Source organism: Corallococcus carmarthensis (assembly GCF_003611695.1).
Taxonomy (GTDB): domain Bacteria; phylum Myxococcota; class Myxococcia; order Myxococcales; family Myxococcaceae; genus Corallococcus; species Corallococcus carmarthensis.
This window is the reverse complement of sequence record NZ_RAWE01000033.1, coordinates 1-56,915: the sequence shown is the minus strand read 5'-3', so window position 1 is coordinate 56,915 and position 56,915 is coordinate 1. Positions and strand designations below refer to the sequence as shown.

Below are 56,915 nucleotides of genomic sequence, written 5' to 3'. Positions count from 1 at the left end.
GATGCACTGGTGGTTCCAGCACATGGGCGCCATGGTGGCCTCGGGCATCGGCACCATCACCGCCGCCCTGGTGGTGAACGCCAGACACCTTGGCATCGACGGCCTGCAGCTTGCGGTCTTCCTGGGCCCCACGGTGGTGGGCGTGTTGGGACTGAATCTGTGGACGCGCTACTACCGCCAGCGCTTCGCCCGGAAGGCCCCGGCGGCGACAGGCCGGGACATTCCAGGTCAGGCACGGTCCGCTCGCGCGAGCTGAGCCCCTGCAATCCCAGATGTCGTCCTGTCAGGGAGGACACTGGGAGATGCAGAACGCCTTGTAGCTGTCGCAGGTGGGCCGCGGGGTGCCACCGCCGCCATAGACGCAGTAGAACCACTTCGAATCACAGTCATTGACGCATTCCCAATGCGTCACACCTTGTTCGACCTGCCCCTGCTCCTCCGGGCTGACCGTCGCGTCCATCTCTTCCGCGCCGCCACAGCCCGCCAGCAGTCCGACCGCCATCAGCCCGGCAATGATTGCCACTCGCATGGGTTTTTCCTGGTTCGAAGGTTTGTGAAGCCTTGCCAGGATAGTCAGACTCTCAACGACAGACCAGGGGGCCCCTATGCGACCTGGGAGAGGACCTTCGACCAGCGCTCCCGCATGGCCTCACGGGCCTCCGCGTCCGGCAGCTTCTCCATGTGCACGTGGAGGGAGGCGCCCTTCGTCTTCGGCATCACCGTGAGCTGCAACGTCGCCGGCTTCTTCCAGCCGTCTGGCTGCCAGGTCATGCGGAGGCGTTGCCCGGGCTTCACGACCCGGACCTCTTCGCGCACGCCTGCGGCCCCCCGGCGCTTGGGGACCTCGTATTGCCCTCCCGCTTCGGCCTTCAGCTTCGCGCCCGGGCCCAGCCAGCGCTCCGGCTGCGTCGTGACCCACTCCCACAGCGCGGGGGCCGTCATCGGCAGCGTGCGCACCACTCCCACCTGGAAGCCCGTGGTGGCTGACTTCTTCGCGGCCGCTGGCTTCTTCGCTCGCGTGGCGATCTCCGCGAGCCGCGCCTGCACCAGCGTCTTCACCAGCTTCGCGGGGAGTGGCCGGTCTGGCGGGAAGGTGACCCCGCTCTTCGACGTGGCGTACCCGTCCAGCTCCGACTTCAGCGCCGGCACCACGCCGCCGCTGAAGGGGTAATAGCCGCAGTGGTTCTTGAAGAACGCGAAGCCCGCCACGGCGTCCCCGTCGACCTTGAAGGTGGGCATCCGGTAGCTGATCGACTCGGTGGCCTTGGGGAGCAGCTTCCGCAGCTGCGTCCGCAGGGCCCCCAGGGTCTTCTTCACCGTGGGGTCCTCCAGGCCCGCCAGGTAGGCGTCGACCGTCTGCGGGACTCGGGTCTTCGTGGCCATGGTCTTCAGACCTCCGGGGCGTTTCGTCCCGACTTAGCAGAAGCTGAAGCCGCGGCGCGCCGCTTACTCCTTCAGTTCACGCGTCAGCCTCGAGTCCCACGGGCACCAGTGATTGCCGGGCAGGAACGCGCCGCCTGCTTCGTCCAGATGGTCCTCGACGTAGACCATGTTGGCGTCGCATACCTCGATGGCCATCTGGAAGAACCGGATGGTCTGGGGGTCGATGTGGAACGAGAATTTCGGATTGTAGGGGACGGACCGCTTGATGATGCGCCCGTGGACGTGAACCTCGTTCTTCTCGGCTCCAGAGAGGATTCGCCGCGCATGGGCAATCGTCGCCTCATCCGTCAGCTCAATGATGAATTCAACCCCAGGCGAGCTGGGCTGGGTGAACGCGAATCGGGTGGCGGTGGCCATCGGGCATCTCCTTTGAGGTGGGGGCTCCATGTAACGGATTGGACCTGCCCTACCCATCGGATGGGGGACGGTGCCTTGTGTGAGGAAGCTGGCAGTGCGAGGAAAGGGACTCCCGGCCCGCGGATGCCCGGCGCCCGGTCCCGAGGAGGCCCATGAAGCTCGAGCGCCACGTCGGCGGACTGTCGCTTGCGCGCAAGGTGAACTACCTGCGCGCGCGTGGCTGGCGCGAGGACACGGAAGGCTGGTCGAGCGAGCGTTTCCGCCCCGTCCCCATCGCGCGCGCCATCCACCACCAGCTCACCGACGACCTCAGCCGGGCGCTGTGTGGAATGGGCTGGCAGGTGCTGGGCTACTCCCCGCGAGGCTATGTCCAGCTGCGCGACGGTGAACGGGGCAAGCCCTGCTCCCTGCCCAAGGCGCTGCGCCTCCAGGCCCGGCGGGAGCGACGGCCCGTCGCCGAGCTGACGTATGCGTTGTTCCTCGCGGCCCTCCTGGAGACCGAAGGCGGCGCCCCCGGGTGAGACCGGAGGAGACGGGCCTTCCGCGCGCATGCCATCATCGAACGTCGGCAACCCGAGCAGACGAGGTCCCGTGAGCGTCGCAACCTTCGAAGAAGGCCCCTTGCTGGGGCCGAGCTTCTTCCTCAGCCGGACGGCGCTCCGCTCGCTCGGGCTGGCGCATCGCGACACCTACGGCGCCGCGCGGCCCCATCCCCACGCCGTCATCGATGGCTTCCTGGGCGAACGGCTGGCGACGGAACTGGCCGGCGTCTTTCCGGGCGCGACCGGGGCCCCCTGGTTGCGGAGGGATCACCCGGAGCAGGCGGCGCGTCTGGGACAGCTCCAACGCAAGGCCTTCGACGGGGTGCACGGGGCCCTCCGGCACCTGCTCGCGGAGTTATCGGGCATGTCGTTCCTGGACTTCCTGGAGACCCTCACCGGCATCAAGGGGCTCATCGCGGATCCGCATTTCCGGGGCGCCGGGCTGCACCTCACGCTGCGCGGGGGCCATCTGGCGCTGCACGCGGACTTCAACCGCGATCGCACCCGTGCCCTCTCGCGGCGGCTCACCGTGCTGTATTACCTGAACCCGGGCTGGGAGCCCTCCTGGGGCGGAGACCTGGAGTTGTGGAACGCCGACCTCTCCCGGTGCGAGGCCCGCATCGCGCCGGTCCTCGACCGGCTGGTCGTGATGGCCCATGGCGACACCCACTGGCACGGCCACCCCGCCGCGCTGGCGTGTCCCGAGGGACGGGGCCGGGCCACGGTCGCGGCCTACTTCTACACGGCGGAGGCGTCCCCGGACGCGCCGGAAGCCCACAGCGCCCTCTGGGCGCCAACGCGTTCCTGAACGCCCCTCGCCGCTACCAGCTTCCGCTGGAGCCGCCTCCCGAAGAGCGCCCGCCTCCGGACGACGATGAGCGGGAGGAACTGGAGGAGCTCGACGACGAGGGCCGGGTGCGTCGCGGCGTGCTGTGGCGCGAGGTGGTGACGTGGTCGCAGTGCGTACAGCGCGCCGTCACTTCCACTTCGCCACCATGGTCGTACGTCGCGCTTCGCAGCGTCCGCGAGGTCTCCTTCGCCGTCACGTAGCGGCACCGCTTGCAGCGCGCGAAGCCGGAGAAGAACCGGCCATAGCGCTCGACGGTCCCGTCCTCGCACGACTCACACCACCAGACGTCGTAGTCCACCGAGCCCAGCGACTCCTCCTTCCGCTGGCCCGGGTCCAGGTGGGCATCGTCCCGCGCCTCGTCGAGCCGTGCCCGCGGGGTGCCGCACGCCCGGCACTTGCGCGGACGACGGCGGAGCCAGGCACGGCCAGCCAGCCCTACCGCGCCGAGGACGCCCGCGCCGCCCGCGAAGTAGCCGATGTCCGGCTGCGACGAGGACTCGTCCGGCGGGCTCACGGAGGACTGCACGATGGTCACGGCTCCTTGCGACACCGGGGCCTGGCCTTCCAGGTCGCTGGCGGTGCTCGGGTCGGCGGCACCGGGATTGTTGAGCCGCGAGTTCTCGATGAGCTCCTTCAGGCCTTGCGCGCCCTCGCGCACGGCCCCGTTCGGGTCGCGCCGCTTGAAGGCGGGCACGATGCGCTCCGCCATCACCGCGTCGCTGGCCTGCTTGTCGGCGGGCTCATCGATCCCGTCTCCGAGGAGGATCTCCACCTTGCGGTCGGAATACGCGATGAAGAGCAGCGCGCCGTCGTCCCGCCCGGCATGGCCGATGCCCCAGCGGTTGAAGAGCGCCAGCGCGAACTCACGTGATGGCCTGGACGACGTGGTGTCCACCATCACCACCATGAGCTGGCCCAGCCCGCGGTCGTTCAGCGAATGAGCCAGCTGGTCGACCTCCGCCCGGACCGCTGGCGTGAGGACGTGGGCCCGCGTGAGGTCCACCGTCCAGGAGCCCCCGGCGGGCCTCGGAACAGACTCCACCGTGACGCCCAGGGCCGGAGTGCCGAGGGCGCAGAACAGCATCACGAAACACAGCCATGCGCGCATGGCTTCAAATGTAACAGAGCGCTCGGCGCTACGAAGAGCACCGGGTTCAGCGGGCCACTGCCGCCTTCGCGCGCTTGCGTTCGAGGAGCTCGCGCGCGGCCTGCCTGCTCGTGACGAACTCGACGTCTCCCTTCAATCTCCCCGTGAGGTAGATCGCGAACGCGACGGCCTTGGCGCTCGCCATCTGCAAGCGCGCTCCTGCACGATGGAGAGCAGGCGCTTCGCATCCTCCAGGCCCGTGGCGCCCTTGAAGTGGACCCACAAGACATCGGGCTCCTCGAAGTGCGCCCGATGCGCTCCAAACACCCACTCACGTTGGTTCGGCATGAGCCCCCCGGCCATCCGCACAAGACCGGGACGGAGCATACTGAAACGCATTGGCCAACCACCAGGGCCGCCCGTCACTCAATCGTGGAGTTGGTGACGCGGATGGGCGTGTCCGCGTGGTTCGAGATCTGGGGATACGTCTCGTACCAGGAGCCGCCCTTGTTGTTCTGGATGACCGAGCGGTCGATGCGGATGTCACCTGAGTGGTCATTGCTCACGAAGAAGATGGCGCTGCCGTGGGCGTTGACCTCGTTCTGCTCGATCCGCGTGCCGCAGAGCGACAGCGTCATCGTGTTGCCATCGTTGTAGATGGCCCCGCCGCTGCCTCCACCCGGCGTGCCCGGACTGGCGGGATTGGCCCCGTTGCCGATGGCCCGGTTGTGGGAGAAGAGGCTGTTGATGACGGTCCACGACACCCCGATGCTGCTGATGCCGCCGCCGTTGGAGCAGACACCGCCATAGCCTTCCTTGCCGCCGAAGGTCGTGTTCACCACGTAGACGGGCTGGTCGTCGTACTGGTCGAACACGCGCAGCGCGCCGCCCCCGACGTCGGGCCCGGTGTCCGCGCACGCATTGTTGAAGAAGCGGGAGTTGATGACCTTCACCCGCCCGCCTCGCACCCAGACCGCCCCGCCTCCGTCGTACTCCTTCTCGCTCTTGGAGCTGGCGTCCACGAAGGTGAGGTTCTGGAGCGTGAGCCGGGGGTGGTCCTGGTCCTGGCAGTGGGAGGTCGTCCACACCTGGGCCTGGTCGCAGGTGTTCATGTACAGGATGCGGTGCTTGCCCGCCCCGCTGAGCGTCACCAGTCCCTTGCCGTCGATGACGATCTCCGGGCCCTTGTCGTTGAAGACCTTCGCCGTCCGGTCCAGCGTGATGACGACGGGCTCCGGGCCGCAGTCGAAGGTGATGACCCCACCCTTCGCCACGGCGTTGACGAAGGCGTCCGCGTTACAGCTGGCCGGCGTTCCCATCCCGACGACGCTGGTGGGCCGGGAGACGTCCGCGAGTCCCGCCTCGGCGGGCACGCTGCACGTGGCCTCCGCGTTCGGATTGCCGGCGGGAGGCCCGTCCTTGGGGTTGGTCAGCGGGTTGGGGACGTCCACGCCGTCATCGCTCGAACAGCCCGCGGCGCACACCAGCGCGAACCCCGCGGCCAGCGACAGCAGCGTGGACGCGGGGAACCGGTGAAGTCTCTTCGGGTGCATTCAGCCTCCAGGAAGGAGGCAGTCTAGGGCGGCGATGCACCCGACACGAGCGCGGCCGCTCGGACTACTGGGTGATGATGTCCGTGTACTCGCTGCCGCTGATGGAGTTGCGCCACTTGGAGGAGAAGCCCAGCGCGTGCTGCGGGTTCACCACGTGCGGCGCGGCGACCTTCGCCACCTCCAGGCGGGTGATCTCATTGTTGAACAGGTCCAGCACCATGCCGAACTGCGCCGCGGTCAGGTAGACCCGCGTGAGCATCTTCTCCGCCTTCTCCTGGCGGACGATCTCGTTCCGCTCGCTCTTGAGCGACTGGTAGAAGCCGCTCCAGGTGGTGGCGTCCATCGGGAACTGTCCATCCCGCCGCATCGTGCAGCCCTCGTCCGCACGCGTGCCACAGTCGCGGTACGCGGGCTCGGCGGCCACCGGCGCCTCCGGCCGGTGCTCCGGCCGGCGCTCCATGCGGGGCTCCATCCGGGTCTCGTGGGTCTCCGTCCGGTGCTCCGTCTCCATCGTCCCACCCGTCACGCGGACGTCCATCCGCGCGCCGCCGCCGCGCACCTTCACGGTGGTGGTCTCCTCGCCGTCCACGTTCGTCGTCGTCTTCATCTTGATGCGCGCGGAGGGCATGTCCTGATCATCGACATCCACCTGCATGTTGATCTCCGCGTCCTGCGCGAAGCTGGCGGACGAGGCGAACAGGGACGAGACGAGCACGGCACGGACGATGCGGTTCATGGTGAGTCCTGGTGTGGGAAGCGGGTTCAGTGCGGTCGGAACGGTGAACGTTGCCGCCGCGCCTTCGTCTCCACGCACCTCCGGCGAAATTATTCACGTCTCCCAGGTCTGGAAACGCACCGCACCGCACTTGCGACATCTGAGAATTTGGGGCACGAGACTGCGCTCGTGATTGTCCGTCCCCGCCCTGGCTTCCTCCGGCTCCTCTTCGTCGTGCGCGGCACCATCCTGCCGCGCGTCCTGCCTCACGTGCTGGGGGTCGCGGCGCTCGCATCGCTCGTCGTCCTGACGCTCAAACAGGGCTACCTGCGGCTCCCCGTCACGTCGCCCGCGCCCCTGTCGCTGCTCGGCATCGCGCTCTCCATCTTTCTCGGATTCCGAAACAACGCCTGCTACGACCGGTGGTGGGAGGGCCGGAAGCAGTGGGGCGCGCTCATCATCGAGGTGCGCGCCTTCACCCACGCGGCCATCGCGCTGCTGGACGACGGGCGCGCCGAACTGCCCGTCGCGGGGCGGCAGGCGGCGCGGCGGCTGGTGCACCGCACCATCGCCTTCCCCTACGCACTCGCCGCGCACCTGCGGGGACTCGACGCCGGGGAGGACATTGGCCGCTACCTCATGGACCCTGAACGCTCGCGCGTCCTGGGCAGCGGCAACCGCCCGAATGCCATCCTGCGTGAGCACCAGCTGGAGCTGGCCAGTCTGCTCCGGGAGGGCCGGCTCACCGACATCACCTGGGGTGCCTTGAACGAACGGGTGCACGCCATGATGAGCGTGTTCACCGCGTGCGAGCGCATCCGGCTCACGCCCCTGCCCTTTGCCTACACGGTGCTCCTGCACCGCACCGCCTACCTCTTCTGCCTGCTGCTGCCGTTCGGGCTCGCCGAGTCCATGGGTTGGTTCACGCCCGTGCTGTCGGCAATGATTGCCTACACCTTCTTCGGCCTGGACGTTCTGAGCGAAGAGCTGGAGGAGCCCTTCGGGAACGCACCCAACGACCTGCCCCTGCTCGCGATGACCCGCACGGCGGAGATCAACCTGCTGGAAGCGCTGGGGGAGCCCCAGCCCGAGCCGCTGCGCCCCAAGGACTTCATCCTCGGATAGCAGCGGTCCCCTGACGCCTTCAGCACAGAAACATTCCACGTCATATTTTCCAATAATGCGGCTTTTGCTAGCTTCCCTCGGCTGCGCCAGGAATGACCTGGCGCACGCTTCCGAGGGACCCATGCTCAAGCTCCTGTCCTCCACCGTCCTCAGCCTGCTGCTCTCCCTGGGGCTTCTGCCCTCTTCCTCTTCGGAGCAGACAGCGGCGCTCGCCGTCACGACGACCACGGTCGCGACGCACAACACGTTGCACGGGCAGGCGAACCTCAAGCCGCTCGCGGACATCATCGGCTGGCAGGAGGTGGACACCGCGGAGGGTCATTCCAAGCTGGGAGCGATGGAGTACTACGACCACTTCCGGCCCGGAGATGACCGGCTGGACGCGCGCAACTCCATCGCCATCTCCTGGCGCAAGAACAAGTTCGAGAAGACGGGCGACGGCTCCCGGCTCACGCACGGCGGTGAGGCCGGGGTGACGCCGTCTCGCTTCGTGAACTGGGTGGTGCTGAAGAACATCGCGACCGGCGCGAAGCTGGCGTTCGTCAACACGCACTACATCTCCGGCGCCTGGAACGGCGAGCACCCCGAGCGCCAGGAGCGCTGGCGGACGCACAACGCCGTGGTGCATGAGGTGGTCGCCGACCTGCGCGGCCGGGGTCTGCCCGTCGTGCTGGTGGGTGACTTCAACCGCCCGCTGTCGCAGGACATCCCTGGGATGAACCACCTGAACACGGCGGGCGTCAGCGGCGTGCCCATCGATCAAATCTACGTCAGCGTGGGCATCGGCACCGGTCCCGCCGAGCGTCTGGAGAAGTACGGCTCCGACCACTTCGCCTACACCGCGACGGTCCAGTACTGAGCCGGGCCCCCGAAGGACGCCAGCCCTCGGGGCTCAAGGGCCCGCGCTGGAACGCCGCATGGCGGCGAGCAGTCCGCCCCAATCGTGAGCCAGGTTCGGATTGCGCTGGAGCGCCTGGGTGAGGTCCTCCAATGCCAGACGCCGCCAGTGATTCGGGCCCTCGGGGCTGGCGGTGTCCGCCCACTCCAGGCGCAGGCCGGCGCGCAGGGCCTGGGCCACGGGCCAGTCGGGCCGGGCCGTCAGGACCTGGCCGGCGAGCTCCAGGCCCCGCTGGATCCACGGGCCGGCTTCACCGCCCGCGCGCTGCCTCCACTCCGCCCACTGACGGTAGAAGAGGCCCGCCTCCAGGCGGTACTCCGGTTCGTCCGGTGAGAGCGTGATGGCCTTCTCGAAGGACGCCGCCACCTCCTCCACCTCCCCTGCCGGGAGCGCCCCGCGCCGTGCCTTCCAGCGGGCGTCCATCGCCTTCGCCTTGCCCAGCTGGAGCCACATCTCCGCGTCTTGCGGATTCTTCTCCAGCGCGGCATGCAGCTCCTCCAGGGCGCGCGCGAGGTCGGCCCGGGGATCACGCCCGTGGTCCAGCTCGAAGCGGGCCTGGATGACGTGCACCGTGCCCAGCAACCCTCTCAGCCAGGTCGCCCCCGGCATCCGCTCGAGCCCCTGTCGCAGCGGCGCTTCCGCCTCGCGCCCGCTCGGGCGGGGATCCTCGCCCCGCGCGAGCAGGTAGTTGCAGCGCCTGACGAGCAGGGAGCCCAGGTTCGCATAGGCGAAGCCCTGCCCCGGTGAGACCACGATGGCCTGTTCATACGCGGCCCGGGCTTCGTCGAGCACGGGGAGGGGATCCTCCCCGCGGTCCCACGCATCATCGGCCCGGAGCATGAGCACTCCGCCCACACCGTTGTGGAGGTTGGGGATGTTCGGGTTGATGGCGATCCCCCGCCGGTACTGCTCCACGGCCAGGTCCAGCTCGGGCCGTGGATCCTCGCCGCGATTCCTCCGCCGGTGGGCCCGCTGCGCGTGGATCTCTCCCGCGTAGAAGTACGTCACGAAGTGCTGGGGGTTGAGGGCCCGGGCCTTCTCGAGCGCGCGGAGGGCCTTCTCCAGGTCCTGATCCGCCTGCGCATTGCGCGGAAGGGAGGCCCGCGTGAAGAGCGCGCTGCCCAGGTTGATCCAATCCTCGGGGATGCGGTCGTCGAGCGCGATGGCCGCCTCGTAGGCACGGATGGCCTTGTCCCGGCTGTCCTGGGAGTCCACCCCCACCTGGTCCTCGAAGTCCGCCCGGCTCTTGAAGACGAGGCCATAGTCTCCGTAGAAGCCCCGGTCCCGGTCCACCCCGGGGATGCTCTCGAACAACGCGGCGGACTCCCCGAGCAGCTGGCGGGGATCCTCCCCCTTCTCGATGCGGTAGCGCGCCTGGAGCCAGATGCTCCGCGCCAGGTAGAGCGAGGCCTCCGACCGTCCGGGCTCCGCCGCCCGGGCGCGCTGCAAGGCCTCGATCGCCTTCGTGAGCGGCTCCGTCCCGTCCTCTCCCCGGGTCAGCCGGTGCTCGGCCAGGCGGTGGTGGACGCGCGCCATCCGCACCAGGCACGTGGCGTCCTCGGGAACCACCGTGAGGCAGCGCGAGAGGGCGTCCAGCGCCCGGTGGTAGGAGGGCATGACGTCTCCCTTCCCATACAGCTCCATCACCATCGCGTCCGCCTCGAGCCGGGCCAGGGACCGGTACACGGCGGGCTCGCTCTCCGCCGCCGCGGCGGCAGCGGCGTAGGCCTTCCGGCCGGACTCGAAGTCCGCGCGGGCCCCGTCGGGGTCTCCTCCGTTCCAGCGCTTGAAGGCCCGGGCCTCCAGGAGGTCTCCGCGCAACATGGGCAGCTCATGGAACCACGGCAGCCGGATCCGGGCCCCTTCCAGCAGGGCCAGGGCCTCGTCGAAGCGGCCCTCATAGAAGGCGACCAGCGCCGCCACGTACTCCACCGATGGCACCTGGGCGCCCTCGCTCTGCTTGAGCCACGCGAGCGCCGGGTCGCGGTAGAGACGCTCCGCGTCCCGCGTCGACGCCTCGCGCAGCTCCGGATTGCGGATCCGCTGCGCCTCCAGGAGCTGCTGCTGGTAGCGCCGCCCCGTCACGAGCGCGAGCGCGTACGCCGCCCGGGGCTCGTGGAAGCCGTGGCTCCAGGCGGACTCGAGCAGCTCGCGAGCCTTCTGCTCATCTCCCAGCGCGAGGTGGCCGCGCCCCAGCGCGTAGTGCCCGGGGCCCAGGGCGCGCGGTCCGGCGCGGCCGATCTCCGCCTCCAGCTCCACCATTCGCGCCTGCAGCGCCCGGCGGTCCTCGCGGGTGTCGTGCAGGCGGGAGAGCGCGGAGTAGCGGACCATGGCCTCCAGGTGCTCCACCAATTCGGTGAAGCGCTGGGCGATCCGCTCGCGTTCGGCGGCCTCGACGCGCGCCACGGCGCCCCAGCCCAGGGCCACCGACACGGCGAGCAGCGCGGCGGCGCTCACGGAGGCCAGGAGCCGGTGCTTGCGCAACCGCTTGCGCAGGGCATAGCCGAAGCCGGTGCGCGCCAGCACGGGTTCGCCAGAGAGGAAGCGATCCAGATCCTCCGCGAACGCGCGCGCCGAGTCGTAGCGCGCGGAGCGGTCCTTCTCCAGGCACTTGAGGGTGACCGCCTCCAGGTCCGGCGGCAGGCCCGGCTCCAGCAGCCGCGGCGGTCGCGGCTCCGTGTGGGGGATGTTGTTGAGCACCTCCAGGCCGTTGGCGCCCGGGATGGGGACCTGCCCGGTGAGGAGGAAGTAGAGGCTGGCGCCCAGGCTGTAGACGTCCGCGCGGCGGTCGAGCCGGCTCACCTCCCCGCGCGCCTGCTCCGGGGCCATGTAGTGGGGCGTGCCCAGCACCGCGCCGGTGGCCGTCACGGACTCGTTCCAGTCCCGCGCCAGACCGAAGTCCATCACGTAGGGCCTGGGCGTGCCGTCCTCGGCGCGCTCGACCATGATGTTGGAGGGCTTGATGTCCCGGTGGATGAGCCCCACGCGGTGGGCTTCATGCACCCCCAGCGCGGCCTCGCGCATCACCAGGGCCTTCTGCTCGACGGTGAGCGAGCCCACCAGGGCGCTCAGGGGCTGACCGTCGATGTACTGCATGGCGATGAAGACCTTCCCGTCGACGTGGCCGACCTCGTGCACCTGGCACACGCGTTCGTGACGCACCCGGGCCTGGGCACGCGCCTCGGAGATGAAGCGGCGGGTGAGGGCCTCGTCGTCGTCCCGGACGAACTTGAGGGCCACGTGGCGGCGCAGTCGTGGATCCAGCGCCAGGAACACGCGCCCCATCCCGCCCTGCCCCAGGAACCGCACGCACTGGTACCGGTCCCACCCGGGGACGGGGAAGGCCGGGGTGCTCGCCTGTCGCGGCGCCGGGGCCCGGATGACCGGGGGGCCGTCGAAGGTGGTGGTGTCGTCGCCGCCGGGCAGGACCCCCACGGACCTCTCCTTCTCATCGTCGCGGTTCATCGGCCGGGGGCCTCCGTAGGGAGCGGCCTGAGTATGACGCGAGCCATGAACAGACGCGACGAGCCGAGGCCATCACGTCAGCCCGGCAATGCGGTTGAATAGAGAAGAAGGGCGCCCCGCGACGCCTCCGGGGCAACACAGGAGAACCGCATGTCATTCAAGCTGGACATCGCCATTGACTTCATTTCCGACCCCGGCATGCAGCCCATCACGGTGAAGGCTTGCAGCGCCACGGCGGGCAGTGGCATCACGGCCCTGGTGTTGGTCCCCAGCGGTGCCGGGATACCCCGCCTGATCCTGGAGCCGCCCATCCAGGTCATCTCCCGGAACCGGACGGAAGACAGCGAGGGCGCGATCTCCTGGTTCTACGTGCTCTACGTCCCGCCTACCGTCCTGGACACCCGGAACTTCCACTACCAGTTCACGATCGCGATCGAAGGTCAGGACATGGGGACAAAGACAGCCAACGGGACGATTGACGTCTCCGGGGGTGGCTACGAGGAGGCGGCGTAGCGCCTCCGGGCGCGTCAGGCCGTCAGGCTGGGAAGGCCGGGGTGGGAGGACCGCCCCGGCCCGCCCTCGCTACCAGCAGGCGAACTGGAGGTTGTCGTACCGGACCGACGCGGTGCTGAAGACCAGCGTGCGCAGGTCGCCCGGGTCGAAGCCGCTCTGGCCGCAAGCGCAGGTCGTCCCCGTGCCCGTGCACGACGTCCAGTTCGTGAGGTCCCCGCTCGAGTCCACGCGGTACTCGGCGTTGAAGACCGCCTTGTTCTTGTTCGTGAACCACGTCTTGTAGGCGCCGCACTCGTTGTACTTCTGGCACTCCTCGTTGATGGCGAAGTCGAACGAGTCCGCCAGCGCGGGGACCTGATCCACGTCGTTCTTGAGCGCGATGCCCAGGCACAGCGAGTGGGCGGTGGTGGCCAGCCAGCGGTTGTAGTCCAGCTGGTTCGCCGCCGTGAGGCCCCAGCAGGCCTGGTCGGTGCAGCTGATCTCATCGTCGTGCGAGTAGCCGTCGATGTTGTCCGGCTCCACCGCGTCACAGCCCTTGGTCCGCGCCAGCTGCATGCGCGACGTCATCACCGTCCGCACCGCCTGCTTGCGGTGATCCAACCACCACTCACAGCCGCCGCCGCTCGTGCACCAGTCCCCCAGGATGTGGACGGACTGCGCGCAGTTCTCCCCCGGGGTGCAGTACGTGTCCTGCGGGAACTGGTTCGCGTCGCCCCGCCAGTCCTCGTAGGTGCCGGCGCTGAAGTAGCAGACCACCTTCTTGCCGGCGGTCTTGTACTCCTGGATCTTCGCGCTGGTGGTGTTGAAGAGGTCCACGACGTAGACCTGGGCGTTGAGGTTCGTGGGAATGGCGTCGTGCTCCAGGTCCCACATCCAGGTGGCGCCCTTGGGGAAGGCCGCCACCGTGCAGGCCGAAGCCTGGCCACAGACATTCGCGGTGCCGCCACCGCCGCACGTGTCCGGACTCTGGCAGCTGCCGCAGCTCGCGACCGTGCGCGCCTGGCCACAGTTGTCGGTGCCACCCACCTGCCCGCAGTTCTTGCCCAGCCGCGTGCAGAAGGCCGCGTCGGTTTCCGCGGTGCACGTCGTGGCGATGTCCCACGACACCTGGAGGCGGAGGCTGTCGAGCTGCGCCGCGTCCGTCCCCGCGCCCTTGACGATGCGCGCGCGGATGTCACCGGTGCTCGACACGAAGTTCGCGGCCACCTCCGTGCCGGGGAGGTTGAGCGTCAGCGCCGGCGTCCACACCCAGTCACCGCGCCCCTGCGAGTTGGCGATGTTGACCCAGCTGGAGGTCGTGAACCGGTAGAGCTGCCACTGGTAGTAGGACGTGGCGGCCGCGGGCCCCTGGTACTTCGTCAGCAGCTGGAGCTGGGTGACTTGCGCGGGGGTGGGCGCGGCCTGGGTGAGGCTGGAGAGCTTGAAGGTCAGGTAGCCCGTGTAGCTGGGGCTGAACTCGATGTACTGCGCGTAGCAATCCGCATACGCGCCGACCGTGCAGTTCGCGCTGTTCGCCTTGAGCACGGTCATGCCGCCGCTCTTGCCGGACGCGTCCGTGTTCGCCAGCGTGCTCGCGGACGTGAAGTCGATGACCTCCGTGCCCGTCAGGGCCTGCTGTTGGGCCTCCGGCTCCCGCGCGTCCTCCGCCTCCAATGGCATGCATCCCGTGGTCAGCAAGGCAAGACACGGCGGCAACCAGGCAATCCATTTCATCATCACGCCTCCAGGGTGGGGGGCGCGGCTATCACATGGAGGGCGTCCGGGTGCAATGCCAGAGCGCCCCGCCCCTTGCCCGGCTGTCAGGCTGGATTGATGGGCGGAAAGCCGGGAACATGCGCGGCCTGGGAGGCGCCCACCCTTGCGTTGCAGACTGCTGCGAATTTTCGCCCTCGTTCTCCTCACCACTCCCGCGCATGCCGCCAGCACGGATTCTCACCGTGCGGGCGAAATCGTCTGGGAAAGCGGCTCGACGAAGACCGCCGAAGGCGCGCCGGTCCAGTACGAGCTGGGCACGCTGTTCGTCCCGGAGAACCGGGCGGTCGCGAACAGCCGCCTCATCGGTGTCGGCTTCGCTCGCGTCAAGGCGGCGCGGCCTACCGGGGCGCCTCCCATCTTCATCCTTCCTGGCGGCCCCGCGCGCAGCTACCTCAATGCCTTCACGGACGAGGACACCGCCGCGAAGAAGCAACTGGCCGGCGTGTTTCCCTTCACCGCCGCGGGTGACGTCATCGTCATGGACCAGCGCGGCTATTCCAAGCGCGGAGAGGAATTGCTGGTGGCCCGTCCGCACCAGCCCCTGGACCGGCCCCGCACCCTGGCGGCGGATGCCGCGGAGCTGGTGAAGCTGGCCCGGGACGCGGTGGCCGCCCACCCCGGCAAGGACCTGGCGGGCTACACCATCGTCCAGTGCGCCGAGGACGTGAACGACCTGCGCCGGGCGCTGGGATACGAGCAGATCACCCTGTCCGGGCAGAGCTTCGGCTCGCAGTGGAGCTTCGCCGTGATGAAGCTCCACCCGGAGATCGTGGCGCGGGCCTGGCTCTCCGGTGTGGAGCCGCTCGACAACGCCTTCGACATGCCGTCGCACGTCTTCGCGGTGCTGCAGCGGATTGCATGGGATGCGGACCGGGCTCCGGAGCTCGCGCCGTGGTTGCCCCGGGGGGGCGTCATGTAGGGCGCCGGAAGCGGACGGGCGCCACCGCTCCCGGCACGGCGGATTACTTAGCCCTTTCACTAAGTATCACGGGGCGATACTTAGCCTCGTGGAAAAGCATCCAGAACAACTGAATGGCATCTTCCAGGCGCTCGCCGACCCGACCCGCCGGGCCGTCGTGGCGCGTCTGGGGAGGGGCCCCGCCAGCATCAGCGACCTGGCGAAGCCCTTCGATATGGCTTTGCCGTCCTTCATGAAGCACATCCACTTCCTGGAGGACAGTGGACTCATCCGCACGCACAAGGAGGGGCGCGTGCGGACGTGCGCGCTGGAGAAGAAGCCCTTCACCGCCTTGGAGTCGTGGCTGTCCGCGCAGCGCGCCCTCTGGGAGGCCCGCACGGACCGGCTCGAGCAGTTCGTCACCGCCACCCAGAACAAGGAGTGATCCATGTCCCCTGCCCTGCATCCCGAGCTCGACCTGAGCATCTCGCGCATCATCAAGGCCCCCCGCGCCGTCGTCTGGAAGGCCTGGACGGACCCCGCCAGCTTCGAGCAGTGGTGGGTGCCGGCGCCCTCGCGGTGCAAGGTGCTGGAGATGGACCTGCGCCCCGGCGGCGCGCTGGTGACGCACTTCAGCGAGACGGCGACCAGCGACTTCGGGCCGCACCTCAGCGCGAGCTTCCTCGCCGTCGACCCGCTCGAGCGCATCGTGTTCACGACCGTCCTGCTCGCGGGCTGGCGCCCCGCCGAGCTCTCCGGCATGCCCGGGATGACCGCCATCATCACGCTGAAGGATCATCCCCAGGGCACGGACTACAGCGCCCACGTGATGCACAAGAACCGCGAGGACAGGAACATGCACCACGACATGGGCTTCCACGAAGGCTGGGGCACCGTCACGGCGCAGATCGCGGCGATCGCCGAACGGCGCGTGTGACACCGGTGTCCGGCATCCGCGCGCGAAGCCGCTGACAGTCGTGTCATGCGAGGAGGGCGTCGCCCTCGGAGCCGTCCTCTTGTGCGCGAGTGGAACAGCCTTGCTCCAGCAAGGGTCCCCACCCGCAGGAGGCATGCGTTGCCCCAGGCGATGCTGATTCCGGTGCGCCTTCTCCTCACCGCGACCCGAGCCCAGGCGCGGGCCGTGGAGCCGCCGGGCCCGAGGGCTTCCGTGGGGGAGAAACCCGGGCAGGTGTTCCGATGCTGCGTCATCCATGAGGAACGCGCGCCCGGGACATGATTCCCCGGGCGCGTGCCAGGCACCTCCGCTGCCCCAACCGCACGCGGCTCAGCGCGTGGGACGGAACGGGACGCGGGTCGCGCCCGTGGTGGCCACGTCGAGGCGGCCGTAGAGGCCCTGGGCCTCATCCGCCGGGCCCGCGGTGAAGAACAGCGTGTTGCTGGGCTGGTTCTGAAGGCCATTGCCGAAGCTGAGCGCCCACAGGCCGTCAATCATGACCGGCTTCCCGTCGGAGCCCAGAAGCTGGGCATCGAAGGCCCCCGTCGCGGAATCAAAGGCGTTGATGGTGCCGTCGCCGAAGTTCCCCACCAGCAGACGCCCCGCGAACCGCCCGAAGCTTGCCGGCGCCACGGCCATCCCCCACGGAGCGTTCAGGTTGCCCGCGGAGATCACCCGGCGGATCAACCGCCCGTTCGAATCGAAGACGTTGACGTAGCCCAGGCCCGGGCCGTGGACCTCGTCCTCGCCCTGCGCATCCTGCTGCGCATAGCTCACGTAGAGATCGCCCTGGATGTTCTGGATGCCGAACGGCGCGAAGCCAGCAGGCAGGTTCGGGTCCGTGAAGTTCCCACTGAGCGTGGCGGGCGCGAACTGGTTGTCGAAGACATCCACCCGCCCGTTGTGGAAGTCGGTCGCGTAGAGGTAGGTGGCGGTGCCGTTGCTCGCCAGGGCGGCCCCTTTGTAGATCGAGCCCTTGCCGGAGTTGTCCACCGTGAGGATGGCGTTGGATGCGGCTGCGACGGGAGACCAGGCAGCCACGGCGCCCTCCTCCGTGACGAAGATGAAGCGAGCAGGGCCACTGGCGGTGCCCTGGGAGACCACGAAGCCCTCAGAGCCATTGAACACGACGCCCGTGGGGCTCGCGGGAGCCATTGCTCCCGTGGGCACCGGGATGGTGACCACGAGCGGCTGCGCGTTCCCATCCCCGTCGTAGAGCGTTGAGACCCCCGTCCCGTTGTCGGCCACCCAGGCGGCCCCGAACGGATTGAAAGCAAGCCCCCAGCCGTTGACCAGATTCGGATCCACATGCTCCGCGGTCGCTGCCCCGTCGGAGACCAGGTTCCTCTGGAGATAGGAATTGGGAAGCTCGCCAGGTGCCTGGGCGATGGCCACTCCAGGCAACCCCACCACGGCAAGCGACAGCCCAACCACATATCCGCCATACCGCAGCCCCAGTTCACGAATCGACGTTGTCCTCATGTCCCCCCCTCGGTTTCGTGTTTCTGTGACCTTCTCTTCTGGCTAAAGCCTGAGAAGCGTTGGCCCGTGCCGCAACAGGCCCTGATGCGCCGGGAAATGACCTCCAGTCCGCATTGCATGATGCCCAACACCTCGTCCGGCATCCCAAGCCTGTCACCCGGCCAGGACCGCGCTCCGGACCAGCTCGCGGAAGTAGCGCGCCGCCGGGTCCGCATGGGTGCGCTCGTGCCAGCACAGGGACAGCGTGACGGTATGCGCGGGGACCGGCGCATTGACGCCGCGCACGCCCAGGCGTGCTCCCTGCGCGGCGGCGAGTGACTCCGGCAGCGTCGTGACCAGATCGGTCGCGGCCACCATCGCGGCGGCCGTCAGGAATGATGGCACCGTGATGGCGACCTCGCGGGGGATGCCCGCGCGTGCGTACGCGGCGCCGACGAGGTCCCGGAAGCCCTTGCCCGGCACCATCTCCACGCCCACATGCCGGAGCGCGCCGAGCCCCCGCGCGGACAGACGCTTCGTGAGCGCGGAATGGCCCTCGCGGGCCACGAGGACGGTGCGCTCGTCCCTCAGCGGTTCGACGTGCAGGCCCGCGCCCCGCCCGGCGAGGCCGATGTGCAGGTCGACCTGGGACGAGGTCAGGTCCCCCAGCGCGACAAGCGAAGCGATGCCGACCACGGAGAGGCGCGCGTTCGGGAGCGCCTCGGCCATCCGGGCCGCGATTCGTGGCCCCCACGTGACCTGACCCGCGTCGGCGACGGCGAGGGTGAAGGTGCGTGTACAGCGGGCTGGCTCGAATGGGGCCTCGTGAAGCCCGGACTCCAGTTCGCGCAGGCCTCGCGCGATGGCGGGGGCAAGCGCGAGCGCGCGGGGCGTGGGGACGATTCCACGGCCCTTGCGCGTGACCAGCGGATCCCCCAGCACGGAGCGCAGCCTCGCGAGGCTGTTGCTGATGGCGGACGGTGTGACGTGGAGCCGCTCGGCCGCGCGCACCACGCTGCGCTCGGTGAGGACGGTGTGGAGCACCAGGAGGAGGTTGAGGTCGAGGGCCGCGATCGAAATGCTCACGGTTGGTGAGCCTAGACCTCACGAACCATCACTACCAGCGAGGACTCCCCTTCCCCATCATGGGTGCATGCACAGACTGCTCGGTTGTCTCGTCGCGGGCGTGCTCGTCGCCTGCCACACCTCCATGCCGCTCTCACCCCGGAGCATTCCCATGACCTCGCAGCAACGGCTTCCTGTCCTGGACTCGTTCATCTCCTACCGCGAGGCGGGGACGGGCTCGCCCATCGTGTTCCTGCACGGCAACCCCACGTCCTCGCATGTCTGGCGCAACGTCATCCCGAGACTCGCCGACCGCGGCCGATGCCTCGCGCCCGACCTCATCGGGATGGGGAGCTCGGGCAAGCCGGACATCGCCTACCGGTTCGCGGACCACGCGAAGTACCTGGATGCGTGGTTCGCGGCGCTCGACCTGCGGGACGTCGTGCTCGTCGGCTACGACTGGGGCGGAGTGCTGGCCCTGGACCAGGCGCGGCGGCACCCGGAGCGCGTGCGGGGCGTGGTCGTGTTCGAGACGTTCCTCCGCCCCATGCACTGGAGCGACTGGCCCCCCCAGGGGGAGCAGTTCTTCCGCGCCCTGCGGACGCCTGGGGTGGGTGAGAAGCTGGTGCTCGACGAGAACGCGTTCCTTGAGAGGTCCTTCGCGAACGGCGTCCAGCACGGCCTCTCCGCGAGTGACCGGGACGTGTATCAAGCGCCCTACCCGGACGCGGCGTCGCGGCGCCCGGTGCTGCAGTGGCCGCGTGAGATCCCAATCGATGGCGAGCCCGCCGACGTCGCCGCGGTGATCGAGCGCTATGACGCGTGGCTCGCGCAGCCGGCCGTGAAGCCAGCGCTCCTGCTGACCTTCGGGGACACCGGCCTCAGTGCGCCGCACATCGTCGAATGGGTTCGCGCCCACCTGCCGGCCCTCGAAGTCGTCCCACTCGGGCGTGCGGGGCACCATGCGCCGGAAGACGCGCCGGAGGACATCTCGCGCGCCATCCGGAGCTGGCTGGACCGCCACGCGTGGTGAGCGAGCCCTGCCCTTGCTGTTTCAGCGCCGCCGCCCACCGCCGCCGCGCCGGCCTCCGTTCCTGGGTGCCTTGCCTTGGTGGCTCCGGTTGCCCCCATACCTGGGCGCGTCGCGCTCCCGGTCCTGCACCTGGGGCTGACGCTCGCGGGTGGCCTCGGCGACCTCGTCCGGCATCCATGGCCGGTCGAGCAGTTCCTGGAGCTCGAGGAGCGAACGCGCCTGGAGCACGCCACGCCGGCCTCGGGCCACGCTGAAGCGCTGGGAGCGGTCGAGCCGCGGCAGCTCCTCCTCCACCAGTGTCCGGGCCAGCTTCTCCGGCAGGTGCAGCCGCACCACGCCTCGCGGCGCTCCGTCCGACAGCAGCTCCACGTCGTATTCGAGCGGGATCCCCTGCTCGCGAACCTCCACGGTGTCCGGGAGCGCAAGCAGGGCCTGCCGCGTCGCGCGCGGCACGAGCGCGTCCAGGTCGAACCGCAGCGGGCGCTCCCGGAACTCGTCGAGCGTGTCCACCCCATCGAGCTGCGCCTCATAGAGCGCGGTGAGTTCCGGGAACCCGAGCGGTGCGGTCAGTCCGCCCGAGCGCCGCCACAGCTCGCGCACCTCGGCGATGGCGACCCGGTGACGGTCCACCGCGGGATGGGGCGCATCGCCTCGGGCCAGCGCCTCGGCGAGCGCGTGCCGGGCCGCCGTGGCGAGCTCCGGCCCCCAGGCGCGCAGCACGTCCACTTCCTGCTCCAGCTTGAAGCCGAAGTAGTCCAGCATCCTGACGAGCACGACCGAGCGGAAGCGCGCGTCATACGCCGGCGCCTCCGAGTGACGGCGGGCGTAGCGGCGCAGCAGGGCCTGCGGCAGCTGGGTGCCTTCGATGCCGGCCTGCGATTCGCCGTTGCGGTCGGCGAAGTAGCGCAGCACGCCCGCCACCGCGCCCAGGTTGCCGCACACGCTCGTCTTCGACACGCGCGCGACCTCGCCCCAGGAGGTGCGCTCGTCGATGACCAGGTCGAAGGGCATGAAGCGCGCGAGCAGGTCGCAGAAGCGCTGATAGACGGCCGGGGTCGCGAAGGGCATGCGCGCGGGCAGCGCCAGCCTCACGCTCCGGTACACGCTCGCCATCGCGAGCGCCGCGTCCTCCAGGGCCTTCGCCAGCACCCCGCGCCCCTCCGTCCAGGCCGTGAGCTTCTCCGCGTTGAAGACGTGGCGCGGCAGCCCCTGCACCTCCCCCACCGAACCCGCTTCGCGGAAGGCCTCGGCGTACAGGTTGTACGCGGTGAGGTGGTCGCTGCCGGGCACGAGCACCCCGTCCAGGTTCCGCTCCTCGCGCGTCATCCGGTGCAGCGACTCCACCGAGCTGCACACCGCGAGGAACGGCAGGAGCCCGTCCTCCGCGTTGACGATGAGCTCCGCCCAGGGACGCTCCACGGGCAGGGCCTCCACCGCGCGGCCGTAGTCGGACAGCCGTCCGTCCGCGTCCACGATGTTGCGCGCCTGCAACTTCGCGAGCGCCCGCCGATACGCGTTGCGGTCCAGCGGCACGGGCAGGTCCAGCTCATCCGCGCGCACGCCCAGGGCCGCGGCGGTGAGCGCCACCCGCTCCGGCTCGCCCGCGAGCTGGAACTCGGGCTCGGTGGGCCGCAGCGAGGCGAAGTGGAGCGACCGGTCACTCAGGATGAAGACGCGCCCGCCCACCACCCGTCCGTGCACGCGCCCCGCCATCTGCAGCAGCTCGTTGCTGCCCAGGTGCACACGGGTGAGGACGTTGCGGCCGCCCTCCACCAGGTTCGTGAAGCGCATGTCGTCGATGACGACCGTGTCCAGCCCCGGCACGTTGAGCGCGCTCTGCCCCGCCGCCGTCATCGCGAGCACGAAGGGCCGGGGCGCCGAGCCCTCCAGGAAGGGACGGATGGCGCGCAGCGGCTCGCCGCCGTGGTAGTGCGCCGCGTGGATCTCCGGCCAGTTCGAGCGCACGTGGGCCGCCACCTCCTCCACCCCGGCACGCGTGGCCAGGAACACGCCCACGCCGCGTCCCTGCCGCTGCACGTCCTGGAGGAAGGCATCGTTGAGGAAGGCCAGCGGCTGGCGGCGCTCCACCTCCACGCGGGCCGCCTTGCCCGGGTCGAAGGAGGACACCTGGAGCACGTCCGCGCTGTCCAGGTAGCGCGAGTAGAAGGCCGGATCCACGGTGGCGGACAGCCAGATGAAGCGGCAGCCCACGCGCTTGCCCAGCGCCAGGCACAGCTCCAGTTCGGCGGAGGTCTGGTGGATCTCATCCACGATGAGGGTGTCCTCGCGCCGGATGACGCCGCCCTGGAACCAGCGCCGCGCGATGCCGGTGGTGACGATGACCACGTCCGCGAGCTGCGTCTCCGCGGAGGCCTCCCGTTCGCGGTTGACCACCGCGATCCGCAGGGGCCGCCGCCCCACGATCTCCTCCGCGATGGGCCGGATGGCGAGCGTCTTGCCCGTGCCGGTGCCCGCGACGATGCCGAACCCCTGCCCGCTCCGGGCCAACTCCAGGAGGCGCTCGCCGTGGTGCTGCTCCAGGTACGTGCGCAGCTCCAATCCGAGCGCCAGCTCGATGGTCTCACACGCGGCGCGCGTGGGCGCGATGACCACCACCCGTCCGCGCGGAGGCGCTACGGGGAACGAAACATCGGAGCGAGGCGGCAGGTAGCGGTCGGTGGGGGTACGCACGTAGGCCAGTGATACGCACTGGCGATGGCCGGTGGAAGCAATTCGAGCATCAGGTCCGGCGCGCGACGGTGGACTCCCCCTGCCTGACCCGGGAAGACGCTCACCGGACTAGGATGCGGCCGGTCGTTCAACCTGGGAGGCCGTTCATGCGCAAGGCAATGGCGAAGTGGATGTTCGTGCTGGGAGTCGTGGCCGGAGGGGCCGTCGGGACGCTCGTTCCCACCAGCTCCGAGGCCGGGGGCATCTGCCCGGATATCTGCATGAACGAAGACTGCTCGTGCTTCCGGCAGTGTGGCCCGGCGGGCGGTGGGCAGTGCGTGTGTTCCGACTTCACCGTCTGCCAGTAGGCCGGAGCGGATGAACCGCGGCCGGGCCCACGTCGGGGCCCGGCCGTACAGCCTCGCCAGGGCCTTCACCGGGTCTCCCGGCGACGGTTGCGTCGGCACCCGTGCGCCCATGCCCTGGAGGAGGGACTTGTTCAGTTCCTGTGCGACGACCGGCCTCAGGACGATGATGTTGTGCAGGTCGTCCGGGTCGACCCTGACGTTGAGCCGCAGGCCCACGTCGTGCGCGCATGCACCTCCACCCACTTCGACAGGGACGCAGCACACCACCACGCCGAAGAATTCTCTTGTGGCGGTCCCGGCATCGCAGGTCCCGGCGGACCGCGCGCCTTGTCTCGATGGCTCGTCGAAATGGACTCATTCACCTGCCACCCCATCAGGCTCAAGCTGTGCGTGCAGTTCTTCCCAGACGGAGCACGCATGCGCACGCTGATGAAGTCCTTGCTGACGGTTTCAGCTGTCTTCTCACTCGCCGCCCCCACGGCGGCCTTTGCCCTGCCGCCGCAGTGCGACGACTGGTGTTGGACGTGGACGTGCGCGGACGCGTGTTCCGTCATGAACCGCCACACCACATGTGGCGCGGAGTACCCCACGTGGTGCAATCCCGCCATCCGCCCCGAGCCTACGGATCCCTCCGCCTCCGTGAGCGTGGACGAGGCCCGCGAGGCTGATGACGCCTCGCAGGTCTGTAGCGAGGAGCATCCGGACGCCACCGCGGAGATCTGAGGTCCGGAGCTTCGCCCGCGAGGCCCGGGCTTCACGTCCGGGCTTCGCGGTAGTTGAGAGGGGGTTCGCGTGGGTAGCATGCGCGCGCATGAGCCTCTCCCAGAACGAGTTCCTCCCGCGCGCGGAGGCCACGCTCGCCCAGCTTGAAGGGGCCGTCCTCGACGCGCTCTCCCACCACGGCAAGCCCTCGGTCTCGTCCCTCGCCGACGCCTTCCGCGAGGACGCGCGGCTGTCGCCGTCCCAGCTCGCCCAGGAACTGTGTCCCGGGCCCCTCTCACCCATCGGCTTCGCGGCCCTGGTGATGCGCGACTTGCTGACGCCCGAGGACGCGGTGCTCGAAGGGACCGTCTCCGAAGCCCGGGTCGTCACGGGCAACGCGCGGGCTTCCGGCTCGCTGCGCGTCACCTGTCCCCTCATCGTACTGGGAGACCTGGAGGTGGCGGGCGTGCTGGAGGACTGCGGACCGGACTCAACGGTCGTGGTCCTGGGCCGTTGCACGGCGTGGGGACTCCAGACGTCAGGGAACTTCCTGGTCCTCGGCGACCTCGTGGTCCGGGACGTCATCCAGGGCGTCTACAACGATGACAGCCTCGTCGTGGCGGGAGACCTCACCACGCGCTTCCTCGACGAGAATGATCACGACGTCACCTGCTACGGCGAAGTCCACGCCGAGCACCACCTGGAGAACGGCCGCTCCGGCGAGGAGGCCTCCTCCCTCGCGTCCACCTTCCTCCGTCCCGAGTTCTGGAACATCGACCTGGGAGAGCTGCACCACGACACGCTCTTCGAGCGCATCCAAAAGGGCGAGCCCGTCTTCACGGACGCGCCTCAGCCCCGGCAGGTCCGCGAGCCGGATAGACCCACCGCCGAGGAGCTCGAGGGACTCGACATCGAAGGCATCGCGACCCAGGCGTCGAAGAACGCGCGCGCGAAGGACATCGTCTACGCGCAGCGCAAGACGGGCGAGGTGTGGCTGATGCGCCCGGGCAGCCTTCCCCTGCACATCTTCGACGGGAAGCAGTTCCTGGGGCAGGAAATGCCGCCGGCCCTCGACGTGAAGCAGCGGGCCTCCGAGCGCGTCACCTTCTGGCGCAAGCGGGGCGACCTCTTCCTGGAGATTGAGCGCTTCGGCGCCGTCGTCCAGTTCCACGCGGGCTACAACAACGGGTCGATGCGCACGTTCCGCTTCGCCTTCGCCACCTCCGATGCCGCCGCGCAAGAGGTGCGGCGGCTGGAGGCCCGATACGAGGGAGACTTCCTGCGCGTCACGACCGGGGTTCCCGGCCGGGGGCCGCTCGAACGCGAGCTCGCGAAGTACGGCGGACCGAAGACCGAGTACACCTCCGCCATCGTGGACGGCACCACGCTGGTCACCCGCGACGACGAGCGCCAGCGCTTCGATGACGAGGCCTCCGCGCTGAGCGCCCTCGAGGACTGGATCGCCGGGAAGCGCCAGTCCGGGTTCGATTTGAAGATCCTGGAGTGGAAGCCCTTCGGCCTCCTGGGCAGGCGTTAGAGCTACTCCAGGGTCATGTACTCCGGCTGGTACACCGACCGGTTGCGCAGTGGAGAGGGACCGCCGCTGTTCACGCAGTAGCCGGTCGGGTTGTCGCAGCCCGCCTCGGGGTTGCCCCAGTACGCCGTGAGGTTCATCCAGGCGAGCGAACCCGCGTAGGTCCCCGCCGGCTGCCAGGGAATGAGCACCACGTTGTTCCAGGTGTCCCACGCGAGCCCTGCGCCGGTGTCGTCCGCCAGGAAGTCGCCGTTGAAGATGGTCTCGTAGATGTGCCGGGCGGCGTCCGGGTAGAGGCCATGCGAACCATTGGCGGAGAAGACCTCCGGGCGCCAGCCGCTGAGGAACACGGCCTTGTCGCCGAACGTGAAGAGCTGACCGTTCGCATGCTGGCTCAGGTAGACCTGCGCGGGGCGCCCGTCGATGAAGCGCACGGTGAGGTGTTCCCAGTCCCCCACGTGGTTGCCGAAGGTGGAGTAGCCGCCCACGCAGCCCCAGGGCGAATACCAGCCAATGCACACGCGCTTGCCATTGTTGTAGGGATAGAAATTCCAATACAGCACGTCCGTCACGTTCGTCGGCAAGCCGCCCTGGGTGCGAGCAATGAGCTGCGCGTAGACGGGCACCGGCGTCTGGTTGGGACGCTGGCCGTCCAGGAACTGCGGATCCGTGCAGGAGTCACAGCCCAGCGCCTGGTTCGTCACCAGGTGGCCGTTCTCCTCGTGGACGTTGGCCAGGTGGAACTGCGTGGAGGACGGGAAGTAGGCCTCGTCCGGATGCAGCCACACGCGCGGCGCGAACGCCGCCACCGTCTGCGCATCCACGGGCAGGCCCCGCAGTTCCGCGTTGGACGTGGCGCTCTTGTTGAGGACCCAGTAGCGGTTGCCGCCGGTGTCGCCGTGGCTGGGACGGGAGACGAAGGTGGACGCGGGCAGGCCGCGGTGGTCGCGCGCCACCGCCTGCCACACGCCGATGTCGTCATCCGCGCCGGAGCCGCTGTCGTCCCACACCCACGCGGGATTGGCGGGCAGCACGTACTCGCTCCGCACGCAGCGGATGAGGTCCGTGGAGGGCTTGGAGTAGCCCAGCACCGCGACATGGCCCAGGCAGGTGTAGCCCCCGGGCGCGACCGGCTCCCAGAAGGAGACGTCGTGCGTGCCACCGGAGCCGGAGTCGTCCCAGATCCAGTTGTAGTTGGACGGACGCGCCAGCAGGTCGCCTTCGCCGCGCACCACGAACGTCGTCGCCGGAGCCTGTCCGCGGTTGGGCATGGCGACATCCCCCAGCGAGAAGAAGCCCGGGGTCTGGGACAGGTCGGGACGCCAGATGGCGATGTCGTTCGTCGCGCCGGTGCCGTGATCGTCGTAGACCCAGGTGAAACGGCTCGTGGGCCGGACCTCCAGGGCCTTGGGAGCGCGCAGCACCCCAGAGTCCGCCGCCAGGGTGAACTCCGCGCTCTGACCCGACAGCGCGGTCGCCGCGACCAACCGGTAGCTGCCCGGCGCCAGCGTGACGGTGAGACGCGAGTTCGTGCCGCCGCCGCCATTGTTGTCCTGCGCGAGGATGGTGCCGTTCGCGTCCAGCAGGTACAGCCAGGCATCCGCCGACGACGTCAGCGTGAACGTCACCGGGTTGCTGGATGTCTGTGAATCCAACAGGAACACCCGGTTGCCCGGACTGGAGGCGCTCTGTCCTCCCGAGCCCTGCCAGAGCCCGTAGACGGTGTTCGCGTAAGCCGTGTTCGCCAGGAGCGAAGTCGTGGCGAAGGCGACGAGGGGGAGGAATTGCCGGAGGGGCATGGAGACCTGGGGAGGGAGGGAACCCCAGACCATACCCGGAGTGTAGCCACTACGAGCCGGCCTGATTCTCGTAGTGCGTCGCGTACTGCTGCCGGAGCACGAACTTCTGGGCCTTGCCGGTGCTCGTCTGCGGCATGGCTGGGAGCAGGACGATGGCCTTCGGCACCTCGAACCCTCCGAGGTGCTGGCGGCAGTGGGCGTTGATCTCCGCCTCCGTCGCGGAGGCGCCGGGCTTGAGCACGACGAAGCCTGTCACCGCCTCCGTCCAGCGCGAGTGCGGCAGGCCCACCACCGCGACCTGAAGCACGGCGGGGTGCCGCAAGAGGACCTCCTCGACCTTGATGGACGGGACATTCTCTCCGCCCGTCTTGATCATGTCCTTCTTGCGGTCCACGAAGAGGAGCTGGCCGTCGGCGTCGAACATGCCCAGGTCGCCGGTGTGGTGCCAGCCGAACGCGCTCGCTCGCGCGGTGGCCGCCGGGTCCTTGTAGTAGCCGAGCATCACGTTCGGCCCGCGATGGACGATCTCCCCCACCTCGCCGCGCCCGAGCAGCCGGCCATCGTCATCCATGACGGCCGTCTCGTTCGTCACCACCGAGTCCCCCCAGTACGAGCCGAACCGCTTGAGCTGCTGCTCCGGCTTGAACATGGTCGTCGCCGGGTACATCTCCGTCTGCCCTGACGCGAGCGCGAAGCCGCCCGGGCAGAAGTGCGCGATGAGCTCCACGAGCATCGTGCGCGCCATGGGCGCCATCACGTAGAGGCACAGGCGCAGGCTGGACAGCTTCGTGGCCGGGCGCGACGGGTGCGCGAGCATCGCGCCGTACATCACCGGCAGGCCCAGCAGGAAGGTGATGCCGCGCCGCTCGATGGTCGCGAGCATCGCGGCCGGATCGAAGGCGCGCCGCACGACGACGGTCGCCCCGGCCAGCAGGAACGTCATGGAGATGGCGTGCTGCGCGCAGTGGAACATCGGGAGCACGCAGAGGGTGGAATCGCTCGGCCGCATCCCCAGCTCGAACAGGTTCCCGCTCAGCGCCGCGTGCACCGACGCGTGCGAGTGCATGACGCCCTTCTGCTGACCGGTGGTACCGCTGGTGTACATGATCTGCGCCAGCTGGCCGCTCTGGATGTCCACCTCCGGCAGCGTGCCGTGCCGACCCTTCAGCGTGTCCAGGAACGCGACCGTGTCGCCGCCCGGCGCCGCCTGCCCCTCCGGCACGCAGACGATGACGCGGGTGCCCAGCGCCTCGAGCATCGCCCGCAGCCCGGGCTTCGCGAGGAGCTCGGCGTCGATGACCGCGTGCGTGGCTTCCGCGTGTTCGAGGATGTACTGGACGGCCTCCACGGAGAGACCGGTGTTGATGGGCACCCAGACGAGCCCCGCCTTGTAGATGCCCACGAAGGCAGTGACCATCTGCGCCGAGTTGCCGCAGAGCATCGCGATGCGCGCGCCCTGCGGCAGCCCCTGCGAGAGCAGGTAGTGCGCGAACGCGTTCGAGCGCCGGTCGAGCTCCGCATAGGAGAACTCGAGGTCCCCGTCGACGAGCGCCGTCCGCTCCGGCCAGCGCAACGCGGACCGGTGGACGATGTCTCCCAGCGAGACTCGGCTGATGCGCGGGGACTGCGCTTCCTGGGTCGCGGACATCGTGTGCTCCTATTTGCCCGTTCGGGCTTCGGGTCGAACCGGGTTGCCCCCTCGCCTATTTCGGCGTGGCCCACGAAGGCGGACGGCGCTCCAGGAAGGCGACCATGCCCTCCTGGGCCTCTTCGGAGGCGAACAGCCGGCCGGAGAGCGCGACCATGTCCGCGCCCCCGGCGTCCAGGCGCGCACGCAGCCCGGCGGCCACCAGCTGCTTGGTCTCGCGCAGGCCCTGCGGAGACGACACCCGGAAGGTCTCCAATATCTGCTCGACGGCGCCATCCAGCGACGCGTCCGGCACCGCGGAGGTGATGAGTCCGATGCGCGCGGCCTCGGTCGCGTCGAACACCTCACCGGTGAGGAAGTAGCGGCTCGCCGCCCGGCTGGTCAGGTGCGGCAGCGTGGTAAGGGAGATGACCGCGGGCGTCACGCCAATGCGCGCCTCCGTGAAGGCGAACTTCACGGACTCCGCGACGACCGCCACATCGCACGCGCCCACGATGCCGATGCCTCCTGCACGCACCTGACCGGCGACCTTCGCCACGACGGGCTGGGGCAGCGTGACGATCGTGCGCAGCACATCGAGCAGCACGCCCGGAGCCTTCGCGGCCCCTCCGTCCGCCATCTCCGAGAGGTCCGCACCAGCACAGAACGCGGGACCGGTGGCCGCGAGGACGACCGCGCGCACCTCCGGGTCGGCGCCGACGGCGTGCAGCCGCTCCAGCAGCTGCGTGACGAGCGCCCGCGACAGGGCGTTGCGGTTGCGGGGCGAATCGAGCGTGAGGGTCGCGACGCCGCGAGAGACTTCGTACCGGACGAGCGGTGCATCACTCATGCTGCCTCCTTCGCTTCAGGGGAGACGACCGCGACGACGTGCCGTGCCGGCACCTGCGCCCCGACCGTGACGTTCACCGCCGTGACCACACCATCCGTGGGAGCGATGAGGGACGACTCCATCTTCATCGCTTCGAGCACCACCAGCACATCGCCCTTCTTCACGGCCGCGCCGACCTCGGTGCGCACCTGGATGATGCGGCCATCCATGGGGGCGCGCAGGCGGCCATCGCTGGCGCGCTCGCGCTCGGAAGGCAGCCGGAAGGAGACGTCGCGCAAGCTGCGCGTGATGCCGTCAAGCGAGCTCCACAACGTGCCTCCCGCGCGGCGGTAACGGACCGCGCGGCGCCTTCCCGCGACCTCGACCTCGACGCGTTCGGCCCCAAGGCCGCGCAGGGAGAGCGAAACCGAGGTGTCACCGATGCGGACGTCGTAGGCCTCCGGTGCGACGGGGCGGACCGACGCGCGGAACTCCGAGGTCCCGTCATGCAGGACGACCGGCACCGGCAAGGCGTAGGAGCTGCTCCAGCCCGTGAGCGTCGCGTCGAAGCCGCCCCGCTGAACCAGCGCCGCGGCATCGTCGTGGAAGAGCAAGGCGGCCAGGATGGCCTGGTCCTCCACGGAGGCCTGTCCGAGCGCCCCCAGCGTCTCCGGCGGCGTGTGCGCGCCCACGAAGCCCGTGTCGTACCGGCCGGAGCGGAACGCCTCGTGCCCGAGGACGTGCTGGATGAAGGTGCTGTTCGTCGTGACGCCGAACACCGTCAACTCCCGCAGCGCCGCTGCCAGCCGTTCGCGCGCCGTCTCGCGGTCCGGTCCGTGCGCGATGAGCTTCGCCTGCATGGAGTCGTAGAACGGCGTGATGTCCTGGCCCTCACGCACGCCGTGGTCCACGCGGACGCCCTCCCCCGCTGGCGGCACCCACGCCAGGAGCCGCCCTGTCTGCGGGAGGAAGCCCTTGGCCGGGTCCTCCGCGCACAGGCGCGCTTCGATGGCATGCCCCTGGAAGGTGATCTCCGGCTGCGTCAGCGGGAGCGGCTCACCATCGGCGACGCGCAGCTGCCACTCGACCAGGTCTTGCCCGGTGATGAGCTCCGTCACCGGGTGTTCGACCTGCAGGCGCGTGTTCATCTCCATGAAGAAGAAGTCGCCGTTCGGCGCCAGGAGGAACTCGATGGTCCCCGCGCCGCGATACCCGATGGCGCGGATGGCCTGCACCGCCACGGCGCCCATGCGCTCGCGCAGCACGGGTGTGACGGCCGGGGACGGGCTCTCCTCGATGACCTTCTGGTGCCGCCGCTGGACGGAGCAGTCACGCTCGCCCAGGTGCACCGCGTTTCCGTGCGCGTCCGCGAAGACCTGCACCTCCACGTGACGCGCGCCTTCGATGGCGCGCTCGAGGATGAGCTCGCCGCTGCCAAAGGCGTTCGTCGCCTCCGAGCGCGCGGAGCGGATGGCGTCGAGCAGCGCGCCCGGCTCGCGAACCAGCCGCATGCCGCGTCCGCCGCCGCCCGCCGCCGCCTTCACCATGATGGGGAACCCGATGCGCTGGCCCTCACGGACCAGGGCCTCGTCTTCGAGCGATTCGCCAGGGCGTGCCGCCTCATAGCCGGGGATGCACGGCACATCGGCGGCCTGCATGCGCAGCTTCGCCTGCCGCTTGTTCCCCATCAGCTCGATGGCTTCCGCCGGCGGGCCCACGAACACGAAGCCCGCTTCCGCGCACGCGCGCGCGAAGTCTTCGTTCTCGGAGAGGAAGCCGTACCCGGGATGGATGGCATCCGCGCCGGACGCCTTCGCCGCGGCGAGGACCCGCTCGATGGAGAGGTAGGACTCCCGCGCGGGCGGCGGCCCCAGGTGCATCGCCTCGTCGGCGAGCCGCACGTGAGGGGCTTCCCGGTCCGCGTCGGAGAAGACAGCGACCGTGCGCAGGCCCAGGCGTCGGCACGTCCGCAGCACGCGCACGGCGATCTCACCCCGGTTCGCCACCAGCACCTTGTGGATGCGTTTCATGATTCCCCTCGCTACAGCCGGGCGACGCCGAAGGAGTTGGGCGACAGCGTGCGGCGCGAAGCCTCGTCGCACGTGGCCAGGATGAACCCGAGCACCCGCCGGGTATCCCGGGGGTCGATGACGCCGTCGTCGAACAGCCGCGCGCTGCAGTTGAAGGCATCCGACTCGCGGTCGAACTGCTCGATGAGCGGCTTCGCCATCCCGTCCAGGAACTCCTGGTCGGGCGGCAGTCCCGCGCGCCGGGCCTTCTCCGTGGCGACGATGGTCAGCACCTTCGCCGCCTGCTCACCGCCCATCACCGCCGTGCGCGCGTTGGGCCAGGCGAAGATGAAGCGCGGGTGGAAGGCACGGCCACACATGCCGTAGTTGCCCGCGCCGAAGGCACCGCCCAGGAGCAGGGTCATCTGCGGCACGGTCGCGTTGGCCACCGCCTGCAGCATCTTCGCGCCGTGCTTCACGATGCCGCCCTGCTCCGACTGGGTGCCCACCATGTAGCCCGTGGTGTTCTGAAGGTAGATGATGGGCGTCCGCGCCTGGCAGCAGAGCTGGATGAACTGCCCCGCCTTCGTCGCGCCCTTCGCCGTGATGGGCCCGTTGTTGCCGATGAGGCCCACCGCCCGGCCCTCGATGCGCGCCCAGCCACAGACGGTGAGCGCGTCGTAGTCGTCCTTGAAGGGCGAGAAGTCGGAGCCATCCACGATCCGGGCAATCACCTCGCGGCAGTCATAGGGCCGCCGGTGGTCGATGGGCACGACGCCACACAGCTCCTCCGCCGCGTAGCGCGGCGGTTCGAAGCCGGGGCGCGTGGACGCGGGCAGCGCGTCGTTCCACCCGAGCGACGCGACGATCTCCCGCGCGATGCGGATGCCGTCGGCGTCGTCCTCGGCGAGGTGGTCCGAGGTGCCAGCCACGGTGGTGTGCATCTCCGCGCCGCCCAGGTCCTCGTCGGTGGCGACCTCGCCCGTGGCCGCGAGCAGCAGCGGTGGGCCGGCGAGGAACACCTTCGCCTTGCCGCGCACCATGACGACGTGGTCGGAGAGGCCCGGGATGTACGCGCCGCCCGCCGTGCTCGACCCGTGGACGACGGTGACCTGGGGGATGCCGGCCGCGGACAGCTTCGCCTGGTTGTAGAAGGTCTCCCCGCCCGGGATGAAGATCTCCTGCTGGTAGAGCAGGTTCGCCCCGCCGCTCTCCACGAGCGACACGACGGGCAACCGGTTCTGCAGCGCGATCTCCTGCGCGCGCAGCGCCTTCTGGACGCCCCAGGGCGTCGCGGTGCCGCCCTTCACCGCGGAGTTGCTCACGAACACCAGACAGCGCACGCCGGACACGAAGCCAATGCCGATGATGGTGTTTCCACCGGCCAGCGAGCCGTCGCTGTCGTCGTGGTGCTTGTAGCCGCAGAGCGTGGAGAGTTCGAGGAAGGGCGAGCCCCGGTCGAGCAGCAGCGCCAGGCGTTCGCGCGGGAGGATCTGCCCACGCTGCTTGAACTTCTCGCGGGCCAGCTGCTCGGTGTCGCGCGACTTCTGCTCGATGGCGCGCAGCTCGGCGACGCGGGCGAGCATCTCCTTGCGCTGCGTGGTGAAGGCGGCGGAGGCCGGTTCGACTTGGGAGACGAGCGTGGGCACGTCACTTCTCCTTCGGACCGTCGAGGATGGTGGGCGGCGCGGCGAGGTGGAACCCGTCGTACGGCTTCGAGTTCGAGTGCTCCGACAGCGGGAACGCCTTCGTGTTGCAGGACGCGCCCCCGTCGATGCGGATGACCTCGCCCGTGATGAACGCGGCCACGTCGGAGAGGAGGAACGCGATGGCGCCGCTCACCTCCGCCTCGGTGGCCAGCCGGTGCAGGGGCACCTGCTTGCGCAGCATGGGGATCATCTCGCGAACAAAGGGGTCCTCGTAGGTGTCCAGGCCGCTGGAGGCGACCCAGCCGGGCGCGACGGCGTTCACGCGGACCCCGGCGAAGGCCCATTCAACGGCGGCCGTCTGCGTCAGGTTGAACATGCCGGCGCGCGCCGCGCCCGAGTGCCCCATGCCCGGCATGCCGTTCCAGGCATCCGCGAGCATGTTCACGATGGCGCCGCCGTGGTCGGTCATGGACTGGTTGAACACCTCGCGCGCGACCAGGAATCCGCCGGTCAGGTTCGTGGCGACGACCGCCTCGAAGCCCTTCTTGGAGATCGCCGACAGCGGCGACGGGAACTGTCCTCCCGCGTTGTTCACGAGCCCGTGGATGCGGCCGCGCTCCTTGACGACGGCGGCGACCATGGCGGTCACCGCCGCCTCGTCGCGGATGTCCACGGCGTGCTGCGTGGACGCATGGCCCTCGGCGGCCAGCTCCCCGGCGACCTTCGCGAGCTTCTCCTGCTTGCGGCCCACGAGGACGACGTGCGCGCCAAGCGACGCCAGTTCATGCGCGGTGCACCGCCCGATGCCGCTGCCGGCGCCGGTGACGATGATGGTGCGGCCCGCGAAGGCATTCGGGGCGAAGACTGAACGGTATCCCATCGTGTGCTCCTCAGCCGCGCGCTTTGCGGGGCAGCGTTCCCATGGCCTTGCTGATGATTCCGAGCATCACCTCGTCGGCGCCGCCACCAATGGAGCCCAGGCGCAGGTCGCGGTAGGCGCGAGCGACGGGGTTGTCCCAGGTGAAGCCCATGCCACCCCAGTACTGGAGGCACCCGTCGACGAGCTCGCGGGCGAGGCGGCCCGACTTGAGCTTGCACATCGAAGCGAGCTTCACGACCTCCGGGTCGTCCTTGTTCTCGATGTACATGCCGACGGTCCGGTAGATGAGCGCCCGGAGCGACTCGACCTCCGTCTGCAATTCGGCGAGCCGGAAGTGCACGCTCTGGTTGTCGAGGATGGACTGGCCAAAGGCCTTGCGCTGCCGCGTGTACTCCGCCGTCTGCGCGATGAGCCGGTCGAAGGTGACCAGCGTGCTCGCCGACACGAACAGCCGCTCCTCCTGGAACTGCTGCATCTGCATCGCGAAGCCGCGCCCCTCGTCGCCGATGCGAAAGCGCGTGGGGACGCGCACGCCGTCGAAGAAGAGCTGCGCCGTGTCGGATGCCCACATGCCGAGCTTGCGGATCTTCGACCGCGTGATGCCGGGGCGGTCCATGGGCACGATGATGAGCGACTTGTTCGCGTGCGCCGGCCCCTCACCCGTGTTGGCGAGCAGGCAGATCCAATCCGCCTGCATCCCGTTGGTGATCCACATCTTGCTGCCGTCGATGACGTAGTCGTCGCCATCCCGGCGCGCCGTGGTCGTCACGCTCGCCACGTCGGAGCCGGCGCCCGGCTCGCTCACCGCGATGGAACAGACGCGCTCGCCCGTGAGCGTTGGCGCCAGGAACTCCCGCCGCAGCTCGTCGCTGCCGAAGCGCGCGAGCGCGGGCGTCGCCATGTCCGTGACGACGCCAATGGCCATGGGCAGTGCGCCACAGGTGCAGTGCCCCAGCTCCTCGGCGAAGGCGACGGAGAACGACGCGTCAAGCCCCAGCCCGCCGAACTCCGAGGGCTTCGTGATGCCGAGCAGGCCCAGCTCGCCCAGCTTCCGGAACACCTCCCGCGCGGGGAAGATCTCCGCGGCCTCCCAGGCGTCGATGTGCGGGTTCAGCTCCTGTTCCACGAACTTGCGGACGGTCTGGCGGATGGCGCGGTGTTCCTGGGTCTGCTGCATGGCTTCCTCGGTGGGCTCGGGAGCGTGCGAAGGCGTTAGAGAAGCGATTCCGGGACGTCGACGTGGCGCGAGCGCAGCCATTCGCCGAGCGCCTTGGCCTGCTGATCAAAGCGGGTGGATGACGAGACGCCCTCGCCGAGGAGTCCCTCGATGACGAAGTTCAGGGCGCGCAGGTTCGGGAGCACGTGGCGCTGGACCTTGAGTTCCCGCGCCTCTGGCAGCAGCGTGCGCAGCAGCTCCTCCGTGAGGGTGTGCACGAGCCAGCTCCACGCCTCTTCGGTGCGGACCCAGACGCCGATGTTCGCGTCCCCGCCCTTGTCTCCGCTGCGGGCCAGGGCCACCTGACCGAGCGGCACGCGCCGGGTGGGGCCCGCCAGCAACGGCGCGGGCAGCGACGGCGCGGGGACCGCTTCGAGCCCCAGCGTCTTCTCCGGCGGCAACACGTCGATGCGCCGTCCATCCGGGAACACCGCGACGTGCGGCACCTTCCGCGCATCCACATAGGCCGCGGTGTAGACGCCAAAGGGCGAGGCGTCGCCAGGCAACGCGGGCAGGAAGAAGCCGGGGTAGCTGGACAGGGCGAGCTCCACCACCGTGCCGTTGAAGGAACGGCCGGCGACCTTCGAGTCGGCATCCTTCACGGTGACCCGCAGCGTCGCCGACGCCTGCTCCTCGCTCGGAGCGTCAGCGTGGTCGGTGCGCGCGAGCGTGTAGAGGACCTCGGCGGGGCGGGGCTTGAGCGTCGCATCGAGCTGCGCCCGCACGAGCGCGGCCTTCTCCTTGATGTCCAGGCCGACGAGGATGAACTGGGCATCGTTGCGGAAGCCGCCGAGCCGGTTCAGGCACACCTTCACCTCCGGAGGTGGCGGCTCACCGCGCACGCCGGACAAACGCACCCGGTCGGTGCCCTCGGTGTCGACCACGATGGTGTCGAAGCGCGCTGTGGCGTCGGGGCCGGCATAGCGGGCACCGCCGATTTCATAGACGAGCTGCGCCTTCACGGTGTCGACGGTGACGGCGCCACCCGTGTCCGGATGCTTGGTGATGATGCTCGAGCCGTCAGCGAAGAGCTCCGCGAGCGGGAAGCCGGGCCGGCGCACGTCGATTTCACCGAAGCGCGCGAAGTTGCCGCCGGTCGCCTGGGCGCCGCATTCCAGGACATGGCCCGCGACCATCGCGCCCGCGAGGCAGTCCCAGTCGTCGCGCTTCCAGCCGAAGAAGGAGGCCGCGGGGCCGACGACGAGCGACGCATCCGTCACGCGTCCCGTGACGACGATGTCCGCGCCCGCGTCGAGGCACGCCGCGATGCCCCAGCCCCCCAGGTACGCGTTCGCCGTGAGGGGCTGATCGAAGCCGAGCTCGTCCGCGCGTCCGACCAGGTCATCGCCTTCAACGTGCGCGATGTTGACGGACAAGCCCAGCTTCGTGGCGAGCGCGCGCAGGTCGTTCGCGAGCCCCTCCGGGTTGAGGCCCCCGGCGTTGGTGACGATGCGGACCTTGCGCTCCACCGCGAGCCCGAGCGTCTCCTCCAGCTGGCGCAGGAACGTCTTCGCGTACCCGGCCGACGGGTTCTTCAGCCGGTCGCGGCCCAGGATGAGCATGGTCAGCTCCGCCAGGTAGTCGCCCGTGAGGACGTCGAGCGGACCGCCCTCCAGCATCTCCCGGAACGCGGAGAAGCGGTCGCCGTAGAAGCCGGATGCATTGCCGATGCGCAGCGATCGCCCGTCCATCGCACCTCCTGTGCCAGGGAGCGGCGAGTCTGCACGCCACCCCCAAAGAAAAGCAATCACGATTGCTTTTTTCTTCCCGCCGCAACAGTGTGGCCCCATGAGCGGCACGGCGAGCGGAACGACACGGCAGGAGCAGGAGCGCAGCCGGGTGACGCGGCAGAAGCTGATGACGGCCGCCATCGACGTGCTCGTGGAGAAGGGCTGGGCGGGGGCGACGATGGGCGCCATCGCCGAGCGCGCGGGGGTGTCACGCGGCGCCTGCCAGCACCACTTCCCGACGCGCGCGGCCCTGGTCGCGGCCGCGGTGGAGCATGTCTTCCATCAGCAGATCGAGGAGCTGGTGCGGCGCGCGAGCGGCCTGCCGGAGAGCCGGCGGCGCGTCGAGCCGTTGTTGAACCTGCTCCATGACGTCTACGCCGGCCCGCTCTTCACCGCCGCGACGCACCTCTGGGTGGCGGCCGGGGCCGACGCGGAGCTGAAGGCCCTCCTGTTGCCGCTCGAAACGCACGTCGGCCGGGAGGTGCACCGGCTCACCGTCGAGCTGTTGGGCCTGGATGAGCGCGACCGCGACGTGCGCGACGCCGTGCGCGCGACGCTGGACCTCCTGCGCGGTCTGGCGCTCGCGAACCTGCTCCACGACGACACCGCGCGGCGCCGCAAGGTCCTGGCCCACTGGGCGCGGACCCTGGAAGCGCAGCTCACGCCCAAGCGCGCGGCGCAGGCGGACTGAGCCGCGTCGCGCGCCCCCTCTCCTCGGGACTCAGCAGCGGTAGAGGTACGTCAGCGCGGTGATGTCCGTGCTGGTGAACTCGCCGGTCGGGTTCGGCGGAAGGCAGGCGTTGAAGATGGACCCGTTCACGTAGGACGTGGCGGGCGTGCCGGGGATGAGGATGGCCCCCACGCCCGCGGTGCCTTCGTTGCCGCCCGTGCCGCAGCTGATGACCTGGGAGTAATAGTCCGAGTGACGCATGCCCAGCGCGTGGCCCAGCTCGTGGGTGACGACGTGCTCGACCGTGTCGAGCGGCGAGGTGTTCCACCCCGTGCCGATGGTGATGGTTCCATACGGACGGCCCCCCGAGGGGAAGCCTGAGTTGTAGACCATGCCCGGCGCGGTCGTCGCGACGATGGTCGCGTTGCAGCCGGTGGTGGTCCCCCGGACCATCGTGAAGCAGAGGCCCAGCGCGTTGTAGTTCTGGATGGCCAGGTCCAGGCCCTGGCTCAAGCGGCTGTAGCTGTTGAACGTGGCCGTCGGATTGATGCAGATCTTCTTCACGAGCGACGTGCTGACGACGTTGGTCGTCCGGTACTGCTCCGCGCTGGCCCCACCGGACTGGAGCATCTCGCGGGACGCTTCGACGCTCACCAGCGCGTCGCCTCCCACGTAGACGCCCTCCTCCGCGACCGTGATGTCGCCGGCCTGGAAGCCCGCCTCGACCAGGTTGGAGATGATCTCCTGGTTCTCCTTCTCCAGGTCGGTACCGCAGCCGGACAGCAACGCACCACAGCCCACCACGAGCACTGCCGCTCTCTTGAACATGGTCGTCTCCCCTCGGGTCCTTGGACAGCAAAGCATGAAATCCATGCAGTGCTTCAATTCCAGAGTATCTCCTGTTCGCAAGAACCCGACGGGCCCGCGCTAGTACTTCCTTCCCACGAAGGTGTTGGTGGTCCGCGTGAGGGAGTCGCTGCCTTCGTTGGCCGCGCAGATGATTTCGCTCCGGCTGAGCCAGTCCAGCGTCAGGTTCCCCCAGCGATCCCAGGTCCCCGTCCCCGGCGTGACGGTGCTCCCCTCTCCGATGGAGAAGTGGCGCTCGCAGGTCCGGTCATCGCCCTGGGGCGCGGCCGTGTATGGGAGGAACTCCAACGTGCCGTCCTCGAAGACGTCGACCGGAACGCCCTCGGTGGAGCTGAAGAGACCCTTGATACGCACCCGGGTATCGCTTTCACGCTCGATCGTGAATGAGAAGGCGCGGCTGACGGACCGGGTGCTCGGCGGCTGGGTGGCGGACGTCGTCTCCTCCGTGAAGGACCAGTTCCCCAGGTAATAGATGCCCTCGAGGAACGTGGCGGCGGGAGGCCGGGGCACCTCCAGCCGGACGCCTGTGAAGACATGGTCGTACTGATAGGCATACATGATGTGGGAGCCCGGAAAGGGCCCCCCGGGCCCGATGCACTCCCGTTCGTAACGCAGGCTCCAGCGCAGGGTCAGGTTGCCCTGGACGTCCCAGGTCCCCGTCGCCGCGGTGCCCGCGGCATCCCCTCCAATGAAAGACTGCTGACGGAAGCAATACTTGTCATAGCCGGTGGCGGGGCCGTCCTGGGGGGGAATGACCAGCGTGCCGTCTTCGCTGACGTCGACCCGGACGCCCTTCGGGAATCCCAGGATGGGGCTGAGATGGAGCTGGGTATCGCTCACCCACTCCAGCGTGTACTGCTGCTGCCGGGGCGGCGATTCCGGAGACGAGGTCGACGTCACGGAGACCGGCCCCTCATAGACGCCCTCCACCAACCTCGCGACAGGGGCCCGGCCCACGGTGAAGGTCCACAGGCCGCTCTTCGAGGGATCCGCCTGGGACACCGCCTGGACGGTCACCACCGAGTCCTCCTGGACGAACGGGGCCGTATAGGTGACGGACGTGCCAGTCGCGGCGGACAGCCTGCCGGCCCCGGACGCGATGCTCCACGTCACGTCGGTTGAGAACACCCCCGTGCCCGCCACGTCCGCCGTGAAGACCGTCCGGGCCTTGAACGCGACCCGGTCCGCGCCGGTCACGGACACGCCGGTCACGGCGTCCTGGACCGCACCGGGGCCGGGGTCAGGCGATGCGGACGTCCCCCCGCACGCGGACATCGAAACAAGGGCCAGGAGGGTCAGGAGGCGCAGGCGATTCATGGGGGTCCCGGGACAGGCGGGGAGGCCCCAAGTGTACTCCGGGCCGGTCAGGCCTCAGCGCGCGACGATGTCGGCGTCCACCAGGTACGGCGACGCCGCGACAATCGCTTCCGTCGTCCAACCCCGGTTGGCGCCGCGGCCGGTCTCGTCGCAATCACCGTCCGTGTGGATGCCCAGCAGCTGGCCCTGACGGTTGAGCACGCCCGCGCCGGAGCTTCCGACCAGGGTGTCCAGGTCCGCGTAGTAGACCAGTGAGTTGCACGCATCCAGGTACTCGCCTTCGGCGATGACCTTGGGCTTCCCCCGGGGATGCTGGATGATCGCCAGCCGCTCGCTGGGCACGGCCGTCAGCAGGACCGGCGTCACCTTGGGCATCGCGTCCGGATGGATGAGCGCGTAGTCGGGTTCGAGCGACTGCTCGATGACGGTGCCCTCGGTGATGAGCGTGTCCCCGTCAGGCTGATCCTCGAAGTTGAAGACGAGCAGCGGCCGGTCCCCGAGAGCGACACAGTGCCCCGCCGTCACCACCACGGGACCCGCGCTCGCTTCAATCAGTGTTCCGGTGCAGCGCCCGTCAATCAGGACGACCGCGTCCTCGGCCGTCTGCGCGACGTCCGCGAACTCGCCCTGGTAGCTGTTGATGGGGGTGAAGTCGGCGATCGGGCCACACTGCGTGAGGCCACTCACCTCCGACGGCTGGCGCACCCGCGACGCCGTGGGACTCTCACAGACTGCCGGATGGGAATCCGCGGGCACCTTCTGCTTTCCACAGGCCGTGAGGCCCAGGAGGAGGAAGGTGCCCGCGAGGATGCGACCCCGCGGACTCATGAAGGACTCAAGGGGTCGCAACGCCATTCGCTAGTAGATGGCGTTCAGCGCGGTGATGTCCGAGCTGGTCCACTCGCCGGTCTCCGTCGAGCGGAAGCAGGAGTTCATGATGGAGCCGCCCACCGTCGCGGTGCTCGGCGTGCCGGTGATGAGGATGGCGCCCACGCCCGCGGTGCCCTCGTTGCTGGCGGCGCCGCCGCAGCTGATGGCGCGGTTGTAGTAGTCCGAGTGACGGAAGCCGATGCAGTGACCCAGCTCGTGCGTGATGACGTGCTCGTTCACGTCCACGCTGTAGGTGTTCAGGCTGGTGCCGATGTTGATGGTGCCGTAGGGGTTGCCGCCCGACGGGAAGCCCGCGGAGCCGCCGGCGCCAGAGGTCACCGTCGCGGTGATGTTCGCGCTGCAGCCCGTGGTGGGGCCACGCGCCATCGTGAAGCTCAGGCCGCGCTGGTTGTAGTTCTGGATGGCCAGGTCCAGGCCCTGGCTCAGGCGGGTGTAGCTGTTGAACGTGGACGTGGGGTTGATGCAGATCTTCGTCTTGGTGGAGCTGACGAGGTTCGTCGTGCGGTACTGCTCCTGGGTCTCCTTGCCCGTCTGGAGCATTTCGCGCGAGGCCTCCAGCGTCACGTGCGCGTCGCGGCCCACGTACACCTGACCGTCAGCCTCCATGATGTCGTCCGCGGGGAAGCCGGCCTCGATCAGGTTGGAGACGATCTCCTGGTTCTCACTCTCCAGGTCGGTACCGCAGCCAGACAGCAACGCACCACAGCTCGCCACGAGGACTGCCGCCTTCTTGAACATTCGTCGTTCCTCTGGTTCGGGGGAGATCCGCTGCCGCCTGACCTTCCCGTCAGCCGCGGACAGCTTGCCCAGCCACTGAGCAACTGTCGGGCCAGCGTCACGTCAGAGGGAATAACTCGGTTTTGTTGATTTACATGGAGCGCTAGCACTCCAGCTTCCAAGAATGTGAGCGTAACGTAACGTGACACCTGGAAGTGCAAGTGCTTGGGGCCCAAGCCCTTTTGCTGCTCATACGGGAACCCACTGATTTTCGGACAGCAGTGTCTTCTAATCAGTCACCCTCCCCAGGGTCGCATTTACTCCCACAATTCATGGAATCCGCGCAGAACGCGTGAGGACTGGGAGTTGAATCCGCTCCCGGTATATCCCGTCTCCATGACCATGCGCCCTTCCCTCCCCATCGCCGCGCTGTTGGGTGCGGCCCTGTCGTTCCTCCCCGGCTGCGAGAGCACGAAGTCGAGCGGCCCCGCGCCTTCCGACACGCGGACCCAGGACGCCGCGTCCGTGCAGTCCGCCGAGGCGTGGGCGCGCGCGCGCGTGGGCGACCGCGTCACCTATACCTTCAGCGCGACGCAAGGCCCCGAGCCTCGCGCCGGTGGCACCGCGCGCACCCTTCAGGGGCAGCTGACGCTGGAGGTGGTGGCCGTGCAGCAACCCTGGGTCTGGGTGCGCGCGGCCTTCAGCGATGAGGCCGGCAAGCCCCTGTCGCAGGCGCGGCTGGCGCAGGACCTGCTGTTCCCCGTGCGCGCGGACATGACGCGCCCGCTCGACGTGCCGCATGGAGGCAAGGCCACCGCCGAGGTCGCATCCAGCGCGGGCCGCACCTGGGAGGCCGTGCGCTACGTCAGCGACCAGCGCTCTTTCGACGGCCCGCTGCGCACGCGCGTGTACGCCAACGCGCCGGGCCCGCTGTACCTCACCCGGGGCTTGATTGAAGCGAGCACGGAGTCCGCCGGCTTCCGCGTGCCCGGTGGCTTCCAGCTGACTCTGCGCGAAGTCCGTGAGGGCTCCGCCGACGCCAGCGCCCCCGTGCCCGCGCTGGAGCGGCCCCTGGGCCCGGGCGCGTACTACGAGCGGTTCGTGGACGTGGGCCCCGCGCCCGGCGTGCAGCGCGTGTGCTTCACCGCCGAGCGAGGCTACCTCCTGCGCACCGAGGGCCCCGTCGAAGCCAACGCGGCCCCCTGCTCCGACTTCTCCCAGGCCGAGCCGGAGGCGTTGGAGGAGCTGCTGATGGGGCTGCCCTGGGAGGTGCTGGCCACGGGGGAATGGCCGCCCGCCGCCGCGGCCGCCGGCACCCGGGGCACGTTCAGCGCGGAGGGCCACGACGTGCCTGCCCTCATCGAACAGAGCAGCGAGAACGTCGAAGGCACCCAGCGCGCCTTCTCACAGACCTGGGCGGCCGAGCCGTGGGCGCCGGGGCTCGCGGGCCTGCCCTACGAGGCGCGCTTCCAGCCGCTCGCCAGCAGCACCGAGCGCGTGGTGACGGGTGGCAAGCGCGAGCCGGAAGGCGGCACGCGGATCGTGCGCTGGGGGTCGTGGCTCGCGGGACAGAAGTGACGCGGGCGTCCGGGTGACACGCTTCACGGAGCGGGTGCGTCGCTCCGTGAGCTGTCATTGCCTCGCACGAGTTCGACGTGGAGCACCGCGCCGGATGGGCGGTGCGTCCATTCCTGGAAGGACGCGCGGAACGCCTCCACGGCCGCGAACAGCGGACTCCGCGGCTGCCAGGACAACGCAGCCGCGTCCCGGGCCTCGCGAACCTCCAGCCCGATGAGCAGCGTGCCTCCGGCCTGTGATGGCTGGAGTGGACGCACGGAGAGACGGCGGTCGCCTTCCAGCCGATACACCAGGGCGGTGACGTGCCCGAGGACCCAACCCGCGACAGTCTCCCGGTCCTCGGAGGAACTGGCTTCGACGGACAGGCGCAACCCGGCCGGAAGTGCTTCGTCGGCCTCCAGCGGCAGGAAGAGCGCGGCCCATGCGGAGGGGGTCCCCGAGGCGCGAGCGTTGGCCACGAGCTCGCGGGCCCGGAGCAGTTCCTCGCGGATGACGCGGAACGTGGAGCGCGACACGTTGCGCGCGGTGTTTCGCGCGGGGAGCGCGGGGGCGATGACAGGCACGAGGTCGCGCTTGCCATCGGGCCGGTAGCGGGCGGTCTCCGGCGTGAGCGTCACGGGCTGGGGCCAGGGCCATGAGGCGAAGGTGCCGAAGAAGTGCGCGAGCAGCGACGCGTCGGACCGCATGGCGTCCGGAGTCGCGCGGGTGCAGGCCCATGCCGCGAGCAGCGTCCAGGACAAGCCGCCGAGGTAGCCCAGCGCATGCGAGTAGATGCCTCGGGCCCGGGCCCAGGCCTTCACCGCGCGCATCAGCGTGCGGAACCGCTCGGCCTGTCCGCCTCCCCGGGCGATGACGTCCATGAGGCCCAACGTGTCCGCCAATCCCAGCACGGCACGGTGGCCCGCGGGGTCGAGCTGAGAGCCATGCTGTTCGAGCAGCGTCAGGGGGTCCTCAGGGGGCACGCCCTCCGGACGGCTCGCATAGGCCAGGTCGAAGCTCACGCCTCCGAGGGACAACTTCACCAGCGGGATGGCGGCGTCCGCCACGTAGCGAGCCGTGCCCGGTGCCAGTTCCTGAAGGAGCGCTCGCGCGAAGTCCTCGCGGGGCAGGCTCGCCGGGCCGATGGCGACCGCGTCCACGTCACTGCCCGCGCCATCCGTGCCCAGGAGATACGAGCCATAGGGATGCAGCGTGGTGCCGATCCGTTCGCAGTGCTGGCGCAGTTGCTCCACCGCCGCGGTCCTGGCGGCGTGTCCCGCATGGGATTCACCAGCGCCGATGGAGATCCGTGCTTCGCGCAACGGTGCGTCTTCGTGCTCCGGCGTTGCCCTGTGCGCCTGTGCGAGGGGAATGCGCCGGATGACCTCGAAGGGCGTGTCGCCCTTCCTCCGGATGAGGCAGAGCTCGCCCACGCGGAACTTCAGCGTCCGCCAGTTTCGCTGCCACTCGGCAAGTGCACGGACGAGGTCCGCGTCCGATGAGAGTGGGAGCTGGCCCACGGAGAGGTGTGGCGTGAAGCCGCCATGGGCGGACGTGGCGCATTCGGGCAGGGCCGCCACGAGCTTCGCGTGCAGCGCCGCCAGCGCGCCGGAGGGCTGATCATCGGGGCGGAGCCACGCTGTCGCGTTGGCACGGTGTTCGAAGTGGCCGAACGTGGAGAGCGTCACGTCGAAGGGTTCGAGGTCCTGGAGTGCATCCACGAGGAGCGCTTCCGCCGTCTCGAAGTCCTCTTCCGGGACGAAGGGATACAGCAGCGTGATGTGGGGCATCCACCGCTGGAACTTCGCGTCGTGCTTCTTGCGCAGTGCCTGGATGGGGGCCCAGACGTCTTCAGGGGGAATGAGCACCAGGGCCGTGTGGTGAACCAGCGCCGTGGAGGTCCGCGCCGCGACCGGCCCCTGGGACACAACCGCTTCACGGTGCAGGACGCAGCGCAGTCCGAAGTGATCCGAGGCGAAGAGGGGCTGCCCTGAAGGCGCGGGCGGTCCCGCCAGGGGCGTTTCGCCGAAGAGGTCCACGGACGTGGGTGCGAGCCGGCCCGAAGGCGAAGCCACCAGCACCCGGTCCAAGCGCCGGAGCGTTCCTGAGACCGTGGTGATCGCCGCCAGGGTGTTCAACCGGGGGTTGAACGTCTCCCCTGCTTCCGAAGGTCGCAGCGAGGACCACGCATCCACGAAGCCCGCGCGAGCGAAGGACTCCGTTTCCGGCGCTCCGTCGCCGAAGTTGAAGTCACCGGCCAGCACCAGGTCCGCGGGCTCGGTATCGCTCGTGGACCCGAGCACGCGGGCCCATTCGAGAAGGGCTTCGACCTGCACGGCGCGCGCGGAGGCGCCGGATGCGTCCCGGTCGCTCGTCAGGTGCGGCGTGGCCACCCACAGCGTGCCCTCCGCGAGGCGCAGCTCGGCGGTGATGATGCGTTTGTCCCGAGAGAAGACGCGCTGCCACACGGAAGCGAGGGGCACGCGAGACAGCAACACCTGGCCATAGGTCGCCACGGTGTTCGCGCCGGGACCGTCGGACAGCCAGTAGTGCTCGCGAACCCAGGGTGCCGCGAGCAGGGCCTTGAGGAACGTCGGGGTGACTTCCTGGAGCGCGATGACGTCCGCATCCGTTTCGCGGAGCAGCGCGAGCGCCGCCGGGGTCCTGCGCTCGGTCGCCAGCAGCTCCGCGTCGTACAGGTCGAAGAGGACGTTGAAGGTGGCAACGGTGAGCGTGGCCGCGGCGGGAAGCGCCTGGCCGGGATCACGCGAGGCCTCTGTCCACGAGCCCGATCGTGCGTCGTACCGCCATGCGGGCAGTGGCGTGAAGCCCGGCACCGCGAGGAGCGGAGGTGACGCGGTCTCCTCCGCGGGCCGGGCGTTGCTCAGGAGGTCGATGCGCTCCTTGCGGTCCCACACCGTCTGGGTTCCGCGCTTGAAGTACCAGACGCGGTGCCACGGAATCTCGCCATCGGGGATGAACGCCTCGAAGGGCATCTCCTCCATGGCGCCGCGGTGCGCGTCGTAACCGACGACGAACTCGCGGGCATCGAGCCGGGGGTCCCACCGGATCCGGTGATACACCTCGCGGCTGGTCGTGAAGCGTTCCTGCGACATGGCGGGGCTCGTGGCGAAGGGTACTGGAAGGCACGCCAACACGGGCCGCGCATGCGCTGCCCTTGACGCAAGGAATTGAACCCACCTGACGCGAACCACGCTGGCCCGCGTCTTGCCATGAAGCCTCCGTGGAGGAACACACGGAATGGGTATTCGCGTTGGCGTGGTGGGGGCGGGGTTGGTGTTCATGTCTTTGCTGTCGGCGGGTTGCAGCGACGACTCCTCGACAGTCGATCCACAGGACGAGCCCGTCCTCGAGCCGTCCGATGGAAACGAAGTTCCCTCGCTTCCCCCTCCGGATTCCCTTCCGGATGCCGGCACGCTCCCTCCTGGTGAAGATGGCGGGACGCCAGATGCCGGCGAGATCCCTGACGCGGGGCCACCGCCCGATGCCGGCACCGGCGAAACGCCCGACGCAGGGCCGTGGCCCGCGGACGCGGTGCTCGACTACACGCGCTCGTTTGGCGTGGGCAAACCCCAGAGCGTTGGCGTCGATGAAGGGCTCAACCTCTGGCTCCTCGACGGCCGCCGCATCGGCGTGCTGCGCCCGGGCGACACCGCGCCCACGTGGACCACCGGCGTCGGCCAGGCGCGCGAGCCGTTCGGTCTGGATTCGCTCGCGACCGGATCCACGGTCATCTGCGGCGGGGCGGCCGGACGCGCGTACGTGGGCTACTCCGCCGACGAGATGAAGCGCGCGGAAGGCATCGAGCAACGCACGTACATCCCCTGGAAGGGCGAGGCGGGCTACTCGGCCGAGCGCTTCGCCCAGTACCAGAAGGGAGACCTCGACGCCGTCCGCGTCCAGCCGGACGGCAGCGTCACGCTCGAGGAGCACCTCTGGCGCACCACCGGCACGTCGAACGCCGGCCGTCAGGCGGGCATCCACAACACCAATGACTTCCACTACGAGGAGGACCGCTCCGTCCTCAACTGCGCCCGCGTGACGCGCGGCCGGGATCGCGGCGACCTCTACATCACCACCAACCACGGCGTGACGCGCGTCCAGGGGCTCACCTACAACAGCCACCGCCACCCCGGCTGGTACCTCTTCGAGGACGGCTCGGAGTGGGGCTCGCTCCAGTGCCCCTACATGCACGGCCTGGGCATCGGGCTGAACGGTGACGTCCTCGTCGCCAATGAGCAGATGCTCGGCGTGCTCGTGCCCAGCCCGAAGCTGGAGGAGTGGGACCGTGAGCTCACCTGGGAGGGTCCCACGCCCTGGAAGTTCAAGAGCTACAACGAGCTGATCAACGGACAGGCCACCGACGACTACTGGCGCGCCTTCGAGCAGGTCTCCTCGGGCCGCTACTACCTGGGAAGCGCGGAGTACGGCGTCTGGTCGCTGACGCCGAAGTCCCGTTCGGCGGGCAACTGGTCGAAGCTCGCGGGGCTGCCGTCGAACCGCATCCTGTCACTCAAGGCGACGGACGACGGCGCGCTCTACATCGGCACCAACGGCGCGGGCCTCTGGCGGCTGGAGCCGGACGGCACCACGCTGGCCCAGGTGCGGGAGGTGTCCGGCCAGCGCGTCCTGCAGCTCGTCTACGAGCCCACCGTGACACCGAGCATGCTGCTCGTCCTCACCGACCAGGGGCTCACCGTCCTCCGGGGCCCGTAGCGCCCGCTCCGGACCTCAGACGAGGTTCGCCAGGGTGGGCAGCACCTGCCCACTCAGGCCCTGGACGAAGTGATGGAAGCGCTCCGTGTTCGCGGCGGACTCGTAGTTCACGAGCCACGTGTCCCCGCGCACGGCGCGCACCTCGTCCACGATGCCCGCCGCCGGCCACACCGCCCCGGACGTCCCCGCGGCCAGGAACACCAGCCGCGTGCCGTCCTGGCGCTGGATGAACTCACCGATGCGCGCCAGGTCGTTGGGGTCCAGCATCTCCCCGAACCAGACGATGTCCGGCCGCAGCCGGCCCCCGCAGCTGTCGCACTTCGGCACCGTCCCCGACGGGTGCACCGAGGTGTCCGCGAAGGGCACCCGCCCGCAGTCCGCGCACTTCGTGCGGAAGAGGTTGCCATGCATGTCCACCACGCGCTGGCTGCCCGCCTTCGTGTGCAGGCCGTCCACGTTCTGGGTGGCCAGGAGGAAGCGGTCGCCCAGGTGCTGCTCCCAGCGCACCAGCGCGTCGTGGCCCGGGTTGGGCTTCACGTCCGCCGCCCCCGTCCGGCGCTGCGAATAGAAGCGCCAGACGAGCGCGGGGTTCGCATCGAAGCCCTGCGGGGACGCCACGGCCTCGACGGGGTGGTTCTCCCACAGCCCGTTCATGCCCCGGAAGGTGGGGACGCCGCTCTCCGCGGAGACTCCGGCACCGGTGAGCACGAGCAGACGGGTTCGCGAATCCAGGACGAGCGGTTCCACACGACCTCCTGTGCCAGCGGGCACGAGGGTTGTTAGAAGGGGCGGAAAGCAATACCTGACAGAGGACTCCATCATGGCCGAAGTCACCCTGGATCTGCGCGGTCAGCCCAAGACCGAGGCATACGCAGAGCTGAAGACGCACGCGCTCGCCATCCTCGAAGGCGTGGACGACGACATCTGCGCGATGGCGACGATGAGCTGCCTGCTGCACAACGCCTTCGGCCACCTGTGGACGGGCTTCTACCGGGTGGTGACGCCCGGGAAGCTGCTGCGCGTGGGCCCCTACCAGGGGACGCTCGGGTGCCTGGAGATCACCTTCGGCAAGGGCGTGTGCGGCACCTCCGCCGCGAAGGGCGAAACGGTGGTGGTGCCGGACGTGCACGCCTTCCCGGGCCACATCACCTGCGACGGGCGCTCCGCGTCGGAGATCGTCGTGCCGGTGTACGGGCGCAACCGTGAACTGCTCGCGGTGCTCGACATCGACTCCGAGCACAAGAACACCTTCGACGACGTGGACCGCGCGGCGCTGGAGGACCTGATGTCCTGGTTCCAGCACCGCGCATCCTGAGCCGTCGTCGCGCGGCGTTCAGCGCTTCGCGAGGCGGGCGTAGGCCACGGCCAGCGCCCCCGCGAAGCGCGCGTTGTTCTCCAGGAGCGCCAGGTTCGTCTTGAGGCTCTTGCCTCCGGTGCGCTTCGCCATCTCGCCCAGGAGGAACGGCGTCACGGCCTTGCCGCGCACACCCTGCCGGTCCGCGTCCGCCAGCGCCGACGCGATGTGCAGCTCCACGTCGTTGCGAGCCAGCGCGGCCTCCGCCGGAGGCGGCACGGTGTAGAGCACGCCGCCCTGCCCCAGCGTGTCGAAGCGCGCATGGGCGATGCGTGCGGCGGCCTCCGCGTCGTCCGCGCGGTGCTCCAGCGAGAGGCCGGACTCGCGGCTGTAGAAGGACGGCAGCTCGTTGGTGCCCACGCCGATGACGGGCACGCCCGCCGTCTCCAGGAGCTCCATCGTCTTGGGCAGATCCAACACGGACTTGGCGCCCGCGCACACCACGGCGACGGGGTAGCGCGACAGCGCCGCGATGTCCTGCGAGATGTCCCAGTGCTCGGAGGCACCGCGGTGCACGCCACCGATGCCGCCGGTGGAGAACACGCGGATGCCCGCCGCCGCGGCCAGTTCGCACGTGGCGCTCACGGTGGTGCCACCGCTGGCGCGCGTGGCCATCGCCACGGCCAGGTCGCGCGAGCCCAGCTTGAGGAGCTTCTCCTTGCCCTCGGCCAGCCGGCGCAGCGCGGCGTCCTCCAGACCAATCCACACCTCCCCGTCCACCATGGCGATGGGCGCGGGCACGGCACCAGCGCGGCGGATGGCCTCCTCGCACGCGCGAGCAGCGGCCAGGTTGTCGGGGTACGGCAGGCCCTGCGCGACGACGCTCGTCTCCAGCGCCACCAGCGGCTGCCCGGAGTCCTTCGCGCGCCGCACCTCGTCCGAATAACGGAAGTCCATGGGCGGGCATTTACGCCACGGGCGGGGCGGCCGGACAAGCACGCGCGTGGGGAAACGTCGGCGTCACGTCGACTCCGCCCGGGCCGGAGCACCGCATGTGCGGGTCGCCTGCCGGGGAAGCCGCGCATGCCCGCCTGTTCGTTGCAGCTCCGTCGGTTGCATCCGGCCTCGCGCCGCCCTATGCCCCGCCGCGTGAGCACCTCGTCGCCCGCGGTCGCAGCGCCTGCCCGTCTCGTCTCCGCCTCCGACCTGGCGATGATCGCCGTCGTGGTCGTCTGGGGGACGAACTACACCCTCGTGAAGGACGCGCTGGAGGGCATGCCGCCCCGGGCCTTCATGTCGCTGCGCTTCGGACTCGCGGCGCTCGCGATGGGGCTCGTGCTGTTGGCCGTGGAAGGCCACAAGCCGATGCCGTGGAAGGTGTTCCTGCGGCTCACCGCGCTGGGGTTCGTGGGCAACACGCTGTACCAGCTGTTCTTCATCGAAGGCCTCGCGCGAACCACGGCGGCCAACAGCGGCATGCTCACGGCGGTGAGCCCGGTGGTGACGGCGACGCTGGGCGCGGCGCTCGGCATCGAACGGCTGCGGCGCCCGGTCGTCGCGGGGCTGTCCCTCGCGGTGGTGGGAATGCTGCTCGTGGTCGGAGCGCGAGGCCCGAACCTGGGCGCGGCGACGTGGACAGGTGACGCGCTGATTGTCTGCAGCTCGCTGTGCTGGGCCATCTACACGGTGGGCACGCGCGCGGTAGGCGAAGGCGTGTCCGCGCTGCGCGTCACCGCCATCACCATGCTCACGGGAGCCCCGGGCGTGGTCCTGGCCGGAGCCTCCCAGGTCATCGCGATGGACACGTCGCGCGTGGGCGCCGCGGGCTGGATCGCACTCGTGTACTCGGCGCTGGTGCCGCTGGTGCTCGCGTACTTCGTGTGGTTCCGCAGCGTGCAGCAGGTGGGCACCAACCGCACGACGCTCTACGGCACCGGCATCCCCGTCGTCGCGGCCCTCACTGCCTGGGCGATTCGCGGTGAGCGCCCCACCCTGTTCCAGATACTCGGTGCGGGGCTCATCCTCACGGGTGTGTTGATCAGCCGCCGCAAGGACACGGCAGTCACCAAGGCCTGACCGCTCAGCCGCGAGTCCCCCGCTCCAGCGTCAGCCCGTACTCCTCCATCTTCCGGTCGAGCGTGGGCCGGCTGATGCCCAGCATCTCCGCCGCACGGACCTTCTTCCATCCGGAATCGCGAAGCGCCTCCGCGATGGCGTCGCGCTCCAGGCGGGCCACCTGCTCCTGCAACGTGCGAGGCGCCTGCCCCACCGCGCCCTCGCGCACCTCCGGAGGCAGTTGCGGAATGCCCACGTGGCCCGCCGCGTACACGCGCCCCAGCCGCTCCGCCACCAGCTCCAATTCGCGCACGTTCTGCGGCCACGGATACTCCGCCAGCAGGCGCCGGGCCTCGGGGCCGAGCACCGGGGCTTCCCGCCCGCCCTGCCGGGCACCGCGCAGCGCGAAGTACTCCAGCAACACCGGCACGTCACCCCTCCGCTCGCGAAGAGGCGGCACCTCCAGCTCGAAGCCCGCCAGCCCCCGGGCCAGCGCCGCATCGAACTCCCCCCGCGACGCGAGCCGCGACACCGGCGAAGCACTGGTGGCGACGATCCGCACGTCCACGGGTTCCTCGCCGCCCTGCCGCGCCGGAGCCGCGCGCCGGGCCAGCATCCGCGCCAGCCGCTCCGCCGCCGGCCGGGGAAGCGCCTCGACGTGGCGCAGGAGCAGTGTGCCCGCGTCCGCACGCAACACCGCGGACGTCACCGGGGGCTGGCCGGGCGCGCCCGCCCGGCCGAAGAGCGCCACCTCCACGGCCTCCAGGGACTGCCGGCACTCCACCGTCACCCACGGCCCCAGCGCGCGCGGAGACTTGCCATGGAGGAAGTGCGCCAACAGCGCCTTGCCGGTGCCCGGCTCGCCGTGCAGCACGACCGGTGCGGCACTGCCCGCCGCCCGCCGCGCCTCCTCCACCACGCCCCGGAATGCCCGCGAAGTCCCCAGCGGCGTCACCCAGGGCATGTCCGCCGCCTCCGCCTCACCGCGCGAGCGCACCGCCGTATAGGCCTCACCGCCCAGCCGCCCCAGTGACGCGAGCAACTGGCCCTCGCCCTCGGTGAACGGCGACTCTTCGCGCTCCACGTACAGCACGCCAAAAGGCATCCCGCCCGAAGCCACCAGCGGCGAGCACAGGGCCGTGTCCGTCCGGCCCAATTCCTTGCGCTCCAGCGCCGCCTGCACCAGCGCGCGAGGCACCTCCACGGACGCAGCGCCGGACACCGCCGCCGTACGCAATCCCTCCGATCCGCTCAGCAGCGCCGCGGCACGGTCCGCGTTGAGCGCGTGCACCGTCTCTTCCGACAGCCGCCGCAGCACCATCGCCTCGCTGGTGGCACCCAGGAGCGCCGTCCCCGCCGAGTACATCGCCGCGGCCGCGCCCACGTGCGGCAGCACCTCCTCGATGGGCACGTGATCCGGCTCCGGAGCGGACACGCCCGAGGGCTCGTCGACGATGGACACCGGCGGCGGCTCGTACACCGCGATGGTGGCGCCCACGCGCATCCGGTCGCCCGGCCGCAGCACCGCCTCTTCCTGGAGCGCCAGCCGCTGCCCGTTGAGCAGTGTGCCGTTGGTGGACCCCAGGTCGCGCAACCGCACCTGTCCCGCGATGGTGTCCAGGAACAGCTGCGCGTGGCGCCGCGACACCTGGTCGTCTTCCAACGGGATGTCGCAGGAAGGACTGCGCCCGAGGGTCAGCTGGGAGACGACTTCGTACCGGCGCCCCGCGGACGGGCCCGTGAGCAGCAGGAGTGCCGGCATGCGGACGCGGAGCCTAGCAGCGCCCCTCGGGGCACTCGCAAGACGCGTTGGGTTGGACGCGCAGCGCTACATCGGACGTTCGGCGTTCAAAAGAGCCCGCAGTTCGGACTCGTTGAGCGCGCGGCCCTCCCGGGCGATGGCCAGGGCGTTGATCTGCTTCTCCTCCACCTCCACGTGGGCCCCCTTGCGCCACTCCGTGGTGTGCACCGCCCCATCCACCAGCCGGCCCACGACGGAGCCCTCGTCCCGGGCCACCGCCTCCAGCCAGAGGTTCTCCACCACCACCTCGCCCTCCGGATGCGTCTCGAAGGGGGCCCGCACCAGGAACGTCAGGGGCTCCATCAACCCCTTGCGCTGGAAGCGCGCCAGGAAGGAGGGCAACAGCGCCTGCGCCTCCTCATGCATCGCCTGGGTCTGCTCGGCCGGCTCCTTCGCGAAGCGCTCCCGGTACGTCGCCAGCAGCTCCGCCGTGTTGTGCCGGCCCAGCGGCGAAACCACCGTGAGGAACAGCCCCTCGTGGCCCTCGAAGGCGTCCAACGGCACGCCCAGCAGGTTCGCGCGGGCCTCCTCGGAGGGAACCATCGTGAAGCTCTGGCCCTCGCTGGTGGACACCTCCGCGCGCAGCGCCGGCCCCTGCGCGAACGCCAGGTCCGTGCACAGCTCGTGGAGGAAGCTCTCCGCGGCCAGCAGGTCGCCCTCGCCCAGGTGGAAGATCTCCACGTCGCGCGCGCCGAACTTCTCCATCCCGTGCGAGTGCACCCACAGCGGCGTGTCCCCCTCCGCCAGCTCGATGGCGTGCAGGTGCACGTGGTCGCGGATGTCGAAGTCCAGCTCCGTGATTTCGACCACGTCCTCGGGCTCGTGCAGCTTGAACGCCGTGAGGTCCACGAGCACGCCGGGCGCCTGCTCCATCAGCGTGCGCACGGTCCACAGCGCCTCGAAGACGGGCAGCGTGGGCTGCGCGCCGCCCGGCTCCAGCAGGAACGCGTAGCAGGCCTGGGCCTTCTCCACGAGCGCGAAGGCCTCCGGGCTGCCGCTGAACAGCTCCTGGGGGACGCGCGGACGGCCGTCGCTCAGGGGCTTGAGCACCACCTTCACCTCCGAACCGTCCGCCCGCACGGTGAAGCCCCAGTCGCCCTCGTGCGGCACGAACTCCACCTCGTCCGTCGCGAACGCCGCGCGCAGCGCATCCAGGGACGGCGGCTCGGGCTGCTCGGTGGCCAGGACGTAGACCTCCTTCACAGGTGCTTCTCGATCTGTCGGAAGAGGTCCACGCGGTCCACCAGGTCGGTGAGGTAGTCCAGCTTGTCCGTCCCCAGCACCAGCACCGGCGACAGCGAGTAGCCCTCGAACCACTCCTCGTAGAGGGCGTTGAGGCGCTTGAGGTACGCGGTCGGGATGTCCTTCTCCATGGCCCGCCCTCGCAGCCGGATGCGCTCCTTCAGCGTGACGACCGGGCAGCGCAGGTAGATCATCAGGTCGGGCGGCCGGAGCGACTGGGAGATGGTCTGGTACAGCTCCCAGTACGTGGACCAGTCCCGCTTGTCGATGAGCCGCTGCCGGTGGAGGTTCTTGGCGAAGATTTCCGCGTCCTCATAGAGCGTCCGGTCCTGGAGCACGGTGCCCGGCGTGCGCTCCAGTTCCCGGTGCAGGCGGAACTTGTGCGTCAGGAAGAAGAGCTGGGAGCGGAACGCCCACGTCTTCATGTCCTTGTAGAAATCAGCGAGATAGGGGTTCTGGTCATTGGGCTCGAAGGACGGCGTGAGGCCGTACTTCCGGCACAGGAAGGACGTGAGCTCCGTCTTTCCGGCCCCGATGTTGCCCGCGATGGCGATGAACTTTTTCCTGGCCACGCCACCCTTGCTTGTAACCCCGGCGAGCGGCATTCACCAGAAACAATGGCGAGGGGAGCCATGGTAGATAAAGTGCATGCCCCTGCCCCGTTCCGCACGCCCAGGAGCCGGCGCCCGCGCCGCGCCGCCTGGCTGCCCGACCGGTGAGCGGCACCCCTGGGGCCCGTCTGGCGCTCAAGCCCCCCGGTAGGAGGAAAGGCGACGCATGCTGCGCAAGCTGTGGTGCATCCTGGTGGTCACGGTGTGGTCCGCGGTCTGCTTCGTCCTCGCATGCCTCGCGATGCTCGTGACGCTCAACCCATCCCGCTCGGTAGCGGTCGCCCGGAGGATCTGGTCGCCCGTGCTCCTGTGGGCCGGGGGCGCGAAGCTGGAGGTCATCGGCGGGGAGAACGTGGACCCGAAGCGGCCCACCATCTACGTCGGCAACCACCTGTCCACACTCGACATCCCGGCCCACTTCCTCGCCGTGCCGGTGGACTTCCGTTTCGTCGCCAAGTCGCAGCTGCGCTTCGTGCCGTTCATCGGCTGGTACCTCTGGGTCGCGGGCCACGTCTTCATCAACCGCGGAGACCGTTCGTCCGCCATCGCGTCGCTGGAGAAGGCCGCCCGGAAGATCCGCGCGGGCACCAGCATCTTCCTGTACCCGGAGGGCACCCGCTCCGAGGACGGCAGCGTGCTGCCCTTCAAGAAGGGTCCCTTCGCGCTCGCGCTCAAGGCCCGCGTGCCCATCTGCCCCGTCACCATCGAGGGCACCGACAACGTGATGCCCAAGAACTCGTGGAACATCACGCCGGGCCCGGTGCGCGTGAAGATTGGCCGCCCCATCGACACCACCGGCTTCGCGGACAACGACCGCGAGGGCCTGGCCCGCGCCGTGCGTGCACAGATCATCGCCGACAGCCTCTCCCTGGGCGGCAAGGGCGGGGATCCGGACACGGCCGTCGCCGCGCCGAACCGCGAGGGCGTCGCCCAGCGCGACTCCGACCCCACCTCCAAGGCCTCCTGAGCTCCCCGTGCACTTGATCCCGACCCCGAACCGCCTCCGCACGCTCCGCTGGCCCGCCGCCCTGCTGGGACTGAGCCTGCTCGCCACCGGCTGCGGCCACGGCCAGGCCCAGACGCCCGCGCTGGCGCCCCAGGCCCAGGCGCGCGCGTACCTGGACGGGAACCAGCCCGAGGAGGCGTTGAAGCTGCTGAAGGCGCTGCACGCGCGCACACCGGACGACGTGGACGTGGCCCGCGCCCTCACCGAGGCCCAGGTGAAGGCAGGCCGCGCGGACGCCTGGGCGGAGGAACTGCGCCAGGCCATCGCGAAGAACGAGCGCGCGGTGGACCAGTACATGCTGGGCCTGACGCTCTTCTCACGGGCCCGGGACGCGGGTGCCCCCACCGTGGCCGCCTTCGAGCGCGCCATCGCGTTGTCCCCCACCACCGGGGAGTTCCACTACCGCCTGGGCGTCGCGCGCCTGGAGTCGGAGCAGTACACCGCCGCGCTGGGCCCGCTGCGAAAGGCCGTGGAGCTGGCCCCGGAACGCGCGGGCTGGAAGCTGCCTTTGGCCAAGGCCCTGGCCCGCACGGGGGACGCCACGGGCGCCGTGGAGGCCCTGGGCACCGTCGTGAAGGGCAACCCCACCCCGACGGAGGTCGCCACCGCGCGGGCGCTGATGAACCAGCTGGCGGATCCGTTCCAGAACTTCCCCAAGGCGGCGGAGGCGAAGCTCGAGGAGGGCATGCGCTACCTGCACGAGCTGGACGCGCCCCAGCACGCCCTCATCGCCTTCGAGGAGATCCTCCACGACTACCCGGACCTGGCCGTGGTGCATGCCCTCCTGGGGCTGGCCTACCAGCGCCTGGATGACGCCGGCCGCGCCGTGGACGAGTTCAAGCAGGCCATCGAGCGCGCCCCCCAGGACGGCAAGAACCAGCTCTACCTGGGTGAGCTGTACCTGTCGCGCCAGCGCACGGACGCGGCGCGCGCCGCCTTCGAGAAGGCCGTGGCGCTCAACCCGCTCCTGGATCTGGGCTGGTTCCGCCTGGGAGACCTGCGCCTGGAGGCCCGCGACCTGGCCCCCGCGAAGGAGGCCTTCCAGGTGGCGGTGACGCTGACGCCGGACTCGGTGCCCGCACGCGGCAAGCTGTCGCTCGTGTACCAGTTGGAGGGGGACTACGCGGCCGCGCAGCGAGAGCTGAAGTACGTGGCGGACAAGGACCCGGAGAACACCGAGTTCGCCCTGCGCCTGGGCCTGCTCTACACCGACGAGGCCCAGAAGGCCCGCCGCCCCGAAGAGCGCCAGAAGGCCGTGAGCGAAGCGGAGCGCTGGTTGGGGAAGGTGCTGGAGACCCAGCCCGACAACGCGGTGGCCAGCAAGGCCCTGCAGGTGCTCAAGGGCCAGTAGCCACCGGCACACCGCGCCCTCTACACTCCGACGCCGATGAGCGACGCGCGCAAACCCGCCCCTCCCAGCAC

General features: G+C 69.7%; 50 protein-coding genes (1 of these 50 running past the window's edge). 20 read left to right on the top strand and 30 right to left on the bottom strand.

The window, feature by feature from the left end; translation table 11 throughout:
• Positions 1–256, top strand: the 3' portion of a protein-coding gene (locus D7X32_RS12345) for a DUF2306 domain-containing protein (RefSeq protein WP_120602727.1). 470 nt of this gene lie to the left of the window's left edge; only the last 256 of its 726 coding nucleotides appear in the window; its start codon lies off the left edge, out of view; its stop codon occupies positions 254–256.
• A 27-nt stretch (positions 257–283) separates the two neighbouring features.
• Here the strand turns inward: D7X32_RS12345 and D7X32_RS12340 are convergent, their stop codons facing one another.
• From D7X32_RS12340 to D7X32_RS12330, 3 genes are all read right to left on the bottom strand, one after another.
• Positions 284–529 carry a hypothetical protein gene (locus tag D7X32_RS12340; RefSeq protein ID WP_147450121.1) on the bottom strand — a complete coding sequence of 82 codons (246 nt, stop codon included), beginning with the start codon at positions 527–529 and terminating at the stop codon, positions 284–286.
• A gap of 74 nt (positions 530–603) precedes the next feature.
• Positions 604–1,383 (bottom strand): SRPBCC domain-containing protein, encoded by a 780-nt coding sequence (locus D7X32_RS12335; RefSeq protein WP_120602725.1) that lies wholly within the window; start codon positions 1,381–1,383, stop codon positions 604–606.
• Positions 1,384–1,446: 63 nt separating this feature from the next.
• Positions 1,447–1,800 (bottom strand): BP74-related protein, encoded by a 354-nt coding sequence (locus D7X32_RS12330; protein ID WP_120602724.1) that lies wholly within the window; start codon positions 1,798–1,800, stop codon positions 1,447–1,449.
• Positions 1,801–1,952: 152 nt separating this feature from the next.
• Between D7X32_RS12330 and D7X32_RS12325 the strand changes: the two genes are divergently transcribed.
• Both D7X32_RS12325 and D7X32_RS12320 read left to right on the top strand, forming a co-directional pair.
• Positions 1,953–2,321, top strand: coding sequence for a hypothetical protein (locus tag D7X32_RS12325; RefSeq protein WP_120602723.1), 369 nt, complete (start codon positions 1,953–1,955; stop codon positions 2,319–2,321).
• A 70-nt stretch (positions 2,322–2,391) separates the two neighbouring features.
• Positions 2,392–3,150, top strand: a complete 759-nt coding sequence (locus D7X32_RS12320) for a 2OG-Fe(II) oxygenase (protein WP_120602722.1) — start codon at positions 2,392–2,394, stop codon at positions 3,148–3,150.
• 13 nt (positions 3,151–3,163) lie between these two features.
• Here D7X32_RS12320 and D7X32_RS12315 read toward each other — a convergent pair whose 3' ends face one another.
• From D7X32_RS12315 to D7X32_RS12305, 4 genes are all read right to left on the bottom strand, one after another.
• Positions 3,164–4,300, bottom strand: a complete 1,137-nt coding sequence (locus D7X32_RS12315) for a TPM domain-containing protein (protein WP_120602721.1) — start codon at positions 4,298–4,300, stop codon at positions 3,164–3,166.
• 46 nt (positions 4,301–4,346) lie between these two features.
• Positions 4,347–4,484 carry a hypothetical protein gene (locus tag D7X32_RS45425; protein WP_158625665.1) on the bottom strand — a complete coding sequence of 46 codons (138 nt, stop codon included), beginning with the start codon at positions 4,482–4,484 and terminating at the stop codon, positions 4,347–4,349.
• A gap of 217 nt (positions 4,485–4,701) precedes the next feature.
• The gene (locus D7X32_RS12310; RefSeq protein ID WP_120602720.1) at positions 4,702–5,832 is read right to left on the bottom strand and encodes a hypothetical protein; all 1,131 of its coding nucleotides are present in this window, start codon (positions 5,830–5,832) and stop codon (positions 4,702–4,704) included.
• 64 nt (positions 5,833–5,896) lie between these two features.
• The gene (locus D7X32_RS12305) at positions 5,897–6,568 is read right to left on the bottom strand and encodes a proline and serine-rich protein 1 family protein (protein ID WP_120602719.1); all 672 of its coding nucleotides are present in this window, start codon (positions 6,566–6,568) and stop codon (positions 5,897–5,899) included.
• 168 nt (positions 6,569–6,736) lie between these two features.
• On the opposite strand from D7X32_RS12305, the gene D7X32_RS12300 reads away from it, so the two are divergent.
• Entirely contained in the window at positions 6,737–7,672 is a 936-nt protein-coding gene (locus D7X32_RS12300) for a bestrophin family protein (RefSeq protein WP_120602738.1), read from the top strand.
• A gap of 121 nt (positions 7,673–7,793) precedes the next feature.
• Positions 7,794–8,531: an endonuclease/exonuclease/phosphatase family protein gene (locus D7X32_RS12295; RefSeq protein ID WP_120602718.1), complete on the top strand. Its 738-nt coding sequence runs from the start codon at positions 7,794–7,796 to the stop codon at positions 8,529–8,531.
• 33 nt (positions 8,532–8,564) lie between these two features.
• Here D7X32_RS12295 and D7X32_RS12290 read toward each other — a convergent pair whose 3' ends face one another.
• On the bottom strand, positions 8,565–12,035 hold the full coding sequence (locus D7X32_RS12290) for a protein kinase domain-containing protein (RefSeq protein ID WP_120602717.1): 3,471 nt from the start codon (positions 12,033–12,035) through the stop codon (positions 8,565–8,567).
• A gap of 150 nt (positions 12,036–12,185) precedes the next feature.
• Between D7X32_RS12290 and D7X32_RS12285 the strand changes: the two genes are divergently transcribed.
• The gene (locus D7X32_RS12285) at positions 12,186–12,548 is read left to right on the top strand and encodes a hypothetical protein (protein WP_120602716.1); all 363 of its coding nucleotides are present in this window, start codon (positions 12,186–12,188) and stop codon (positions 12,546–12,548) included.
• Positions 12,549–12,617: 69 nt separating this feature from the next.
• On the opposite strand, the gene D7X32_RS12280 is transcribed toward D7X32_RS12285, so the two are convergent.
• A complete protein-coding gene (locus tag D7X32_RS12280) occupies positions 12,618–14,207 on the bottom strand; it encodes an endo alpha-1,4 polygalactosaminidase (RefSeq protein WP_158625664.1) in 1,590 nt (529 codons plus the stop codon).
• A 199-nt stretch (positions 14,208–14,406) separates the two neighbouring features.
• Here D7X32_RS12280 and D7X32_RS12275 point away from each other — a divergent pair, with 199 nt between their 5' ends.
• The 3 genes from D7X32_RS12275 to D7X32_RS12265 all read left to right on the top strand — a co-directional run bounded on the left by D7X32_RS12275 (position 14,407) and on the right by D7X32_RS12265 (position 16,138).
• Entirely contained in the window at positions 14,407–15,222 is an 816-nt protein-coding gene (locus D7X32_RS12275; protein ID WP_120602714.1) for an alpha/beta fold hydrolase, read from the top strand.
• 88 nt (positions 15,223–15,310) lie between these two features.
• Positions 15,311–15,646, top strand: coding sequence for an ArsR/SmtB family transcription factor (locus D7X32_RS12270; RefSeq protein ID WP_120602713.1), 336 nt, complete (start codon positions 15,311–15,313; stop codon positions 15,644–15,646).
• Positions 15,647–15,649: 3 nt separating this feature from the next.
• A complete protein-coding gene (locus D7X32_RS12265) occupies positions 15,650–16,138 on the top strand; it encodes an SRPBCC family protein (protein WP_120602712.1) in 489 nt (162 codons plus the stop codon).
• Positions 16,139–16,486: 348 nt separating this feature from the next.
• On the opposite strand, the gene D7X32_RS12260 is transcribed toward D7X32_RS12265, so the two are convergent.
• Both D7X32_RS12260 and D7X32_RS12255 read right to left on the bottom strand, forming a co-directional pair.
• Entirely contained in the window at positions 16,487–17,638 is a 1,152-nt protein-coding gene (locus D7X32_RS12260; RefSeq protein WP_120602711.1) for a TIGR03118 family protein, read from the bottom strand.
• 153 nt (positions 17,639–17,791) lie between these two features.
• Positions 17,792–18,703 carry a LysR family transcriptional regulator gene (locus D7X32_RS12255; RefSeq protein WP_120602710.1) on the bottom strand — a complete coding sequence of 304 codons (912 nt, stop codon included), beginning with the start codon at positions 18,701–18,703 and terminating at the stop codon, positions 17,792–17,794.
• Between the two features lie 67 nt (positions 18,704–18,770).
• On the opposite strand from D7X32_RS12255, the gene D7X32_RS12250 reads away from it, so the two are divergent.
• Positions 18,771–19,715: a haloalkane dehalogenase gene (locus tag D7X32_RS12250; RefSeq protein ID WP_171446871.1), complete on the top strand. Its 945-nt coding sequence runs from the start codon at positions 18,771–18,773 to the stop codon at positions 19,713–19,715.
• A 21-nt stretch (positions 19,716–19,736) separates the two neighbouring features.
• On the opposite strand, the gene D7X32_RS12245 is transcribed toward D7X32_RS12250, so the two are convergent.
• Positions 19,737–22,406 carry a DEAD/DEAH box helicase gene (locus D7X32_RS12245; RefSeq protein ID WP_120602708.1) on the bottom strand — a complete coding sequence of 890 codons (2,670 nt, stop codon included), beginning with the start codon at positions 22,404–22,406 and terminating at the stop codon, positions 19,737–19,739.
• Positions 22,407–22,552: 146 nt separating this feature from the next.
• On the opposite strand from D7X32_RS12245, the gene D7X32_RS12240 reads away from it, so the two are divergent.
• From D7X32_RS12240 to D7X32_RS12230, 3 genes are all read left to right on the top strand, one after another.
• The gene (locus tag D7X32_RS12240) at positions 22,553–22,753 is read left to right on the top strand and encodes a hypothetical protein (protein ID WP_120602737.1); all 201 of its coding nucleotides are present in this window, start codon (positions 22,553–22,555) and stop codon (positions 22,751–22,753) included.
• 348 nt (positions 22,754–23,101) lie between these two features.
• The gene (locus tag D7X32_RS12235) at positions 23,102–23,476 is read left to right on the top strand and encodes a hypothetical protein (protein ID WP_120602707.1); all 375 of its coding nucleotides are present in this window, start codon (positions 23,102–23,104) and stop codon (positions 23,474–23,476) included.
• An 88-nt stretch (positions 23,477–23,564) separates the two neighbouring features.
• Positions 23,565–24,992 (top strand): hypothetical protein, encoded by a 1,428-nt coding sequence (locus tag D7X32_RS12230; RefSeq protein ID WP_120602706.1) that lies wholly within the window; start codon positions 23,565–23,567, stop codon positions 24,990–24,992.
• A gap of 2 nt (positions 24,993–24,994) precedes the next feature.
• Here the strand turns inward: D7X32_RS12230 and D7X32_RS12225 are convergent, their stop codons facing one another.
• The 8 genes from D7X32_RS12225 to D7X32_RS12190 are packed head-to-tail and all read right to left on the bottom strand — an operon-like array spanning position 24,995 to position 36,689.
• Positions 24,995–26,788, bottom strand: a complete 1,794-nt coding sequence (locus tag D7X32_RS12225) for a Vps62-related protein (RefSeq protein WP_208752407.1) — start codon at positions 26,786–26,788, stop codon at positions 24,995–24,997.
• Between the two features lie 49 nt (positions 26,789–26,837).
• Entirely contained in the window at positions 26,838–28,436 is a 1,599-nt protein-coding gene (locus tag D7X32_RS12220) for an AMP-binding protein (protein WP_120602705.1), read from the bottom strand.
• 55 nt (positions 28,437–28,491) lie between these two features.
• The gene (locus D7X32_RS12215; protein WP_120602704.1) at positions 28,492–29,265 is read right to left on the bottom strand and encodes an enoyl-CoA hydratase family protein; all 774 of its coding nucleotides are present in this window, start codon (positions 29,263–29,265) and stop codon (positions 28,492–28,494) included.
• On the bottom strand, positions 29,262–31,274 hold the full coding sequence (locus D7X32_RS12210; protein ID WP_120602703.1) for an acetyl/propionyl/methylcrotonyl-CoA carboxylase subunit alpha: 2,013 nt from the start codon (positions 31,272–31,274) through the stop codon (positions 29,262–29,264). The genes D7X32_RS12215 and D7X32_RS12210 overlap by 4 nt, the downstream gene beginning before the upstream one ends.
• A gap of 11 nt (positions 31,275–31,285) precedes the next feature.
• Positions 31,286–32,902 carry an acyl-CoA carboxylase subunit beta gene (locus D7X32_RS12205; RefSeq protein WP_120602702.1) on the bottom strand — a complete coding sequence of 539 codons (1,617 nt, stop codon included), beginning with the start codon at positions 32,900–32,902 and terminating at the stop codon, positions 31,286–31,288.
• Position 32,903: 1 nt separating this feature from the next.
• Complete coding sequence (locus tag D7X32_RS12200) at positions 32,904–33,782, bottom strand: SDR family oxidoreductase (protein WP_120602701.1); 879 nt, start codon at positions 33,780–33,782, stop codon at positions 32,904–32,906.
• A gap of 10 nt (positions 33,783–33,792) precedes the next feature.
• Positions 33,793–34,959, bottom strand: coding sequence for an acyl-CoA dehydrogenase family protein (locus D7X32_RS12195; RefSeq protein WP_120602700.1), 1,167 nt, complete (start codon positions 34,957–34,959; stop codon positions 33,793–33,795).
• A 35-nt stretch (positions 34,960–34,994) separates the two neighbouring features.
• Positions 34,995–36,689 (bottom strand): acyclic terpene utilization AtuA family protein, encoded by a 1,695-nt coding sequence (locus D7X32_RS12190; protein WP_120602699.1) that lies wholly within the window; start codon positions 36,687–36,689, stop codon positions 34,995–34,997.
• A gap of 97 nt (positions 36,690–36,786) precedes the next feature.
• On the opposite strand from D7X32_RS12190, the gene D7X32_RS12185 reads away from it, so the two are divergent.
• Positions 36,787–37,419 carry a TetR/AcrR family transcriptional regulator gene (locus D7X32_RS12185; RefSeq protein ID WP_120602698.1) on the top strand — a complete coding sequence of 211 codons (633 nt, stop codon included), beginning with the start codon at positions 36,787–36,789 and terminating at the stop codon, positions 37,417–37,419.
• 30 nt (positions 37,420–37,449) lie between these two features.
• Here the strand turns inward: D7X32_RS12185 and D7X32_RS12180 are convergent, their stop codons facing one another.
• The 4 genes from D7X32_RS12180 to D7X32_RS12165 all read right to left on the bottom strand — a co-directional run bounded on the left by D7X32_RS12180 (position 37,450) and on the right by D7X32_RS12165 (position 41,211).
• Positions 37,450–38,226, bottom strand: coding sequence for a zinc-dependent metalloprotease (locus D7X32_RS12180; RefSeq protein WP_120602697.1), 777 nt, complete (start codon positions 38,224–38,226; stop codon positions 37,450–37,452).
• 99 nt (positions 38,227–38,325) lie between these two features.
• Entirely contained in the window at positions 38,326–39,468 is a 1,143-nt protein-coding gene (locus D7X32_RS12175) for a hypothetical protein (protein WP_147450120.1), read from the bottom strand.
• Between the two features lie 168 nt (positions 39,469–39,636).
• Positions 39,637–40,437, bottom strand: coding sequence for a trypsin-like serine peptidase (locus D7X32_RS12170; RefSeq protein ID WP_120602695.1), 801 nt, complete (start codon positions 40,435–40,437; stop codon positions 39,637–39,639).
• 3 nt (positions 40,438–40,440) lie between these two features.
• Positions 40,441–41,211, bottom strand: coding sequence for a zinc-dependent metalloprotease (locus D7X32_RS12165; protein ID WP_120602694.1), 771 nt, complete (start codon positions 41,209–41,211; stop codon positions 40,441–40,443).
• Positions 41,212–41,592: 381 nt separating this feature from the next.
• Between D7X32_RS12165 and D7X32_RS12160 the strand changes: the two genes are divergently transcribed.
• Entirely contained in the window at positions 41,593–42,768 is a 1,176-nt protein-coding gene (locus tag D7X32_RS12160) for a DUF6068 family protein (RefSeq protein WP_279635577.1), read from the top strand.
• A gap of 23 nt (positions 42,769–42,791) precedes the next feature.
• Here D7X32_RS12160 and D7X32_RS12155 read toward each other — a convergent pair whose 3' ends face one another.
• The gene (locus D7X32_RS12155) at positions 42,792–45,863 is read right to left on the bottom strand and encodes a poly(A) polymerase (protein ID WP_120602692.1); all 3,072 of its coding nucleotides are present in this window, start codon (positions 45,861–45,863) and stop codon (positions 42,792–42,794) included.
• A 145-nt stretch (positions 45,864–46,008) separates the two neighbouring features.
• Between D7X32_RS12155 and D7X32_RS12150 the strand changes: the two genes are divergently transcribed.
• Complete coding sequence (locus tag D7X32_RS12150) at positions 46,009–47,484, top strand: two-component regulator propeller domain-containing protein (RefSeq protein ID WP_120602691.1); 1,476 nt, start codon at positions 46,009–46,011, stop codon at positions 47,482–47,484.
• 15 nt (positions 47,485–47,499) lie between these two features.
• Here the strand turns inward: D7X32_RS12150 and D7X32_RS12145 are convergent, their stop codons facing one another.
• Positions 47,500–48,231, bottom strand: a complete 732-nt coding sequence (locus D7X32_RS12145; protein WP_120602690.1) for an SIR2 family NAD-dependent protein deacylase — start codon at positions 48,229–48,231, stop codon at positions 47,500–47,502.
• A gap of 73 nt (positions 48,232–48,304) precedes the next feature.
• Here D7X32_RS12145 and D7X32_RS12140 point away from each other — a divergent pair, with 73 nt between their 5' ends.
• A complete protein-coding gene (locus D7X32_RS12140; RefSeq protein ID WP_120523522.1) occupies positions 48,305–48,799 on the top strand; it encodes a free L-methionine (R)-S-oxide reductase MsrC in 495 nt (164 codons plus the stop codon).
• A gap of 18 nt (positions 48,800–48,817) precedes the next feature.
• On the opposite strand, the gene D7X32_RS12135 is transcribed toward D7X32_RS12140, so the two are convergent.
• A complete protein-coding gene (locus D7X32_RS12135) occupies positions 48,818–49,735 on the bottom strand; it encodes a pseudouridine-5'-phosphate glycosidase (RefSeq protein WP_120602689.1) in 918 nt (305 codons plus the stop codon).
• A gap of 192 nt (positions 49,736–49,927) precedes the next feature.
• Between D7X32_RS12135 and D7X32_RS12130 the strand changes: the two genes are divergently transcribed.
• Positions 49,928–50,854, top strand: coding sequence for a DMT family transporter (locus D7X32_RS12130; protein ID WP_120602735.1), 927 nt, complete (start codon positions 49,928–49,930; stop codon positions 50,852–50,854).
• Positions 50,855–50,858: 4 nt separating this feature from the next.
• Here the strand turns inward: D7X32_RS12130 and D7X32_RS12125 are convergent, their stop codons facing one another.
• From D7X32_RS12125 to D7X32_RS12115, 3 genes are all read right to left on the bottom strand, one after another.
• Positions 50,859–52,595: an FHA domain-containing protein gene (locus D7X32_RS12125; RefSeq protein ID WP_120602688.1), complete on the bottom strand. Its 1,737-nt coding sequence runs from the start codon at positions 52,593–52,595 to the stop codon at positions 50,859–50,861.
• Between the two features lie 66 nt (positions 52,596–52,661).
• The gene (locus tag D7X32_RS12120) at positions 52,662–53,837 is read right to left on the bottom strand and encodes a DUF2314 domain-containing protein (RefSeq protein WP_120602687.1); all 1,176 of its coding nucleotides are present in this window, start codon (positions 53,835–53,837) and stop codon (positions 52,662–52,664) included.
• On the bottom strand, positions 53,834–54,448 hold the full coding sequence (locus tag D7X32_RS12115; RefSeq protein ID WP_120602686.1) for a deoxynucleoside kinase: 615 nt from the start codon (positions 54,446–54,448) through the stop codon (positions 53,834–53,836). Before D7X32_RS12115 ends, D7X32_RS12120 begins: the two co-directional genes overlap by 4 nt.
• Positions 54,449–54,656: 208 nt before the next feature.
• Between D7X32_RS12115 and D7X32_RS12110 the strand changes: the two genes are divergently transcribed.
• Both D7X32_RS12110 and D7X32_RS12105 read left to right on the top strand, forming a co-directional pair.
• On the top strand, positions 54,657–55,454 hold the full coding sequence (locus tag D7X32_RS12110; RefSeq protein WP_120602734.1) for a lysophospholipid acyltransferase family protein: 798 nt from the start codon (positions 54,657–54,659) through the stop codon (positions 55,452–55,454).
• Positions 55,455–55,461: 7 nt separating this feature from the next.
• Positions 55,462–56,844, top strand: a complete 1,383-nt coding sequence (locus D7X32_RS12105) for a tetratricopeptide repeat protein (protein WP_438358965.1) — start codon at positions 55,462–55,464, stop codon at positions 56,842–56,844.
• Positions 56,845–56,915 lie beyond the last annotated feature (71 nt).

Coding starts and splice junctions, on each gene's coding strand:
- D7X32_RS12250 (WP_171446871.1), top strand. CDS start 18,771: ATGCACAGACTGCTCGGTTGTCTCGTCGCGGGCGTGCTCGTCGCCTGC.
- D7X32_RS12285 (WP_120602716.1), top strand. CDS start 12,186: ATGTCATTCAAGCTGGACATCGCCATTGACTTCATTTCCGACCCCGGC.
- D7X32_RS12200 (WP_120602701.1), bottom strand. CDS start 33,782: ATGGGATACCGTTCAGTCTTCGCCCCGAATGCCTTCGCGGGCCGCACC.
- D7X32_RS12290 (WP_120602717.1), bottom strand. CDS start 12,035: ATGAACCGCGACGATGAGAAGGAGAGGTCCGTGGGGGTCCTGCCCGGC.
- D7X32_RS12305 (WP_120602719.1), bottom strand. CDS start 6,568: ATGAACCGCATCGTCCGTGCCGTGCTCGTCTCGTCCCTGTTCGCCTCG.
- D7X32_RS12215 (WP_120602704.1), bottom strand. CDS start 29,265: ATGAGTGATGCACCGCTCGTCCGGTACGAAGTCTCTCGCGGCGTCGCG.
- D7X32_RS12180 (WP_120602697.1), bottom strand. CDS start 38,226: ATGTTCAAGAGAGCGGCAGTGCTCGTGGTGGGCTGTGGTGCGTTGCTG.
- D7X32_RS12295 (WP_120602718.1), top strand. CDS start 7,794: ATGCTCAAGCTCCTGTCCTCCACCGTCCTCAGCCTGCTGCTCTCCCTG.
- D7X32_RS12195 (WP_120602700.1), bottom strand. CDS start 34,959: ATGCAGCAGACCCAGGAACACCGCGCCATCCGCCAGACCGTCCGCAAG.
- D7X32_RS12225 (WP_208752407.1), bottom strand. CDS start 26,788: ATGCCCCTCCGGCAATTCCTCCCCCTCGTCGCCTTCGCCACGACTTCG.
- D7X32_RS12265 (WP_120602712.1), top strand. CDS start 15,650: ATGTCCCCTGCCCTGCATCCCGAGCTCGACCTGAGCATCTCGCGCATC.
- D7X32_RS12140 (WP_120523522.1), top strand. CDS start 48,305: ATGGCCGAAGTCACCCTGGATCTGCGCGGTCAGCCCAAGACCGAGGCA.
- D7X32_RS12335 (WP_120602725.1), bottom strand. CDS start 1,383: ATGGCCACGAAGACCCGAGTCCCGCAGACGGTCGACGCCTACCTGGCG.
- D7X32_RS12210 (WP_120602703.1), bottom strand. CDS start 31,274: ATGAAACGCATCCACAAGGTGCTGGTGGCGAACCGGGGTGAGATCGCC.
- D7X32_RS12155 (WP_120602692.1), bottom strand. CDS start 45,863: ATGTCGCAGGAACGCTTCACGACCAGCCGCGAGGTGTATCACCGGATC.
- D7X32_RS12230 (WP_120602706.1), top strand. CDS start 23,565: ATGAGCCTCTCCCAGAACGAGTTCCTCCCGCGCGCGGAGGCCACGCTC.
- D7X32_RS12280 (WP_158625664.1), bottom strand. CDS start 14,207: ATGCCATTGGAGGCGGAGGACGCGCGGGAGCCGGAGGCCCAACAGCAG.
- D7X32_RS12340 (WP_147450121.1), bottom strand. CDS start 529: ATGCGAGTGGCAATCATTGCCGGGCTGATGGCGGTCGGACTGCTGGCG.
- D7X32_RS45425 (WP_158625665.1), bottom strand. CDS start 4,484: ATGGCGAGCGCCAAGGCCGTCGCGTTCGCGATCTACCTCACGGGGAGA.
- D7X32_RS12190 (WP_120602699.1), bottom strand. CDS start 36,689: ATGGACGGGCGATCGCTGCGCATCGGCAATGCATCCGGCTTCTACGGC.
- D7X32_RS12160 (WP_279635577.1), top strand. CDS start 41,593: ATGCGCCCTTCCCTCCCCATCGCCGCGCTGTTGGGTGCGGCCCTGTCG.
- D7X32_RS12260 (WP_120602711.1), bottom strand. CDS start 17,638: ATGAGGACAACGTCGATTCGTGAACTGGGGCTGCGGTATGGCGGATAT.
- D7X32_RS12315 (WP_120602721.1), bottom strand. CDS start 4,300: ATGCGCGCATGGCTGTGTTTCGTGATGCTGTTCTGCGCCCTCGGCACT.
- D7X32_RS12235 (WP_120602707.1), top strand. CDS start 23,102: ATGGACTCATTCACCTGCCACCCCATCAGGCTCAAGCTGTGCGTGCAG.
- D7X32_RS12240 (WP_120602737.1), top strand. CDS start 22,553: ATGCGCAAGGCAATGGCGAAGTGGATGTTCGTGCTGGGAGTCGTGGCC.
- D7X32_RS12310 (WP_120602720.1), bottom strand. CDS start 5,832: ATGCACCCGAAGAGACTTCACCGGTTCCCCGCGTCCACGCTGCTGTCG.
- D7X32_RS12165 (WP_120602694.1), bottom strand. CDS start 41,211: ATGTTCAAGAAGGCGGCAGTCCTCGTGGCGAGCTGTGGTGCGTTGCTG.
- D7X32_RS12135 (WP_120602689.1), bottom strand. CDS start 49,735: ATGGACTTCCGTTATTCGGACGAGGTGCGGCGCGCGAAGGACTCCGGG.
- D7X32_RS12125 (WP_120602688.1), bottom strand. CDS start 52,595: ATGCCGGCACTCCTGCTGCTCACGGGCCCGTCCGCGGGGCGCCGGTAC.
- D7X32_RS12150 (WP_120602691.1), top strand. CDS start 46,009: ATGGGTATTCGCGTTGGCGTGGTGGGGGCGGGGTTGGTGTTCATGTCT.
- D7X32_RS12185 (WP_120602698.1), top strand. CDS start 36,787: ATGAGCGGCACGGCGAGCGGAACGACACGGCAGGAGCAGGAGCGCAGC.
- D7X32_RS12330 (WP_120602724.1), bottom strand. CDS start 1,800: ATGGCCACCGCCACCCGATTCGCGTTCACCCAGCCCAGCTCGCCTGGG.
- D7X32_RS12220 (WP_120602705.1), bottom strand. CDS start 28,436: ATGTCCGCGACCCAGGAAGCGCAGTCCCCGCGCATCAGCCGAGTCTCG.
- D7X32_RS12170 (WP_120602695.1), bottom strand. CDS start 40,437: ATGGCGTTGCGACCCCTTGAGTCCTTCATGAGTCCGCGGGGTCGCATC.
- D7X32_RS12325 (WP_120602723.1), top strand. CDS start 1,953: ATGAAGCTCGAGCGCCACGTCGGCGGACTGTCGCTTGCGCGCAAGGTG.